The organism is Staphylococcus intermedius NCTC 11048, from assembly GCF_002902385.1.
Taxonomy (GTDB): Bacteria; Bacillota; Bacilli; order Staphylococcales; family Staphylococcaceae; genus Staphylococcus; species Staphylococcus intermedius.
On record NZ_PPQH01000012.1, the window covers coordinates 1 to 44,015 of the forward strand.

The 44,015-nt window shown below is 39.4% G+C and carries 38 protein-coding genes and 1 pseudogene; 25 read left to right on the top strand and 14 right to left on the bottom strand.

Translation table 11 applies throughout. From position 1 onward, the window contains the following. Positions 1 to 52: 52 nt before the first annotated feature. Positions 53 to 319 carry a hypothetical protein gene (locus CD138_RS03745; RefSeq protein WP_103265964.1) on the bottom strand — a complete coding sequence of 89 codons (267 nt, stop codon included), beginning with the start codon at positions 317 to 319 and terminating at the stop codon, positions 53 to 55. On the opposite strand from CD138_RS03745, the gene CD138_RS03750 reads away from it, so the two are divergent. The 9 genes from CD138_RS03750 (at position 318) to CD138_RS03790 (ending at position 11,435) form a co-directional block, all read left to right on the top strand. Then, positions 318 to 530 carry an LPXTG cell wall anchor domain-containing protein gene (locus CD138_RS03750; RefSeq protein ID WP_019167351.1) on the top strand — a complete coding sequence of 71 codons (213 nt, stop codon included), beginning with the start codon at positions 318 to 320 and terminating at the stop codon, positions 528 to 530. The two genes, CD138_RS03745 and CD138_RS03750, sit on opposite strands and share 2 nt — an antisense overlap. An 86-nt stretch (positions 531 to 616) precedes the next feature. After that, positions 617 to 1,864: an accessory Sec system protein translocase subunit SecY2 gene (gene secY2 / locus CD138_RS03755; RefSeq protein ID WP_051005959.1), complete on the top strand. Its 1,248-nt coding sequence runs from the start codon at positions 617 to 619 to the stop codon at positions 1,862 to 1,864. A gap of 10 nt (positions 1,865 to 1,874) precedes the next feature. Further along, complete coding sequence (gene asp1, locus CD138_RS03760) at positions 1,875 to 3,446, top strand: accessory Sec system protein Asp1 (RefSeq protein ID WP_019167353.1); 1,572 nt, start codon at positions 1,875 to 1,877, stop codon at positions 3,444 to 3,446. Next, entirely contained in the window at positions 3,430 to 4,986 is a 1,557-nt protein-coding gene (gene asp2, locus CD138_RS03765) for an accessory Sec system protein Asp2 (RefSeq protein ID WP_019167354.1), read from the top strand. Before asp1 ends, asp2 begins: the two co-directional genes overlap by 17 nt. After that, complete coding sequence (asp3, locus tag CD138_RS03770; RefSeq protein ID WP_019167355.1) at positions 4,964 to 5,890, top strand: accessory Sec system protein Asp3; 927 nt, start codon at positions 4,964 to 4,966, stop codon at positions 5,888 to 5,890. The genes asp2 and asp3 overlap by 23 nt, the downstream gene beginning before the upstream one ends. Further along, on the top strand, positions 5,890 to 8,274 hold the full coding sequence (gene secA2, locus CD138_RS03775) for an accessory Sec system translocase SecA2 (protein WP_019167356.1): 2,385 nt from the start codon (positions 5,890 to 5,892) through the stop codon (positions 8,272 to 8,274). Before asp3 ends, secA2 begins: the two co-directional genes overlap by 1 nt. A gap of 15 nt (positions 8,275 to 8,289) precedes the next feature. Then, positions 8,290 to 9,798: an accessory Sec system glycosyltransferase GtfA gene (gene gtfA, locus CD138_RS03780; protein WP_019167357.1), complete on the top strand. Its 1,509-nt coding sequence runs from the start codon at positions 8,290 to 8,292 to the stop codon at positions 9,796 to 9,798. Continuing rightward, on the top strand, positions 9,791 to 11,122 hold the full coding sequence (gene gtfB, locus CD138_RS03785) for an accessory Sec system glycosylation chaperone GtfB (RefSeq protein ID WP_019167358.1): 1,332 nt from the start codon (positions 9,791 to 9,793) through the stop codon (positions 11,120 to 11,122). Before gtfA ends, gtfB begins: the two co-directional genes overlap by 8 nt. A 79-nt stretch (positions 11,123 to 11,201) precedes the next feature. Continuing rightward, a complete protein-coding gene (locus CD138_RS03790; protein ID WP_019167359.1) occupies positions 11,202 to 11,435 on the top strand; it encodes a hypothetical protein in 234 nt (77 codons plus the stop codon). A 25-nt stretch (positions 11,436 to 11,460) separates the two neighbouring features. Here CD138_RS03790 and CD138_RS03795 read toward each other — a convergent pair whose 3' ends face one another. Next, positions 11,461 to 11,655 carry a hypothetical protein gene (locus tag CD138_RS03795; protein ID WP_019167360.1) on the bottom strand — a complete coding sequence of 65 codons (195 nt, stop codon included), beginning with the start codon at positions 11,653 to 11,655 and terminating at the stop codon, positions 11,461 to 11,463. Positions 11,656 to 11,757: 102 nt separating this feature from the next. Between CD138_RS03795 and CD138_RS14780 the strand changes: the two genes are divergently transcribed. Further along, entirely contained in the window at positions 11,758 to 11,880 is a 123-nt protein-coding gene (locus CD138_RS14780; RefSeq protein WP_019167361.1) for a hypothetical protein, read from the top strand. A 460-nt stretch (positions 11,881 to 12,340) separates the two neighbouring features. Here CD138_RS14780 and CD138_RS03810 read toward each other — a convergent pair whose 3' ends face one another. The 6 genes from CD138_RS03810 to CD138_RS03835 all read right to left on the bottom strand — a co-directional run bounded on the left by CD138_RS03810 (position 12,341) and on the right by CD138_RS03835 (position 22,273). Next, on the bottom strand, positions 12,341 to 13,528 hold the full coding sequence (locus CD138_RS03810; RefSeq protein ID WP_019167362.1) for a thiolase family protein: 1,188 nt from the start codon (positions 13,526 to 13,528) through the stop codon (positions 12,341 to 12,343). Positions 13,529 to 13,551: 23 nt separating this feature from the next. Then, positions 13,552 to 15,813 (bottom strand): 3-hydroxyacyl-CoA dehydrogenase/crotonase FadB, encoded by a 2,262-nt coding sequence (gene fadB / locus CD138_RS03815; protein ID WP_019167363.1) that lies wholly within the window; start codon positions 15,811 to 15,813, stop codon positions 13,552 to 13,554. Between the two features lie 47 nt (positions 15,814 to 15,860). Beyond that, complete coding sequence (fadE, locus tag CD138_RS03820; protein WP_019167364.1) at positions 15,861 to 17,072, bottom strand: acyl-CoA dehydrogenase FadE; 1,212 nt, start codon at positions 17,070 to 17,072, stop codon at positions 15,861 to 15,863. 42 nt (positions 17,073 to 17,114) lie between these two features. Beyond that, positions 17,115 to 18,629 (bottom strand): long-chain-fatty-acid--CoA ligase FadD, encoded by a 1,515-nt coding sequence (gene fadD / locus CD138_RS03825; protein ID WP_019167365.1) that lies wholly within the window; start codon positions 18,627 to 18,629, stop codon positions 17,115 to 17,117. Positions 18,630 to 18,647: 18 nt separating this feature from the next. Next, a complete protein-coding gene (fadX, locus tag CD138_RS03830) occupies positions 18,648 to 20,219 on the bottom strand; it encodes a fatty acid degradation protein FadX (RefSeq protein WP_019167366.1) in 1,572 nt (523 codons plus the stop codon). Between the two features lie 881 nt (positions 20,220 to 21,100). Continuing rightward, positions 21,101 to 22,273 (bottom strand): MFS transporter, encoded by a 1,173-nt coding sequence (locus CD138_RS03835; protein ID WP_019169222.1) that lies wholly within the window; start codon positions 22,271 to 22,273, stop codon positions 21,101 to 21,103. A 300-nt stretch (positions 22,274 to 22,573) separates the two neighbouring features. Between CD138_RS03835 and CD138_RS03840 the strand changes: the two are divergent. Then, a pseudogene (locus CD138_RS03840) lies at positions 22,574 to 22,877 on the top strand (transposase); the annotation flags it as partial. Between the two features lie 522 nt (positions 22,878 to 23,399). Here CD138_RS03840 and CD138_RS03845 read toward each other — a convergent pair. From CD138_RS03845 to CD138_RS03865, 5 genes are all read right to left on the bottom strand, one after another. Beyond that, complete coding sequence (locus CD138_RS03845; RefSeq protein WP_026066909.1) at positions 23,400 to 24,452, bottom strand: acyl-CoA dehydrogenase family protein; 1,053 nt, start codon at positions 24,450 to 24,452, stop codon at positions 23,400 to 23,402. Positions 24,453 to 24,471: 19 nt separating this feature from the next. Next, entirely contained in the window at positions 24,472 to 25,236 is a 765-nt protein-coding gene (locus CD138_RS03850; protein ID WP_019169224.1) for an ABC transporter permease, read from the bottom strand. Positions 25,237 to 25,241: 5 nt separating this feature from the next. Next, entirely contained in the window at positions 25,242 to 26,186 is a 945-nt protein-coding gene (locus CD138_RS03855) for an ABC transporter substrate-binding protein (RefSeq protein WP_019169225.1), read from the bottom strand. Between the two features lie 13 nt (positions 26,187 to 26,199). Continuing rightward, positions 26,200 to 26,940, bottom strand: a complete 741-nt coding sequence (locus CD138_RS03860; RefSeq protein WP_019169226.1) for an ABC transporter ATP-binding protein — start codon at positions 26,938 to 26,940, stop codon at positions 26,200 to 26,202. A gap of 180 nt (positions 26,941 to 27,120) precedes the next feature. Continuing rightward, positions 27,121 to 27,633 (bottom strand): DUF4242 domain-containing protein, encoded by a 513-nt coding sequence (locus CD138_RS03865; RefSeq protein ID WP_019169227.1) that lies wholly within the window; start codon positions 27,631 to 27,633, stop codon positions 27,121 to 27,123. A gap of 240 nt (positions 27,634 to 27,873) precedes the next feature. On the opposite strand from CD138_RS03865, the gene CD138_RS03870 reads away from it, so the two are divergent. Continuing rightward, entirely contained in the window at positions 27,874 to 28,329 is a 456-nt protein-coding gene (locus CD138_RS03870; RefSeq protein ID WP_019169228.1) for a P-loop NTPase family protein, read from the top strand. Between the two features lie 241 nt (positions 28,330 to 28,570). Here CD138_RS03870 and CD138_RS03875 read toward each other — a convergent pair whose 3' ends face one another. Further along, on the bottom strand, positions 28,571 to 29,083 hold the full coding sequence (locus CD138_RS03875; protein ID WP_019169229.1) for a peroxiredoxin family protein: 513 nt from the start codon (positions 29,081 to 29,083) through the stop codon (positions 28,571 to 28,573). Positions 29,084 to 29,352: 269 nt separating this feature from the next. On the opposite strand from CD138_RS03875, the gene CD138_RS03880 reads away from it, so the two are divergent. The 13 genes from CD138_RS03880 (at position 29,353) to CD138_RS03940 (ending at position 43,786) form a co-directional block, all read left to right on the top strand. Further along, complete coding sequence (locus CD138_RS03880; protein ID WP_019169230.1) at positions 29,353 to 30,321, top strand: LacI family DNA-binding transcriptional regulator; 969 nt, start codon at positions 29,353 to 29,355, stop codon at positions 30,319 to 30,321. A 2-nt stretch (positions 30,322 to 30,323) separates the two neighbouring features. Then, positions 30,324 to 31,208 carry a ribokinase gene (gene rbsK, locus CD138_RS03885; RefSeq protein WP_019169231.1) on the top strand — a complete coding sequence of 295 codons (885 nt, stop codon included), beginning with the start codon at positions 30,324 to 30,326 and terminating at the stop codon, positions 31,206 to 31,208. Further along, entirely contained in the window at positions 31,201 to 31,590 is a 390-nt protein-coding gene (rbsD, locus tag CD138_RS03890; protein WP_019169232.1) for a D-ribose pyranase, read from the top strand. The genes rbsK and rbsD overlap by 8 nt, the downstream gene beginning before the upstream one ends. Positions 31,591 to 31,602: 12 nt before the next feature. Then, complete coding sequence (locus CD138_RS03895; protein WP_019169233.1) at positions 31,603 to 33,099, top strand: sugar ABC transporter ATP-binding protein; 1,497 nt, start codon at positions 31,603 to 31,605, stop codon at positions 33,097 to 33,099. Further along, positions 33,080 to 34,018, top strand: a complete 939-nt coding sequence (locus tag CD138_RS03900; RefSeq protein ID WP_019169234.1) for an ABC transporter permease subunit — start codon at positions 33,080 to 33,082, stop codon at positions 34,016 to 34,018. Before CD138_RS03895 ends, CD138_RS03900 begins: the two co-directional genes overlap by 20 nt. An 18-nt stretch (positions 34,019 to 34,036) precedes the next feature. Then, on the top strand, positions 34,037 to 34,948 hold the full coding sequence (locus CD138_RS03905; RefSeq protein WP_019169235.1) for a D-ribose ABC transporter substrate-binding protein: 912 nt from the start codon (positions 34,037 to 34,039) through the stop codon (positions 34,946 to 34,948). Between the two features lie 1,848 nt (positions 34,949 to 36,796). Next, a complete protein-coding gene (locus tag CD138_RS03910; protein ID WP_019169236.1) occupies positions 36,797 to 39,244 on the top strand; it encodes an MMPL family transporter in 2,448 nt (815 codons plus the stop codon). A gap of 13 nt (positions 39,245 to 39,257) precedes the next feature. Then, on the top strand, positions 39,258 to 40,196 hold the full coding sequence (locus CD138_RS03915; protein ID WP_019169237.1) for a glycine betaine ABC transporter substrate-binding protein: 939 nt from the start codon (positions 39,258 to 39,260) through the stop codon (positions 40,194 to 40,196). A 182-nt stretch (positions 40,197 to 40,378) separates the two neighbouring features. Then, the gene (locus CD138_RS03920) at positions 40,379 to 40,897 is read left to right on the top strand and encodes a TetR/AcrR family transcriptional regulator (protein WP_241522238.1); all 519 of its coding nucleotides are present in this window, start codon (positions 40,379 to 40,381) and stop codon (positions 40,895 to 40,897) included. Positions 40,898 to 41,134: 237 nt separating this feature from the next. Beyond that, the gene (locus CD138_RS03925) at positions 41,135 to 41,590 is read left to right on the top strand and encodes a DM13 domain-containing protein (RefSeq protein ID WP_019169239.1); all 456 of its coding nucleotides are present in this window, start codon (positions 41,135 to 41,137) and stop codon (positions 41,588 to 41,590) included. Between the two features lie 38 nt (positions 41,591 to 41,628). Beyond that, a complete protein-coding gene (locus CD138_RS03930; RefSeq protein ID WP_019169240.1) occupies positions 41,629 to 42,087 on the top strand; it encodes a DoxX family membrane protein in 459 nt (152 codons plus the stop codon). Then, positions 42,065 to 42,751: a response regulator transcription factor gene (locus tag CD138_RS03935; protein WP_019169241.1), complete on the top strand. Its 687-nt coding sequence runs from the start codon at positions 42,065 to 42,067 to the stop codon at positions 42,749 to 42,751. The genes CD138_RS03930 and CD138_RS03935 overlap by 23 nt, the downstream gene beginning before the upstream one ends. Next, a complete protein-coding gene (locus CD138_RS03940) occupies positions 42,752 to 43,786 on the top strand; it encodes a sensor histidine kinase (RefSeq protein ID WP_019169242.1) in 1,035 nt (344 codons plus the stop codon). It begins immediately after the preceding gene. Positions 43,787 to 44,015 lie beyond the last annotated feature (229 nt).

A 44,015-nucleotide genomic window follows, 5' to 3' on the forward strand; every position in this document is an offset into this window, starting at 1 on the left:
CGAAAGAAGTAAGCCAATTCTTCAGCGACTTAACATCAGGAGCGAAATCAACTTACGAATCATTAAGCGCATCAGCAGCGAATAGTGAATCAATGAGTAGTTCAGCTTCAATGAGCACATCTGAATCAGTAAGTGCGTCAATGAGTGCAAGCGTTTCAGCAAGCGCATCAATGAGTGCGTCAACATCGATGAGTACTTCAGCATCGACAAGTGCATCAGTAAGCGCATCTGAATCAACTAGCATGTCAACAAGTGCTTCAATGTCAGCTTCGTCATCAGCTTCAGCTTCAACAGCGAAAGCTTCAAGTATGACTAGCATGGCAACAAGTACATCAATGACTGCGAGCACGACACCTGCAAACGCAATGGCACAACCATCAAACAAAGATAAAGCAGATATGTTACCTGATACAGGTCAAACATCTTCACAAGCTGGATTGTTTGGTGCAGTGGCAGCAATGTTAACAGGTATGGGCTTACTCAAAAAGTCCAAAAAAGACAAAGATGACGAAACATCATCTGATCAATAATAAATAGATCAAACATGGTTAGAGGGGCTAGAACAAGAGTTTTTAAGGATTTTCCTGTCAAAGACGTTTCTAGCCTCTTTGACACCATGTTTTATAAAAAGAGGGTTATTGTGAAAAACAACGTTATTACACATATTTTTAATAAATATGAATATAAGATTTTATACAAACGCATATTATTCACACTTTTTATTTTATTGATATACATATTAGGCAGTAAAGTTGCCATCGTTGGCGATCATGCAATGCGCCACCACGATAGCTCATTTTATAAGTTAGCTGTTTCTAATATGGGAGGAGACATTAATCGTTTAAATGTTTTTTCACTCGGTTTAGGGCCATGGCTAACTGCAATGATTATTATCAGTTTGATGTCTTACAAAAATATGGAGAAAGCGATGCGCCAAACGCGGGCTGAAAAGCATTATAAAGAAAAGTTTCTCACGCTAGGTTTAAGTGTGATTCAAGGTTACTTTGTGTTGAATCAATTTGTTAAACACGAGCAACTACAAAAATCAAATGAGTTGTTACTATTGCTCGTCTTGATTACTGGAGCGATGTTAATGATGTGGCTTGCCGATCAAAACGTACGCTACGGAATCGCTGGACCTATGCCAATCGTAATGATGAGTGTGATTCGATCCATGTACGCCCAAGGTTTACCTACCTTGTCGGTTGGTACAGTGATGTTGATGATCGTGATTGCTTTAATGGGCATGGCGATGTTTACGCTGTTATTAATCGAAATGATTGAATATCGGACACATTACCGTGACATTACGGATATTTCTAGAGCTGATGAGTTAACTTATTTAGCTTGGAAAATTAATCCGGGAGGCAGTATTTCAATCATGATCAGCTTGTCTGTTTTCGTGTTGTTTAACAGTGCCATCAGTCTTATTGTGCATATGGCAACGGGTGAAACAGCGGATATCAGGTGGGTTTCATTCAACCATTTTATAGGAATTACGATTTACCTTTTTATGCAAACGATTTTAGGTTACCTTTTGTCTCGCTTAATTATTAACACGAAACAAAATACAAAAGATTTCTTGAAAAGTGGTCACTATTTCGTCGGAGTCAAACCTGGTGAAGAAACCGGAGCATATTTAAATCGAATGGCGAGACGATTATGTTGGTTTGGTACGTTGATTGTTGCAGTCATTATTGGTGTGCCGTTGTATAGCTCATTGTTAGTGCCGCATTTGTCACAACAAATTTATCTTGCTGTACAACTTATCATCATGGTGTATCTCGCAATGAATATTACCGAAACTTTAAGAACGTATTTATATTTCGATAAGTATGGGCAGTTTTTAAATAAATATTGGTAAGGAGTATTTTATGAAACGTTTTATACCAGCTTGGTACACAGACCATGATTGGTGGTCGAACCAAGCCGTGCCCTTTTATATGAGAGGGGCTGTTGTTAACGAATTTGATGATTTGATTAGTTTAATGGGAATGCATTTAAAAAATGAAGTGCCTTTTGAAATTATTACACTGAATTATATGCCTGATTTGCGATCGTTTTTGCATCGTCATGAATTGTTTGAAGCGCCGTATTGGTCTGTATTCGATCATATTCAAGGTTTTGCTCACCAAACGCCGCATTCTGTGGATTATCGTCAACTCAATTGGCCTAAAGAAACGGAATTTGTGCATTCACCGGTGATGATTCGGGCCATCACATCTGAAGACATGTATTCTGATATTCATTTCAGTCAAGAAGGGTATTTGCTCTGGATTGAAACGTATAAAAATGATATCGGCTATGAGCAGTATATTTTTGATGATCGAGGATTTTTATCAAGTTATGTCAAAGCGAACGAGGATGGCTACTGGTTTGAAAAATACTATATGACTGCAGATGGCGATTGGATTATGAAAGAAAATATCTTCACAAATCATGTGACAATCCATCCGAAATATGCACATCGTTTTAAGCAAACAAAATATGAAGAAATGAGCTTTGTCATCGAGGAATATTTAAGTGCGTACATCCAGCAAACGATACAGCCGCATGATGTGATGATAGTTGCTTCAGATGTACGACATAACTTACTGATTGCAGAACATTTAAATGGTCAAAAGTTGTGCTTTTCAGTCTTTCAAAAGCGGGATACATGGCGATCTGATGAAGGTATGATTTCTATGACAAATGGCAGTTACTGGTTAGCGGATACTTTAGAAAATGAAAATCATCTGACCCATTTTTTAAACCAATATCAATTTAACAATCAATTGATGCGTATTACACCATTCGATGTGCAAATGACACCGAATATTAGTAGTCAGCTTCATGAAACGTATATTGGTGTTTGGGTCGATGGATTGACAGAAGCATCTTTACGCCAAATTACGAATCAGTTGATTCAGGAAATCGAGCGAGAACCTTTAACAAGAGTGGTACTGTTAACGCGTTTTGATATCAACCATACACCGATATGGATGCATGCAGAAGTGTTGAGAATTCAAAAATATTTTGATGATCGTTCGAAACAACCTGAGTTAGTTCAAGATGTGGGCAAGTATAATTCCAATGACCGTATTGTGTATGCTTCATTGAAAAATGTACCGTTTGAAAATGATATTGTGGAAGCTATTTCTACATTAAGGCTGGTCATTGATATGAATGAAGAGCCAGATTTGTTTCTTCAAATTTGTTGTATGGGTGCAGGTTTACCACAGATTAATCGTATGCAGACAGATTATGTACAACATGAAAGAAATGGTTATATTATTTCGGATATTGAGTCATTACCGCTTGCAATGAACTTTTATTTAACACATTTGAAAAACTGGAACCGTTCATATGCTTATGCCATGAAGCTTGCAAAAATGTATGGTTCAGACGAAATTTTAAAACAGTTGGATGATTGGTTGGAAGGTGAAACGCATGGCACGGAAATATAATATGCTTCAAATCGGCGGCGAGAATTATGCGCATCATTTTAGTGATCGTAAAGATGTCAATTGGGTGCATCAGCCATTTAATTCTTTAGCAGATGTTGAAGAGATTGAAGCGTTGATGAAAAAGCAGAAGTCATTTGAATTTGTTTTTGTCCAAGCCCCATATTCAGAAACTTTAATTCAAGTTTTTCGTTTGGTGAGTTTACCTTACAATACGTACGTTGACCATCAATTTTGGAATGCTGCTTTTGAAGCGGAAGATATTGTTAGAGCGCGTATGATTCGACCTTTTAAGTATGAAGATGAAGCAGAACGATTAGACAAGTTGTTATCACTTGCTTTCTCTGGACAATATGGTGACCACATCTCCTCAAGGAATGCAGTCATTAGTCAGTCATTTAAAGGTGACTATTACTATGAAGGTCAACATACATTGGTTATGACAGGCGATTTTGGTGATGATTTTCAACCGATTCTTTCGTGGTCAATGTATTTGTATAACGATAGTAATCGCGTTAATCAATTCTGGGCTGAATATACGGCAACAGATGGCGTGGAACTTTCTTATACGTTGCGCTTTTATGAAACGGCTGACATGCCTGAGTTAAAAGCAACCTATGTATTAGAAGGTGATTTACTCAAAAAGCCTTTCAATATACCACGTAAAGACTATGATGCCTATATCTTAGTGAGTGCGAAAGCGAAAGGTCGTGGGACATTAAGAGTGGGTAACTTGCATAAACGTTGGACACGTATAGAGTATGGCGAATTCATTTTAGGCGGCGAACGTTTTCATGATGAAGCGCGAGGCGAGTTTATTCATTATTTTGATCCGGGCGACCTTAAGCCACCACTGAATGTGTATTTTAGTGGTTATCGTACAGCGGAAGGTTTTGAAGGTTTTTATATTATGCGTAATCTTAAAGCACCATTTATATTATTCGGTGATCCGCGTCTTGAAGGGGGCGGCTTTTACCTTGGTGGCGAGACTTACGAAAATCAAATCAAAAAAGTGATTCAAGATAAGTTAGATTGGCTAGGGTTCAAAGATGATGATTTGATTTTATCAGGATTATCGATGGGGTCATTCGGCGCGTTGTATTATGGGGCCCAACTAAATCCAGCTGCAGTCGTTGTCGGTAAACCTCTTGTCAATATAGGTGACATTGCGGACAATATGCGACTGATTCGTCCAGAAGATTTTGGGACATCATTAGATATATTGTTAGAAAGCGAAAAGGCACTGGATCAAGATGCGATTCAACGATTAAACAATAAATTTTGGGACACATTGAAGCAATCAGATATTAGTAACACGGTCTTCGCTGTCGCATACATGGAGAATGATGACTATGATTTGACTGCATACCAAAATTTATTACCTGTACTATCGCGGCAACATGCACGTGTCATGAGCCGTAGCATACCAGGGCGTCACAATGATGATACACCGACCATCGCAAGTTGGTTTACAAATTTTTACCATATGATTATGGAAAGTCGATTTGGGAGAGTGAGACATGAAAGAAAAAAATCAATTTAATATTCGCTGGACTCAAATAACGAAAGACACATTTATGTATGGTTCAATTTTGCGTTTTAAACCAACCGAAACTTTATTTGAAAATGAACTTATGCCTTCAGGGATTGTATTACACGAATGGAAAATGATGACGTCTTATGAAAAAGATACGGCGATACCGACAATGCCGATTTTGAAGAAAAACCAAACATATCGCTTTAAGTTTGAATATGAAGTCAAACCGGTGGGCAGTATTTATTTCAAAATTATTTTTAAACGACGGAATGGCACCGTTTGTAAATACAAAATCATTAAAGGACATGAAGAAGAAATTACGATGCCTGCTGAAGCATTTTCATATGTCGTGCAAATGATCAATGCGGCGTCACGATCATTGGTATTTCGCCAAATTGTCATTCAAGATGTGACATACAAAAGGGATCCGTCGCATATCGTTGAATTGAGTGATATGCACAATGTTGATTCGAGTTCTCAATTTGCGACGGTTGTTTTTGTAGAGGATAAAGGGATTCAACTGGAAGCGATACGCCATATGCATAACTGTATTTTAGTGACGAAATGGCAGCACCCGCATATGCGTGCTGTTATCAATGAATTGAAATCAAGACTAAAAGCCTATCACGAACGCTATATTTTACAGTTTGTCGGTTACGATGCGCGTTCAAATGAAATGGCTTATGCGATGGGGGCTCAAATGGATGCATCCGTATTTGTAACGCCATTGCGTCATCCTGAATTCCAAAAACAACTTGGAACTACGGATACAGTATTTAACGGTGTTGCGCTTTATCAGCCATATGAAGATGAAATTACACCAGCGTTGCATCTGGTGGCACCGACTTTAAATCAAAGTCATCATTTGCTTGGTTTAGATGCGCAATGGATTAATGGAGGTGGCTTGTAATGAGCAATCGTATGCATCAAACGATTAACGAATTGCGCTTAAAGCGACTGAGACGTATTTTACGACGCATTAATCAATACCAAAGTGAGTTTGAACAACTTCCAGATGAAGCATTACAACAAAAAACAGCAAAATTCCGTCAACTACTCGCTGAAGGTCAAACACTAGATGATTTGTTGCCTGAAGCGTACGCGGTCATTCGTGAAGCAAGTCGACGTGTGCTCGGCATGTTTCCTAAAGATGTTCAAGTATTAGGCGCGATTGTCTTACATGAAGGCAATATAGCAGAAATGCAGACAGGTGAAGGGAAAACGCTCACTGCAACGATGCCATTATATTTAAACGGCTTATCTGGTAAAGGTGCGTATTTAATTACGACGAATGACTATTTAGCCAAGCGTGACTATTTAGAGATGAAGCCGTTGTTTGAATGGTTAGGCTTAACGATTGGTCTCGGGTTTGTCGATCAGCCCAACTACGAATATAAACCAGGTGAAAAACAAAAGATTTACAATCATGACATCATTTATACAACAGGTGGACGCCTGGGCTTTGATTATTTAATCGATAACTTAGCAGATAGTCGCGAAGGTAAGTTTTTACCGAAATTAAATTACGGCATTATTGATGAAGTGGACTCGATTATTTTAGACTCAGCACAAACACCACTTGTTATTTCAGGGATTCCGCGTGTGCAGTCGAATTTATTCGGTGTTGTCAATACGTTTGTAGAAACTTTAGTTGAACACCAACATTTTAAAATGAAGCAAACGAAAAAAGAAATTTGGTTGACAGAGCGTGGTATTGAAGCGGCTAATCACTATTTTGGTGTCGATAACATTTATGACGAACCGTACTTTGACTTAGTGCGTAACATCAACTTATGTTTACGTGCACAATATTTATTTGAAAATAATACGGACTACTTTGTCTATAAAGGGGAAGTCATCCTGATTGACCGTATTACTGGACGAATGATGCCAGGAACGAAACTTCAATCCGGACTGCATCAAGCGATTGAAGCAAAAGAAGGCGTCAAACTGTCAACGGACACGAGTGTGATGGCGACGATTACGTTCCAAAACTTATTTAAACAGTTTAGAGAATTTTCGGGGATGTCGGCTACCAGTCACCTAGGTGAGAAGGAATTTTTAGATTTATACACAAAAATCGTGGTACAAATTCCAACTGATAAACCGGTTCAACGTATTGATTATCCAGATCGTGTTTTTAGAAGCATTGAAGATAAAAATTTCGCGATTATCGAACGTGTCAAAGAATTGTATGCAGAGCAACGACCTGTATTAGTCATTACACGTACAGCTGAAGTGGCTGAATATTTTTCGACGACACTCTTTGAACTCGATATTCCGAATAACTTACTGATCGCTCAAAACGTTGCTAAAGAGGCACAAATGATTGCAGAAGCGGGTCAATTAAGTGCGGTGACTGTTGCAACGAGTATGGCAGGCCGTGGTACAGACATTAAGCTTGCAGAAGGTGTGAAAGAGTTAGGCGGTCTTGCGGTTATCGTCAGTGAACATATGGAAAATAGCCGTGTAGACCGACAATTACGTGGGCGTTCTGGACGACAAGGTGACCCAGGCACTTCGCAAATTTACATTTCATTAGACGATTATCTTGTGAAACGTTGGGGCAAGGTGAAATCGATGGATGAAAAACGTTTAAGGGAAATAGATTCAGAGACGCTTCAAAAGAGCTTAATTTTCCAAAATCGTGTGAAAAAAATTGTCCAACGTGCACAACGTTTATCTGAAGAACAAGGGATTCAAGCTAGAGAGCAAGCGAACGAATACGAAAAAAGTATTAGTATTCAGCGTGAAATCATTTATAAAGAGCGTAACCGTGTACTGAATTTCGAAAATCTCGATGATGTTCACTTAACGCGATTAGCACGTGAAGTGTTTGAAGAAGCATATGATTTCAACAATTTCACAGCGCCGGAATGGGTGAACTATATTTATAAAAATTTAAGTTTCCAATTTAAAGGGGATTTAGATGCATTGGATTTAAGAAATCGGGATGCTGTGCTCGATTATTTGATGGACATTTTTCAACAACAACTTGAATATCAGAAAGAAAACTTAGACGACTATTACTATACAAATTTTGTACAAAAAGCGATATTAAAATCTATCGACAGCAACTGGATTAAGCAAGTCGATCACTTACAAAGGGTAAAAAGTAGCGTGAACACACGTCAAAATGGGAAGCGTGCGCCAATTTTTGAATATCACAGAGTGGCACTCGAATCATTTGAAAAGATGAAAGACACCATTAAAAGAGACACCGTTAAATACCTTTGTCAAAGCATCACAAGTTTTCAAAAAGGTGAACGCTTGATTGTACATTTTCCAAATTAAAGAGGTGATTTCAAAGTGACAATTTATAATATTAACTTTGGCATCGGTTGGGCAAGCAGTGGTGTAGAATACGCTCAAATGTATCGTGCCAAACTTTTACGCGGCTTAGATGAGCCATTGAAATTTGTGTTTTTAGAATTTATGAGTGGAGATAACCTCCAAACTTTGACAGAAAATATTGGTTTTAAAGACGAAGAAGTCATTTGGATGTATCAGTATTTTACAGATGTCAAAATTGCACCAACCACTTACACATTGGATGATATCAAAGCGTCAGTGCATGAAAAGATTGTTAAAGAAGAACAAGAGGGTGAAGTACGATGGTTACATTTAGAAGAGCCAGGTTCATTCATTACATGTTATTTGAAAAATGAAAATGAACCATATGTCGACTGCGCTGAATTCGTCATCAATAGTAAATTAGTACGTAAAGATTATTACAGTTATATTCGTACGTTTTCTGAGTATTATGCGCCAGAAGATAATAAAGCGAAATTGTATATGCGCCATTTCTATAATGAGGATGGTTCAGTAGCGTATACAGAGTACATCGACGGAAATACGAATGTTTATGTACTTAAAGACGCAACGATTTATACACGAGAAGAATTTGTAGCGTACTTCATGCGTAAATTGAACTTAACAGAGAACGATATTGTGATTTATGATCGTGCTTCTAAAGTAGGTCAAGCGATGTTGCAAAACCAAGGTAAAGCTAAAGGTGGCGTCGTTGTTCACGCTGAGCATTTCAGTGAAAACTCAACGGATGACGATTACATTTTATGGAACAACTATTACGAGTATCAATTTATGAATGTGAATGAAATTGATTTTTACATTACTGCAACAGAGCGTCAAACGGAAATTTTAAGAGCGCAATTTAAGAAGTATTTAAATGCAGAACCGAAAATATTCACGATTCCAGTAGGTAGCTTAGACCAATTGACGAAACCAAAAGAAAAACGTCGTCCATATTCGATGATTACTGCGTCACGTTTAGCGAGCGAAAAACATATCGACTGGCTCGTTCGTGCAGCGGCGATTGCAAAAAAAGAAGTGCCTGAACTGACTTTTGACATTTACGGTGAAGGTGGCGAGCGTGAAGAAATTGAAAAATGGATCGAAAAATTAGGGGCTAAAGACTATATCAAGTTGTTAGGACACCAAAAATTAGATGACATTTATCAAAAATATCCATTATTCGTCGCAGCATCAACAAGTGAAGGTTTTGGATTAACATTGATGGAAGCGGTCGGATCTGGCTTGGGTATGATTGGTTTCGACGTGAACTATGGTAACCCAACGTTCATTCGTGATGGTAAGAATGGCTACTTGATTCCAATTGATGAAAAAGAAGAAGGTAGAGAGGTTGTCGTTGAGCGTTTAGCAGAAGCCATGGTACGTTTCTTCAATGATGGCCCAGCTGCACCACATGATCAATCATATGAAATTGCAGAACCGTACTTATTAGAAAATACACGACAAAAATGGAAAGAACTAGTAGAAGAGGTGTTACATGGTTAATTTATTTGAACAGTTTGATGCCGGTTCACAAGAGTTATATCAAACATTGAAACTCGCAGGCCACGATGATGAGACAATCGTTTTAATTGATGATGGCTTTTTACCAGAAGGCATCATTTCACCTTATTCATTTTTTGCGGATTATAAAGCGCCGAAAAAGAAACGTGCACGCTTTTTTAACGAAGTGCCAATGCCACGTTTTTGGGAAATTGAAGGGAACAATGAAGAAGCATGGATTAAAGACATGAGCTATAAACGTGCGCACATTCATTTCCAATCAGGCGCGCATCGTCGTATCATTAGTCACATTGACTGGTTAGATCAACATGGAAATCTCCAATTTGTCAATCACTATAACCAACACGGCCTTCATTTTGCGCAAACCGTGTATGATTTAAATGGGAAAATGATTTTCAGACGCTATTTAGATCAACAAGGTAACGAAGTGATTTATGAAAACTTTATCGCTTCAAGTATTATTTTAACTTGGAAAGGTCAGTACTATCACTTCAACAGTCAAACAGCATTCTTAGTCTTTTTCTTAAAACAACTCGGCGTTGATTTGAGTGGCTTTGTGATCAACTCACTCGGTTTGCCGTTTGCTGTCTTGTATCAATTGGATGTGCCAGGTAAAGACACGCTATTTTGGCAAGAGTCATCACAAGGTGAGATTCCTGGCAACATGCGTCTGATTTTGGAAGGCAACATCAACCGTGACTGTCGCGTGTTAATTCCGTCACATAAAGAATATGAAATCATCAACGAACAACTCAATGATGAACAACGAGAACATATTGCGTATAGTGGTTATCTGTATGAATATCAATCTAAAAATGAGTATTCAGCTAACATTTTAACTATGACGAACTCAGACCAAATCACAAACTTAGTTGCAATGATTGAAGCTTGTCCATTTGCGACATTCCACATTGGCGCAGTGACTGAAATGTCGACGGTCTTAACATCGTTAGACGTATACAAAAATGTAAAATTGTATGAAACGATTGAAACCGAAACGATTGAAAAGTTGTATCATAAGTGTGATGTGTACTTGGATATTAATGAAGGCGGCGAAATTGTGAATGCAGTTCGAAAAGCGTTCGATTACGACATGCTCATTATGGGTTATGAAGATATTGCACATAACCGTACGTACACTGCACCAGAAAACTTATTTACAAAAGAGAATCAGGCTGCCGATTTGATTCAAGCTGTGAAAGATGTTCACTTGAAGAAACGTTACTTTAAAGTGCGTAAAGACTATCAACAAAAACATGCGAATGAAACAACAGTTGAAGCATTTAATGCAGTATACCAATCATAATGTAGAAAGAGACAGTTTAGCGCTGTCTCTTTTTTTGAAATGTGTATGCATAGACAATGAAAAGAAGGGAGAAATGTGAATGTCTGAATTCATTACTATCATGACATTTATTATTCTGTTGGCCATACAGTATTTTCTTTCGTCTAAGAATAAATACTTCGGTTTTATCATACCTATCGTTTTTAGCGGATTTGTACTGTTTTTATTGATTACGGATAGATTAGGATTCATTTCATCATTAGCGTTTTTAGTTTTAGGTCTCATACTTTTAATAGAGCAATGGTATAAAGGAAAAAAGAAATTGGATAAATAATCAATATCAGTGAAATAGAACGGCATCACCATTTTTTAGTGATGACATAGCTAAGGTAAACAGCTGTATTAACGAAAAATGGAAGCAGACAGTATAGAATGATCTTCCAGAAAGGTCCTTCTGCTTTCCAAAAGAAGAAGAAGAGAATCGCTAATATGACGGAAATGAGCATGCCTATAAGTGGTAAAGACTTGATGTATTTTTCTTGGTTTTTGTGCATGAATAGTGCTCCTTGGATGAGATGTTTATGTCTGTTATCTATATTAAAGGTTAGTTTCCTTTATTTGTCTTTTTCTTTTTGTAGATATGGATGATATATATAATGACAGTAGATAAACCTATTGACGATAGCATGACGATGATGAGTGACAAAAGAAATTCTGGCCAGGTGTTTTTTGGAAGTATCTTGATGATGAAAGACATCGGGATGAGCGTCATCAAATAGACGTATGCATATCGTTTGAGTTCTTCTTCAAAATTGTCCATTTCTTGCGACCGCCTCTCAAATTAAGTTTAGATAGACATAAGATATCACTTATTTTGAGGTGATAAAACCATAATATTGAGTATTTATGAAATCTTAGTGTTTTTAATGATTTGATTTTCCTACGTTCTTATTCAAACAGGTTTTATGGTATTACATTTAGGGATATTTACGTCTATATTGGGTATGTTTACTGCAAATTTAATCATGTATTATATCTTGTTGTATCATAGTGCTGAGTATAACAATAAAATAGGTTTCAAACGATTCATCAACATTATAAATGTGATTATCATTGCGATTAGTTTGATGTTACTTACATTATTAATATTCCAATTTATCAAAAATTAATATGTTAAAACGCCCCGCTCAACGTGTTATCGTTCACGAAGAGTGGGGCGTTGCTGTTTTGACGTGTATGTTATGACTTCACTAATTCAAAGATACCTGCTGCACCCATTCCGACGCCAATACACATTGTGACCATGCCATATCGTACATCTGAACGTTTGCGCATTTCTGATAATAAGCGTCCTGTTAAAATCGCCCCTGTTGCGCCCAATGGATGACCTAATGCAATGGCGCCACCGTTTACATTGGTCTTCTCCATTGGCAATCCGACTTCACGCATGGAGGCTAATGTTTGTGAGGCAAATGCTTCGTTTAACTCGATTAAGTCCATATCGTCTATCGTTAAGTTCGTTAATTTTAATACTTCTGGTATCGCAAATGCGGGTCCGATTCCCATCAGTTTAGGATCGACACCTACCGCTTTAAATCCGACAAAGCGTGCAATAGGTGTGACGCCGAGTGCTTTTACTTTTTCGCCAGACATAACGACGACAAAGCCGACCCCGTCCGAAAGTGGGGCAGATGTTCCTGCTGTCACTGTGCCGTCTGCTTTAAATACGGTCGGTAATTTTGCGAGTGTTTCCGCATTGGTATCTGGTCGTACGAGTTCATCTGTATCAAACATTTCTGTATGCACATGTGGGCCGTTCTGATCATAAGTGACCTTTTTGACACGAATCGGGATGATCTCATCTTCAAATTTGCCGTTTTGTTGAGCCGCTGTTGCGCGTTGATGACTTTGTACGGCATAAGCATCTTGGTCCTCGCGCGCGACGTGATACGTATCGGCGACATTTTCAGCAGTGAGCCCCATTGGATAAGAGGCCCCGACGTCTTCTTGTTGTAACGTTGGATTGTTTGTCGGTTCATTGCCCCCCATCGGTACAGCGCTCATCAGTTCGACACCCCCCGCGACGAGAATATCACCTTGACCTGCCATAATTTGATTGGCGGCAAGTGCGATGGTTTGTAATCCTGATGAGCAATAACGGTTCACTGTTTGACCTGGTACTGTATCCGGCAATCCTGCACGTAAGGCAATCGTTCTTGCAATGTTTTGACCTTGTAACCCTTCAGGAAACGCATTACCGACAATGACATCTTCTACCATGTCGGGTTGGAATGTGCCGTCTACACGGTTGAGCACACCTTTTAACACTTCCGCTGCAACATCATCTGGTCGTTCATGAAAGAGTGCTCCATTTTTGGCTTTGGCGACTGCAGAACGACCGTAAGCGACAATATAAGCTTCACGCATGTCAATCATCCTCTCTGTTTAGATTAGTTTCGTAATGGTTTGCCGTATTTCAGCATATAGGCAATGCGTTCGTATGTTTTTTCTGTTTTGATGAGATCTAGGAAATGCACTTTTTCTAATTTTTGAATATAACGTTGGTTAATATACGTGTTACGTGGAAGGTCTCCACCTGATAAGACTGTCGCAATGCGTAAGGCGATGTCATAATCGTGATCACTAATGTAATGACCGAGACGTTGTGCATCGAGCTGGCCTTGTGCGAGTGCGAGGAAGTCTTCTCCTAGCGCGATATATTGTCTTTTCGGTGTTGGGATATAATGTGCATCCGCTTCATATTGCGCACGTTGTAATGCGATTTCGACACGGCGCTCCTGATTGAAAATGATCGTATCTGTTGGACGTAAATAGCCGTAACGTTGTGCTTCAAACGCATTGGTTGATACTTTCGCTAAGCCGACTGTCATGAGAAATTGTGTCATCGATGCTTGTTTGTCATTCATCATATGTGACGTTTGTAAAATACGGTCGCTCATTTCTGCGAGACCCCCGCCACTTGGCAACAAGCCGACACCCGCTTCAACAAGGCCCATATACGTTTCACTGCTTGCGACGACGAATGGTGAATGAAGTACAAGTTCGCATCCGCCACCGAGCACACGTCCTTGAATGGCTGTGACAACAGGTTTTTCGCTATATTTTAATCGGTTAAAACTCGTATGCAATTGATCAATCGCCGGCGCAATCAGTTCATCGACTTGACCGGTTTCGTGCGCTTTTTTCATTTCGTAAAGGTTCGCACCGACACTAAAGTGTGGCCCATCAGCATAAATGACCATGCTTGAATAAGGCTCATTTTCCAATAGATCAATGGCTTCTACCAAGTCATCGTTAAAAGCGTCCGTAATGACATTATTGTGGCTTTGAAGCTTCAACAATAACTGTTGTTCATTGATGATAGCGAGTTGTGAATCTCTTCGCTGCCAGAGCAATTCATCCAGTTGTTGTTCGATCGGTGTGACATAATCAATCGTTTGGCCGTCTTGATAAAAGCCAGCTTCTACTTGTTGAATCCAGTCAGGTAAGGCGCCGAGCTCTGCTTCAATACGTGACTTCACACGGTCGAATCCCATTAAATCCCATAGTTGGAAAGGCCCTAATTTCCAGTTGAAGCCCCAAACGAGTGCGCGGTCAATATCGCGAAAGTCATCCGTTGCTTTTGGGACGTTCACTGCAGCGTAATAAAAATTGTTGCGTAACGTCTCCCATAAAAATTGTCCGGCTGGATCTGTGGCGTTGAAGATGACGTCTAAGTTGTGTGCCAAGTCTTTATTGAAAGAAGCAAGAATAGGTAACTCAGGTTGTGTCACGGGAACGTAATCTTGCTTTTCAACATCATACACAAGACGTTGTTTTTGTTTGCAATCTTTTTTGTAAAAGCCTTGTTTCGTTTTACGACCGAGTGCACCTGCTTCATACAATGTGTTAACAACTTGAATATCATGGAAGTAAGGCGCTTCTTCAGGCACTTGTTGTAAGCCACGAATCACAGACACTGCAATGTCTAAACCGACGAGGTCAGATAGGGCATACGTTCCTGTTTTCGGTCGGCCGATGATTTTACCTGTCAGTGCGTCCACTTCTGTAATCGAGAACCCTTGTTGTTCGGCGCGATACATAATGTCATTCATCGTTTGTGTGCCGATGCGATTCGCCACAAAGCCTGGCACATCATTGACAACGATCACACCTTTACCGAGCACTTCTTGTGTAAATGTTTGAACGTATTGAACGATGTTTTCGTCGGTCTTCGCATTAGGGATGAGTTCGACTAATTTCATAATGCGTGGTGGATTGAAGAAATGTAAGCCGAAAAAGCGTTTTTTATCTTCCGGACCAAACACTTTCGCAATCGCTTCAATCGGTATACCTGATGTGTTCGTCGCAAATAAGGCTTCTGGTTTTGCGGTTTGTGCGACTTGTTGCCATAGTTGATGTTTCACTTCTAAATCTTCTTTTACAGCTTCTAAATAAAGGTCTGCATCATCATCGGCTAAGTCATCTCTAAAATTGCCGTATGTGAGGTGCGGGGCTAGCGCAAGGTCAAACAGTAATGGCTTTTTAGGATGTGTGATTTTATCGTATGCCGCTTTAGAAATTTTGTTCGGATCATTGTCATCAATTACGATATCTAATAACTTTACTTTAAGTCCTGCATTGACAAGGACAGCGGCGAGTTGTGCGCCCATTGTCCCTGCACCGAGGACGGTTACTTTTCGAATTGTCATCGTAAATTCCTCCCATTTTTCACTTTTTGGCTGGTCGTATTTTTGCTTTAAACGAATGCAGAGACGCCTGTCAGAGCACGGCCAATTACGAGGGCATTCATTTCGTGTGTACCTTCATACGTGTAAATGGCTTCAGCGTCAGAGAAAAAGCGTGCAATATCTTGTTCGCCAGCGAGAATACCATTACCGCCTGTGATACCACGGCCCATCGCGACAGATTCACGGAGACGAAGGGCATTCATCATTTTCGCTGTCGAAGTCGCTACTTCATCGTACTCACCATTTTCTTGCATCCGCGCGAGTTGCGCACTCATCGCCATGGCATGTGTTAAGTTACCTTGAATCATGGCGAGCTTTTCTTGGATGAGTTGATACTGACTGATAGACTTACCAAATTGTTTACGTTGTTTCACATAATTGAGTGATGCTCGTAATGTTCCAGCGAGTGCACCTGTGGCCATATAAGCGACACCTGCACGCGTAGAGTATAAAATTTTAGCGATGTCTTTAAAGCTTGTAATGTTTTGGAGACGATCGGCTTCTTTCACTTTGACATTTTTGAGTCGAATTTCAGCGTTTGGCACGATACGTAACGCGATTTTATGTTGGAGGACATCAATTTCTACGCCATCTTGATCTGGTGTGACGACAAAGCAGTGGGGCTTGCCTGTCTCCTTGTTGACCGCAAAGACGGGGATCACATCGGACACATGTGCACCACCAATCCATTTTTTCGCACCGTTGATGACCCATTCATCGCCATGACGTTCAGCGACTGTTTCTAATCCTCCTGCAACGTCCGAACCATGATCTGGCTCAGTGAGGGCAAAACATGTGCGCAATTCATGTGATTGAAGTTTAGGGACATATTTTGCGACTTGTTCAGGACTGCCTCCGAATAAAAATGTATTATGGCCGAGACCTTGATGGACGCCAAGCAATGTCGCGAGTGACACATCAAAGCGTGCAATCGTATAAGACATGAAAAATTGAAACAGTTGGCTCGGTGTTTTCGCATCTTCACGACCTTGGTAGAGGAGGGGATTCGTAAAGTATTGAAGTGCCCCAATATCTTTAAAGTAGTCTTCCGGCACTGTCGCATCGACCCAATGTTGATTGATGTCTGGACGATATTTGCTTTCTAACAAGTCATTGAGCTGTTGTAACAGTTGTACTTCTCCGTCTGTTAACCCTTTCGCAATACTTAAAATATCTTCTGGATAAAGTTGTTTTAATACTGCTGTTTTGTCTGTAGTCATAATAGTTGACCTCCTAATAGTTAGATTCGAGTGACTTGCTTGTTATTGCTCAGCTGCTTGTTGTTGTGCTTTCTCGTTCATTATTTTCGCAATGGCGATTTTGTCTGGTTTTTGCGTTGAATTCAGCGGCATATGTGTGACCGGTAAATACATACGTGGCACTTTATAACCGGCTAACCGTTCACGCATATGTCGATCGAGTTGATCCACATAATCTTCAGGTTGGTCCCTTAAAATAATCGCGGCTGCAATGGATTCACCGTATTTTGGATGTTCGTAACCGACGACGACACAACGATCAATCAGTGGATGTTCGGCGAGTGCATTCTCTACTTCTGATGGCAGGACGTTTTCACCACCTGTAATAATCAATTCTTTTTTACGGTCGATAATAAAAACGTCACCATCTTCATCTTTTTTCGCTAAATCACCTGTCAGCAAATACTGTTCATGGAAAATTTTGGCTGTTTCTTCAGGCTTATTCCAATAACCAGGCGTAACATTTTTCGCACGAATCGACAGCTCACCGATTTCACCGTTTGCGACTTCATTTTTGTCTTCGTCTAACACTTTCGCATCGACAAACATGACCGCTTTCCCGATACTCATCGGTTTATGGCGCGCGTTGTCAGGGGTGTTGACCATGACGAGTGGCGCCTCAGTCAAACCGTAACCGTTAATAATGTTGATGCCGTATTTTTTGAACGCTTGTTGAATGCTTGGTAACGGCTGTGAACCTCCTTGGATGACGTATTTCATCGCTCTAAAGTCATCGGGGTTAAAATTGTCTTGTGTCAATGTGCTGTAATACATCGTTGGAATCATAATGAGAAAGTCTGGGTGATACTTTGCAATCATGTCATTCAGTTCCTCGCCGTTGAAATAGCGTTGTAGAACTAATGTGCCACCTGCCATCAATGTCGGTAACACGGTATCGTTAAAACCTAAAACATGAAACATCGGAGTGGAAATAATTGTGAGATAGTCTGAGTTGAATTTATAAGTCAGTTCAATATTGGCGCCATTATGCACGAATGATTCATAGGAAAACATGACGCCTTTAGGTGTTCCTGTTGTTCCACTCGTATAAATCAATGCAGCAAGATCTGTTGAATCCACGGCAATGGCTTTGAATACAGAATGTTGTGAGGGGTCAACTATTTGATTATATGCATCGGAATCAATGTCCATATGCAAGTAGTCTGGATTAACCTCACTGAGCGAACTTAAATGCTTTTCAGCGTAAAACAATATTTTTAAAGTAGAATCCTCCACAATCGCCGCAATTTCTTTTGGGTTGAGTCGCCAGTTTATCGGTAAATAAACAGCACCCATTTTGAAACAAGCGAATAATAAATCTAATAATGCGACGTCATTGGGTGCGAGTACACCGACGACATCCCCTTTTTGAACACCTTGTTTTGTTAGGTAATGTGCCATATTATCTGCACGACTATTCAGTTGCTGGTATGTCCATTCTGTCCCTTTAAGGTGATCAATGACTGCAGGTTTCTCAACGTCAAAATCTGCGCGTGTTTTAATCCAATCGAAATTCATCTCTTTCTACCCCCTTGTTTATACTGTTCTGTTTGACTGAATCGTATGTAGTAATTGCCCCCAATCTACTTGATACATCGCGGGATCCATCTGTTTCAATTGTGGTGAAATCTTTGGTGTAAAGCCCATTTGCGCGATAATATCTTGTTCGATGTCTAGTCCTGGTGCGACTTCTATCAATGTGAGACCGTCATCTTGTAGTTCAAATACTGCGCGCTCGGTCACAAAATAGACCTCTTGATGTAATGATTTGGCGTATGATGCGTTAAAGTCGATGTTACTGACCGTGTAGACAAACTTTTGTGTATGACCTTCTTCAACCACGGAGAGCTGCTGGTTTTCAATATCGAGCTTGGCACCTGCAATGAGTGAGCCAGTCAAAATCAGTTTTTGTACTGATTGACTGATATCGATAAAGCCCCCACAACCATTCATACGATTGCCAAAGTAGGAGACGTTGACATTGCCATGTTGATCGACTTCCGCAAAACTCATTAATGCGATGGAAATACCGCCGTTATAAATAAAATCCCATGTCAATTCGTGGCGCATACGAACGTCGGAATTGTAATTCATACCGAAATGTTCACGACTGCCGATAAAGCCACCGAAAATGCCAATGTCCATAATTGGTTGAACGAGATGATTGACGTGTTCCTCATGCAGAAGGTTCGTCAATTCATTGTTAATGCCATAGCCGATACTGATGGTGTCCCCAACAGTTAAAAATTGAGCTGCACGGCGCAAAATCAATTTTCGTGTGTTAAATGGCAGTGGGGACTCCGGAATTTTGTCCATGCGTGCTTGCCCAGATAATGTCGGTTGATACATCGTTTGAACAACTTGACGATGGTATGATGCATCTTCAACGACGTAAACATAATCGACGAGTGCCCCAGGAATATACACGTGGTTTGGATTTTGTTGACTCTTATCAACGATAGCTTTCACTTGTACAATCACCGTGCCACCATGGGACTTTGCATTAAGTGCCAAACTGTAACTTTCACCGAGATGGGCTTCTTCATCCATATAGATGTTGCCTTGTTCATCAGCATAAGTGCCTCGAAGCAATGCGACATCTAATGGTGGTAATTGGTAATGCAGAAAATCTTCACCATCAATGTTCAAAAATGAAACGAGAGATGCAGTCGTCTTGTCATTGATGCGCCCCCCTTTATAGCGCGGGTCGATGTTTGTGTTCAAGCCGATTTTTGTAATCACACCGGGTGTAATCGCATTCGTTTGACGATAATGTGTAGCGATGACCCCTTGTGGTAAAAAGTATGCTTCCAATTCATTGTTTTGAATCGCTTGGGCTGTACGAGGAGAAGCGGTCATAATACTCATAATGACGCGATCTACCATGTGTCGCTCAACGAAATCGTCTAATTCTATTGCGAGGCCACGACTACTGATATCATTTGCCATCATCATCGTCAGTTGTTTCGGTTCTTGATGTTGGTCATAGTGTTCAATTAACGATGAGAGCAATGCTGCCGGTAAGTTTGATACAGTCAGTGCGGCTAATCCAATGACATCACCCGTGTTGATGAGTGACGGAATGGATGCCCATGTACACTTTTTCATGTTGCAGAGCCTCCTTTTACACCTTTTATGTAAGCCCTTACATGAAATATAACATAGTTGTAGTAATTGTAAAAATAAAATGTTTGTATTTTCAGACAACAGTCACAACATAGACAAAATATTTGACACGATAAAATGAGTAGTGACAATGTTTTCAGTCGTTTGCATGGGAGGTGAAAAAATTTGATTTGATATTGGGGTGAGGCAGGGGGAGAAACATCATTTTACTGTTTTACAAATGATTGGAGAACCAAGCTGAGCTTTTGGGCTTGTCTTTAGGATGGGCATTATGGTTTCCCTTTCCTAGGGGCTGACCCTCCAACTAACCAACGCTTAGGTTGAACTGTTACATTTTCGGAAGCGTTGGTGGATTTTCCGGGTCAGCTGATCCCTTAGGAGTGTCAACCAGATAGCCAATCCAAAGACTGAGCCCAAAGCACTCAAGATGGTACTGCAATGTTTGAACTATAACATGATGTTTTATGAATTGGGAGGTATGTTATGGGTATCACAAATGTTTTCGGGTCAGTTGGTCTCTTGGGAGTGTCGACCAGGCGCGTCATCTTTTGTCAGATAAGGGGACAAATGGGCTACTGCAATGTTTGAACTATAACATGATGTTTCATGAATTTGAATGTGTGCTATTGTGTATCACAAATTTTCCGGGTCAGCTGAACCCTCAGGAGTGTCAACCAGATAGCCAATCTACAGACTGAGCCCAAAGCACTCGAGGTGATACTGCAATGTTTAAATCACAATATGATGTTTCGGAGGTTTGTAGATGATTGGACTGATGCTATCATTTTTGTTGGGGTGAATTAATAATGTAGAGTGTTCAAAAATAAAAGGACTAGACCTATGAACGGCTAGTCCTTTGTGTGTTATTGTGAACGTTGTGCAACATGACGTCCATGTACGAAATAATAGAGTGCAAGTGCGATGAGTGCTAAGATGGCCATCGCAATGTAAAGTGCACGGAACCCCCACATTGAAATGATATAACCTAATAAAAATGGGCCGAAACCAGCACCAAAGTCTAAGAAAATATAAAATGTGGATGTTGCAAGCCCAACTTGATGGCGGGGTGCTTGCTGGACAACAATCGCTTGCCCACTTGGTACAATCGTTCCGTAACCAATACCGATAAATATAGCGGATAATGCGATGAGCCATGTGCCTTGCGCGCCGCTGAGTATAACGAGACCTATCGCAAAAATGACAATGACAGGATACATAATCGCATTTGGGCCGTGTTGGTCAAAGATTCTTCCGGTAAAGGGCCGTGTCACAAATGTACTGACCGCATACACGATAAAGAAGAAACTTGCAGCAGTCGGTAAATGCATCGTTTCTGTATACACCGATAAAAATGACAATACACTTGAATATACGACGCCAATGACGGCTAATACGAACGATATCGGAATGGCATCTTTTTGGATAAAAGCTTGCAGTCCTTTGACAGGTGTACTTTCCACTGACATTTCCACTTTAGGTAACGGTTTAATCGCAAGTGCAAGAATAAACGCGAGTATAATCACACCTAAACTGAGTGAGAAGATAGAGCGGAACCCGAATGATTGGTTGAATAAAATACCGAAAAACGGTCCGACAGCAGAAGCGGTTGTCACACTTAAAGCATAATAACCGATCCCTTCACCTTTACGTGCTTCTGGTACAATACGTGATGAAATGGTACCTGTCGCAGTAGAAGAGAAGCCAAATGCGACACCATGTATAAAACGAACAATGAGTAAAATCATTAACGTTTGCATGACAAAATAAAGTGAAACTGTAATAATTGAAAAAATAATGCCGTAAACGAGCACCTTTTTAGGTTGAAGCGAATCCACTATACGGCCAGAAGCGAGACGTCCTAATAACATACCGATAATGAAAATCCCTGAAGCGAGGCCACCGATACTTTCAGAGGCATGGAATTCATTAATGGTGAAGACTGTCACTGTCACGATTAACATATAGTGAATCATGTACATTAAAAAGTTGGTCATCGTGATGAAAATAAAGTCTTTAGACCAAAGTTGATTTTGCATAAACAGGACCACCTTTTGTTAGTAATAGTAGTGCGCTTGATATGTTATTAGTATAAAACATAGCAATGCACATGCCCAACAAGAGGCTTTGGAAAGGGGAGTGCATAGTGATACACACTTGTCATATCAAAACGGTGGATTTATAGATTGCTTAACTATTTTCGGTTTTGGGCTTGTCTCGATGATGGGCATCAACGGGTCGCTTTCCTAGGGGGCTCAAAAATGCACAGATGGTATGTTTTTACTTTAGAAAATAAGGATGGGTGATATCATCATGTGTGCAATGCGCGTATTTAAATTAATAAACAACTGAATGCATTTGTAGGCATTGATATTAAACGTTATCAATCAGGCACTTCAAAAGTAGGGGTACGATTAACAAAAGAGGAAATAAAAAAGCAAGACGTTTATTGTATTTGATCGTTATGAACATTCTTAGGAGAACAAAACATTATCAAAATCATATTATTATAAATTAAGAGAGCAGCCTCATGGGAAAGCCCACAAGACTGCCGTAAAAGCGAGTATCAATCGCTTATCAAAGACCATTCATGACTTGATAGTCAAAAATAAATTATATGATTATCAGAAAGCACCACACTAACGAAACCATATAATCATATACATCATAACATCTTATTCAAAAAAGTAAAAATTGAACGGTCTAGTTCAGTAATGTCAATTTTAATTATTAAACCCTTGACAAATCGTAGGAATAGGGCTGGGATATTGAGTTTTCCCAGTCCTATTGATGGTCTCATATTGATTAATAATGATAAAACAGTCGAAAAATGAGGATGCATTGGATGTAAAAATTGGATGCTATAGGGTGTCTTCATTTCATAAACTTGCCCTAAATGACTGCACTTGATGTAAGATTGCCAGAAGGCTGAGACTCTTGAGGGATTAGCTGGTCCGGAAAATCCACTAACGCTTCAATAAATGTAACAGTTTAATCAAGCGTTAGTTAGTTGAAGGACCAGCCCCTAAGAAAGCGAAGCCTTGAGGGCAATCCAAAAACATTAGTCTTAAGAACAGGGCAAGGTTAACAAAATACTGCATCCATAGCATCAAAATTTTTATGTCCCATCTCATTTTTAACAAGTCGGTACTATGCCGAGATGCATCAAATGGATGATGTCGTCTGCAATGTTGCTTCAAGTTTACCTAAATGACGCAATGTGGGTGTGAGTGCCGCGAAGAAAAACCCTTCTTTCAACTTACGCGCTTGTGGAGCTTTAGGTGAATATGCACGAGACCCACCATTGACCATCGATGCTTGGTTCACATCAAGCAACAAATAACCTAGCGCCTTTTTCAATTGAATGACTTCGAGTAAATGGTCACTCAAGTCGTCTTGTGCTTTGTCTAATAACGCATAATATTGATTGCGTAATGCTGTAAACTGCTTTTTGTAACTGTCGACATCATATTCCAAATACGCATTAATGCCATTTTGTGCGTCTGAAAATTGGTCGATTAAATCGAGTGAACTTTGAATGGAACCTAATGCGATAGGAATTTGCAGTGTGACGAACTGTGGGCGAATCGTTGCCGCAAATTGTTCAGCATCTTTCGTAATGATTTGTGATTCAGGTACTGCCACATTGTCGAATGTAATACTGTAAGTGGCTGAACCGTTGACCCCTAAGAAGTTCGATTTTTCTTCAAGTGTGAGACCCGCTGTATTCGCTTGTAAAATAAACATCACGAGTTCGTTTGTCTCTGTATTTTGTGAGATGGCACCGAAATAATGATCTGTGCCGATGTTGCTCACTGCTGGAAGTTTACCGTTTACGATGAGTTGCTCACCTTCGTAATGATGCGTCAAGTTGAATGTTTCCAACGCATTGAAGGACTTCATCGGATTGGATAAACCTGTTGCTCCTAACGCTTGACCAGATAAAATTTGTTGTTGTAAATCATTATGTAATGCCGGTTGCTCAGCTTGCTTTAAATACGTTGAAAAGGCGAGTTGGCACCATAAACAAAAGGCTGTTGTGAGACATGAGTAGGCCACTTTTTCAACAACTTGCGCATTTTGTTTTAAGTCATCTTTAGAAAAATGTCCGTTTTCAAATAAATGTTGAATAAAGTCTTGCGCATAATATTGTCCGTTATCAATTTCAATTAAGTAAGGGTTTAATTCTTGTTCAATTAAAGTTTCAATCGTTGTCATCCTATCACTCCTGTATAGATTAAGATTCTCCAAAACGTTTTAAAATCAAACTTTCTAAATAACTAATGATGCGGTCGATGAGAAAACCGAAAATCCCGATGAAAAAGATGGCAGAGAGCACATCTTCTAAATTCAACATGTTGCGGGAATCGACAATGAGAAAACCGAGACCCGATTGTGCGCCAATCATTTCACCTGAGACTAAGAAAATCCAACTGGTACCGACTGCAACATGAATGCCGGACATGATGTGTTTAAATGCACCAGGAAAAATAATGTCACGGTACAATGCCCAGCCGCGTAAGTTCAAATTGTCAGCGATTTTTAAATAGTGGTCATCAATGGTGCGCACGCCTTTAATCGTGTTGAAAACGATAGGGAAAAAGGCGGCGATAAAGATGATGAAAATGGCCGGTAAACTGCCAATGCCAAACCATAAAACGATAAATGGTGACCATGCAATCGGTGAAATCGGTCGAATCGTTTGTAGTAAAGGTTCGATAGCTTGATACAGGAAACGGTTGCGACCTAAAAGGATCCCGAGTGGAATGGCAAGCACGACAGCAATTAAAAAACCGATGATAAAACGGTAAAGACTAATGCCAAGGTGTACGAATATTTCCCCGGTTATGATGAATTGTCCGATACTTTGGGCGACTTGCACTGGCCCTGGTAAGAGTACGGGTTGGTATTGTCCAATCCAAATGACGCATTGCCAAAGTAACAAGAACAACACAAAAGTGTAGAAAGGGAGTAAGTATTTTTTGAATATAGAACCGATCAATTGAATCACCCTTTCTTGTATAATGTGTCATCTACAAATTGATTGTAGGATGGTGCATCAAATAAATGGTGTGATTGAACGAGCTGTGCAATGTTATCGTAGCCCTCTTGTTGAATCGTCAAATCACCATAAGACGTCCATTGCGCAGATTGTTCAAGAATTTTGCGATCTTGTTTAAAGTATTTAGCCATCACATCGACGCTTTGTTGTTTGTCATCTAATTGGTACCCCGCTTTTTTGTAGTCACTTACAAACTGTTGTGCGGCTTGATGATAGTGTTGGATGACATCTTCTTGTAAGACGAGGACACAACAATACGCATCAGGCATAATGTCGCTCCCATGTTGCAACAAGTGTCCTTTACCGAGCTTTTCACCTAGTGCGCCAAACGGTTCTGCGACGGAATAGCCATCAATCCGTTGTTCACTCAGCGCGGCAGGCATTTCAGCGGGTGCCATTTCGTGATAATGAAAATGGTCATCATGAATTTTGAGTTGTTTGCGCATTTCTTCTAACAATAAATAATGTGTCGAATAGCGATGTGGAATCGCAAATGAATAATCGTGATGATTGTTAAAGTCATGCAAATCATGGCCGTTTTGTCCAAGCACGACATTGCCTTCATGATGTCCGAGTGCAACTGCTTTAATCGGTGACCCTTTCGATTTCGCCTTCATCGCAAGTTCAATCAAAGTCGAAGCGCCGTCAATTCGTCCACTATTGAGCGCATCCATTAAATCTGGCCAATTGTTAAAGCGAACCAATTCGATGTCGTAATCCGAGTGACTTTGTTTTATTTCTTTGGTCATCATCAAATTCGCGGCATGTGTAATCGGTAGGTAACCAATCTTGAGCACTTTTTTGTCACCATGCATGTCACTTTGAGAATTTGGACTGCAGCCGGAGATGATGAAAACGGTAATCATGAATAAGATGAGTAGTCGTTTCATGATGTGCCCCCCTTTACAAATGATATTCCGGTTCAGCCATATGATGATTGAGTGCAAAGTCTTCCATAATTTGACGACGAATGGATAATAGCGCCTCATCACTACGATTGCGTGGATGAGATTGATGCACGGTGTATTGGTTGAGTATTTGAGCCCCGTCACCAAGCAAGACAATTTCATCTGATAAATAGAGCGCTTCATCAATATCATGTGTTACGAGAACGAGTGTCGCATCCGTATGTGTGCGTAATTTGATCAGTTCATCTTGTAATTTATAACGTGTAAAGGCGTCCAGTGCACCAAGCGGTTCGTCTAACAGCACGACACGTGGTTGATGAATGAGGGCACGACAAATGGCGACACGTTGCTGCATCCCACCCGACAGCTCAGCAGGGAAATGCGTCCCTTTGCCAGCTAAGCCCACTGTAGATAAATATGTATCAATATCAGCATTGGACACACGTTTTGTTAACCCGAGCTTAATATTGTCGTTAATCGTCTTCCAAGGTAATAAGTTATGATGTTGAAATAACATTAAACAATCAGAAGAGGGGGCTGTTTTGGATGATTGATCAATCATGACCTCACCCGATGTCGGTGTTAAAAAGCCACCCATTATATTCAGTAACGTCGATTTTCCACAACCACTCTTTCCGATAAAACTAACGATTTTTCCTGTGGGTATCGTTAAATTAAAATCTCGAATCACATGTTGTTCGCCAAAATAATGGTGCAGTGCATTCATTTCAATCATTTCAACACCTCCTAAACCTTATTGAAATACTAGGGATTATAGTGGTAAAAAAAGAGCGAGCAGTAGGCAGTGGCAGATTTATGATATTTCAAAATCAAATTGCTGACTGACTACACAGTTCTCGCTCTCAATATATCGTATGGATATGTGCGCACTTGCATAGGTTGATAAAATGATGCGTTAAATTTTTTCGATACCGTCAATCGGTGTATTTACAGCTTCACGTGCACGACGTACCGCATCTTCATCTGGTGCATTATAGAGGCATACACATTTTGTCATATCTTCGCAAACATAAGTTCTTTGGAATTGGACTTCTGGCACTTCTTCATAATGCACAGAATTTTTCTTTTTACGTTCTAAATATTGGTCCATTGTAATACCTTCAGGAATGTTCCAAGTGACTAAATAGTCGATAGAAACGTCACCTTGTTTGACTTCATCTAAATCTTTGCCGACAAGACGTACTTCTTTCACGAGGCTTACTTCGATTGATGCATCTTCTAAAAATTGTTTCACTTCTTCTTCACTATTGCCTTCCACAATGAAATAGCCGTGTGATAAATCTTCAGTGACTTGTACTTCGATCAGTTCTGGCCCTGCTTGCTCAGAAAGGGATTGTACTTTTTCTTCTAACTCGACTGGCGTTTTTGCGAATGATAAATCTTGAGTTTCCAATAAGAATAATGACATATACAGTACCTCCAAGAAATTTAATATGGACATATTACCTTAATTCCTATCAGAATACAAGGGATTATTGGAAAATGAATCAGAATTTTTCGATAAATAAAACATAAAAGAATACAATTGAGTCGTGTTGAATAATTTAATTGATAATGAAAAATGTTATTGGTAAAATTAGAAATTAGAATGTGCTACAGTTTTGAAACTGGATTATAATTAAAACATCATGAGTATAGGAGGGGTTTCATGTATCGACGTATCGTTATTTTAGGCATACCAGGTTCGGAGAAATCGACGTTATGCAGGAAAATTGGAAAGACGCTCAATATACCCACATATCACTTGGATCGCTATGCATGGGAAGACGGTGAACTTGTACCAGCAGACGTGTTACAACGTCATGTCACTGAAATTGTGAATACAGACGCATGGGTGATGGATGGTACGTATGAAAAGACATTGGATGAAAGGTTAGCACGTGCAGATTTATTGATTTGGTTGAGTGACTCACGATGGCGTTGTATTTTACGCGTCATCCGTCGTTATGTGATGAGCAAAATTCGCCCTCAAGCTGGAGACAATCCAGACACCATCAGTTGGGAGTTTATACGATATATTTGGCAATATGAGCGTAATAAAACAGAAGGAATATTACACATTTATCAACCCCACGCCAACCATTGCGAACTGTGGCGAAGATGAAGCATAGGATGATAATAGGAAACGGGGTTCGGACATAGAAAGTTTTAAGCCTCATTCCATTCATAGACTGATAATTTATCAATAATTTTAAAGTGGTTGAGAACATGAGGGCAACCACAAACCACAAGGAGGCAAGTATCACAAAAAGATTGCAAAGCCATTCTTAGCACCAGAAATAGGCGCAGTAAATGGACTGCAATCTTTTAAAATGATTTTGATTCAATAAAGTGTACGTTTTTAATTAAGCCTTTTTATAACTTTTTTGAATGTATTGAATGATTTTTCTTAATTCAACCATCGTTGGACGGCCGAATGGATTCGTTTGTTTTTGTTGATAAAGCAAACGATTGTCCTCAGAAATTAAGAAATATGCTGGTTCATTGTGTGTACCATGGTCATCATAAATGGAATCGTCCGGATGACTATAAACGCCATAAGTATTCGCAAAATCACTGCTTTCATCAACAAGGACGGGATATGGGACTTGTTTTTCCTCCACCATTTGACGAAGGTTTTCTGCTGTGTCATTTGAAGTTAAAATGATTTGAATGTTTTTCTTTTCAAAGTAACCTGCATTTTTAATTAAACTATCGAGTTCCTCCATACAAACAGGGCACCAAGAACCGCGGAAGTTAATCACAAAATACCATTGTTCTGGATGTGCTTGTTGGAATTGGTGAAAATCGAATGCTGTACCATCTGTTGCGTTTAGGCTAAAGTTGGGCATTTGATCGCCTAATGTAAATTCTGCCATTGTCTTTCTCTCCTTTTTATTTCTGTCATATTGATTGACTGTTAAGCTGTTTTTGTTAATTCCAATATAGCATTGTTGTGATAAAGCGCGAAGTAGAGTGCTTGTGCTATCGAAAAAAATAGCGTGATTTTTGTACGGAAATTGTCTTTTGGACTACCGGTAGTGTGCGGGAAGTCTTAGGGCTGACAAAGAAAAAAACACTTTATATTGCACGTTTATGAAACTCGTGGTAATTTATATGTAAACGTTTCCACAATTGGAGGTGTGTGATGGCGACCATTAAAGAAGTGGCAGCTTTGGCGGGTGTCTCGGTAGCGACTGTGTCTCGAGCAATGAATCAAAGTGGCTATGTTAAAGCAGAGACAAAAGCAAAAATTGACGCAGCGATTCAACAATTAGACTATGCGCCGAATGAGGTGGCACGTACTTTAAATATGAAACAGTCTAAAGTGCTCGGTCTTCTGTTACCGGATATGAGCAACCCATTCTTTACACAAGTGGCACGTGGTGTAGAAGATACAGCAATGGCACACGGTTATCACATTATGATTGGCAATGGGGCGATGGATGAGCATAAAGAATTGGATTATTTAGCGACTTTTAAAGCGAATCATTGCAGTGGTATTATCGCATCCCAACTGTCGACAGCACATGCCTTTGAACAGCTTCAACATGACGAGCGACCCCATGTGCTCATTGACAGGGTAACGGCAGATGACTATTGTGTGGAAGCGGATCATCGACAAGGTGGGCGTTTACAAGCTGAAGCGGTACTCCGTGGTGAAGGACAGTGTGTGTTGATTGTGTATCAAGATCAAAGTTATCAATCTTTTCGACAGCGGTTTGAAACCGCACGTGAAGTATTACAAAAAGCAGGTTGTACCGTGCTTGAATTGTCAGATTTAGCGATGACAAAGGCACAATTTTTAACTTTAATACATGACCATCGTATTGATAGTGTCATTTGTAGTCATGATGTGGCAGCATTTCGTGTATTAAAGTGGTTATATCATGACGGACAGCGTGTACCCGAAGATGTGCAAGTTGTCGGCTATGATGATATGCCACTCGCGGAATGGTTTGTACCTGGATTAACGACTGTGCGACAACCAGCGTATACGTTAGGGGAACGCGCAACGCAAAAATTAATCGCCCAAATTGAAGGTCGAAGTAATATAGAGCGTAAAACATTGTTAGATGTCACATTAATAGAAAGAGAAACGACAAGGAGGAAGTAAAAATGCGTCAAATTTACGTGATTGGAAGTATGTCTATGGATTTAGTTGTATCTTCCCAAGTAGTACCTGAACAAGGTGAGACGGTGTTAGGTGACGACTTCTTTACAACACCTGGAGGCAAAGGGGCGAATCAAGCCGTTGCAGCCGCGCGTCTCGGTGAACATGTCCATATGATTGGCTGTGTCGGTGAAGATACATTTGGCAAGCAAATTCAACAAAACTTTAAAGACAACGCAGTCCAAGTGGATGGCATTCAAGTGATTGAAGGCGAACCATCTGGAACAGCACATATTACATTATCGCAACAAGATAACCGCATTATCGTGGTGCCGTCAGCGAATGGTTATGTGACACCTGAACGAATTCAACCTTATTTAGAACGTATGAAAGCAGGAGATATTGTGTTGATTCAACAAGAAATTCCTGCAGAAACGGTGACACACGTGATTGATTACTGTGCACAACATGATATTGTGTCGATTTTAAACCCAGCACCATACCGTGAAGTGCCGGCATCAGTCATTGCACAGGCGAATTATATTACACCAAATGAAACGGAAAGTGCGCATCTTTTTGAAGGGAAAGACATTGACGAAGCTGCGGCACAATATCCAAACAAACTCATTGTGACACTCGGTTCAGAAGGTGCGATGTATCATAATGGTTCAGAAATCGTCAAAGTCCCAAGCTTTAAAAGAGAAGTTAAAGATACAACAGGTGCAGGTGATACCTTTAACGGTGCATTAGCAGTTGGATTGCAAAAAGATTATCCATTAACGAAAGCAATTGAATTTGCAAACTTAGCAGCAAGTCATTCAGTCACAGGTATGGGTGCACAAGGTGGCATGCCGTACTTGGCAGATTTGGAAGGTGAGTTTGATGTATAGATACGGAACATTAAATAGCGAAATTTCAAAAGTATTAAGCACGTTAGGTCATACAGATGAAATTGTTATTGCGGATTGTGGTCTCCCAATTCCAGACGGGGTCAAACGCATTGATTTAGCATTGAAACAAGGCACGCCGTCATTTAAAGAAGTGTATGAAGAACTCATGCACCATATGGTTGTGGAACAAGTCGTTGTCGCTCAAGAAATGACAGAGCAAAATGGAACGTTGTATCAAATGATTAACAAAGATTTTCCAACGCTTGAAATGGTCTCGCATGAAGATTTTAAAAAGCAAACACGTCATGCAAAAGCGATTATTCGAACAGGTGAAGCGACACCATATGCGAATATTATCTTAAAAAGTGGTGTGATTTTCTAAGGGGTGACAAGAATGATTCAAATGACGAATATTCATAAATCATTTGGCACAAACAAAGTATTACAAGGGGTAGATTTTACATTAAAAGAAGGCACAGTTCATGCACTCATGGGTGAAAACGGTGCTGGCAAATCGACATTAATGAAAGTGTTAGTCGGCATTCATCAAAAAGATCAAGGTACATTAACGTACTTTGATCAGCCGATTGCGTATGATAATCCAAAGCAAGCTGAAGCTGAAGGGATTACCTTCATTCACCAAGAACTCAATATTTGGCCGGAATTGACGGTGCTTGAAAATTTATTTGTCGGTAAAGAAAAACACAATGCTTTAGGTTTCTTAGATCAAAAAGCGATGCGTGCGCAAGCGCAACATATTTTTGATACGTTAGATTTTCATATTCCGTTTAATAAATTAGGGAAGCATTGCTCTATTGGTGAGCAACAGATGATAGAAATTGCTAAGGCACTCATGACAGATGCCAAAATGATTATTATGGATGAACCAACTGCCACATTAACGGATACTGAAATTCAAGCATTGTTTAAATTGATGCGCCGTTTAAAATCACAAGGTGTTGCATTTGTATATATTTCACATCGAATGGCTGAAATTTTTGAAATATCGGATGAAATTACAGTGATGCGAGATGGTAAAACAGTGCTGTATCGTTCAACGGCCGAGACTGCTTATCCAGAAATTGTGAGCGCAATGGTTGGACGAGATATTGAGGAACAGTATCCGACACGGAATTATGTAGAACAACCACCCGTGTTAGAGGTAGAAGATTTAAACCATCAAGACTATCACATTGAACATGCAGCATTTCATTTGAATGAAGGTGAAATTTTAGGTGTGAGTGGTTTGATGGGCGCTGGACGTACCGAAATGATGCGGAGTTTATTTGGCATAGACAAAAATGAAAACGCTATCAAAATTAGAGGTAAGGCGGTTAAAATCAGTTCACCTCAAGATGCGATGGCACATGGACTCGCTATGATTACCGAACGTCGTAAAGATGAAGGACTCATATTAGATTTTTCGATACGTGACAATATGGTTTTACCATCACTCAAAAGTTTTGCGAAATATGGCTTTGTAGATACGAAGAGCACGAAAGCTTTTGTCAAAACGATGCAAGACCGTTTAAACATTAAAGGCTATGATGAACGACCTGTTGCTGCATTGTCAGGTGGAAATCAACAAAAAGTCGTTTTAGCGAAATGGATTGGCACTGGCCCGAATATCATTATTTTTGATGAACCGACACGAGGCATTGATGTCGGTGCCAAACGTGAAATTTATCAACTCATGAATGAACTGACTGAACGGGGAGTGTCGATTATTATGATTTCTTCAGAATTACCAGAAGTGATTGGCATGAGTGATCGCGTAATGGTGGTTCATGAAGGTAAAGTCGCAGGTCATTTAAAAGGCGATGCTATTACAGAAGAAAACATTATGACATTAGCAACAGGGGGGACTTTAAATGAAACAGTTAACGGCTAAAGCACCGTTTTTCGAAAAAATATTACCATTTGTCGGTTTGATTTTACTTGTTGTCATTATTAGCATACTGAATACCGCGTTTTTAGACTTATCCAATTTACTTAATTTATTACGTCAAGTCTCTATTAACGGACTCATTGCTTTTGGGATGACATTCGTGATTTTAACAGGTGGTATCGATTTATCAGTAGGGTCGATTTTAGCGTTATCATCAGCTTTTATTGCATTGATGATTACGAGCGGTCTTGATCCGATTATCGCTATAATTATCGGAGTATTGATTGGTTTTATTTTGGGTGTGGTCAATGGTTTATTCGTCACAAAAGGTAAAATGGCACCCTTTATTGCAACATTAGCAACGATGACAATCTTTCGTGGCTTAACGCTTGTTGTGACGGACGGAAATCCGATTACCAACTTAGGTGACAACTATCTTTTTCAACTGTTTGGTAAAGGGTATTTCTTCGGTGTGCCAGTACCAGCAGTCACAATGACCATCGTATTTATTATCTTATTTATCATTTTGCACCGTACAACGCTTGGACGTCACACGTATGCGATTGGTGGTAACGAAACGGCAGCCCTGATTTCAGGAATTAAAGTTGACCGTATTAAAATCTTAATCTACGGCATTTCTGGTTTAATGTCAGCATTAGCCGGTGCTATTCTCACATCGCGCTTGAATTCAGCACAGCCGACAGCAGGGACAGCTTATGAACTGGATGCAATCGCTGCAGTTGTGTTAGGTGGGACATCATTAACAGGTGGTAAAGGGCGCATCGTCGGTACATTAATCGGTGTCCTCATTATTGGTGTGTTAAACAACGGTTTGAACTTATTAGGTGTATCGTCATTCTATCAACAAGTGGTCAAAGGGATTGTGATTCTCATTGCAGTATTAATTGATAGAAAAAAATAAGCGAAAGAGGCAAAAATGATGAAAAGACTAGCAATAATTTTACTTACTGTCGTCGTATTTTTAGCAGCATGTTCATTGGAGTCTCCGGTGAAAAAGGATCAATCTGGTAAAACGAACAAGAAAAAATCGGATATTACAATTGGTGTCAGCATTTCAACTTTGAATAATCCATTCTTCGTGTCGATTAAAAATGGTATTGAAAAAGAAGCGAAGAAAAATGGTATGAAAGTGAAAGTTGTGGATGCGCGTGACGATTCAGCCAAACAAACGAATGACATTGAAGACTTAGTCCAACAACAAGTGGATTATTTAATCGTCAACCCAACAGACTCAAGTGCCATCTCAAGTGCAGTGGAATCAGCGAACCATGAAGGCATTCCAGTCATCACATTAGACCGTTCTGTCGATAAAGGAAAAGTGGCGACATTTATTGCGTCTGATAACGTAGAAGGCGGTAAAATGGGGGCTAACTTTATCATCGATCAACTTGGTGAAAATGCTAAAGTTGCGGAATTAGAGGGCGTACCTGGCGCAAGTGCAACACGTGAGCGAGGTAAAGGATTCCATGAAGTAGCAGATCAAAAATTAGAAGTCGTATCTAAACAAAGTGCGAAATTTGATCGAGCTGAAGGTTTGAACGTTGCGCAAAACATGATTCAAGCACATCCAGACATTCAGGCGATTTTTGCACATAACGATGAAATGGCGTTGGGTGCGATTGAAGCGATTGGAGATAAAGATATTATCGTCGTTGGTTTTGACGGTAATGAAGATGCGATGAAGTCCATTCAAAATAAACAGTTGAATGCGACAGTCGCGCAACAACCTGATGTGATGGGACAAAAAGCTGTAACATCGATACTTCAATTAATGGACGGTAAAAAAGTCGATGCATCGATTAAAATCCCATTGAAATTAGTCACTCAGTAAAAAGTAGAACAGAGAGAAAATATTGAATACATCATGAAAAATCAGTAGTCAAACAACATAATAATCGAAAGCAGACGTATGTAGGGAAAATACACCACATACGTCTGTTTTTTTTCTGAAATGATTGGCAATGCTGAAACTGAATTTTTTGGGACAATCAAATTTCAAAGAATGAAGACTTAAAAACCAGAGCCTCACAGCACTTCATCTCCACTCACGGCATGTATGGTAACTGAATGTGACAGACAATGAAATGAGTGAATATTCAACAAACAGAAATGTCCCGAGGTAAGCAACCATCCATGCGACACTCCTGAGGGGCATAGTTAAAAACAAAATGTCGTCTTTTAAGTTTAATAGTGGCTACTGTTTAACGCAGTAGCTGTCTGACTTCTCAATGCTTGAGCTTTTGAGAAGTCTAGTCAGCTTTGCGGGGGCAGTACTACTAAATCTTTGTTGCATATGAGATTTCTGTACTGCTCCCGAAAATCCAATTCGGCTTCTATCAAAATGTATCATTCAATCAAGCCGGATTTAGTTGAGGCAAGTCCCCTAGGAAAAGGGAGCATGGTGGGCGTAGCCAACGGTTTAAAATAACTTCTGTGACATCAAATGCTTAAAACCACAAACCACAAACTCATGTCACATCAAATGCTTCAAAACCCCACCAATGAAATAACACCACACCACACCATAAAAAATGCCCCTGATGTGAGATGAAGCACATCAGGGGGCTAAAGGTTTTAAGATTTTAAGATGATTTTTTTCATTATCTAGAGTTGTAAAAATGATACAAGATGTCGGTGTGTTGCTATAGATGAAAGGGAGTGTATCACCATACCAACAACCTTAACTATAGAATCAAGTTGTAATTTTTGGAGGCGTTACGCAATTTTAGGGGTATCACGTAACAACCTAACGCATGTCATGATATCAAGGGCTATTCAATATCATGGCATATGTCTACATGTTACAGTTGATGTCGTCTTCTCCTATGTATTAGAGGGATAACATAGGAGCGGCTTCAACTGTTCAATAGGATTCATACCTGCTGTTCAATCTTACTTTAGTTATGGAGGATAAACATTTCCGTTGTACCAATCTGCTATCAACTTAGCTGAGATGGTTCAACTTGGCTTTACTAAGGGAAATATGAATGTTAACTTACTGTAGTCTATTAGGAATGACTGATATGTGTATGATTCTTGACCCTTGGCTTCAAGTAACGGATTTGATTGAAATGCGAACAATGTTGAGATAGGTATCACCATTGTTTCTAAGTCATGTAAAGCGTTGATATCATTGTGCGCACAATAACAAATATCAAGTAACCTTACGTGTTTCCACCATCAATTAAGACACAGTGTGCAGGGCTAATGCAAGTTTGCCTTAATTGAATTGTTCAATGATAAATCACGCATATCAAGTGCTCAGTTGTATCGTTCATGCGGTCATCACAGTGTACGCATAGGGCTCAAATTATGCCTTTGAGACCAGATGAATCGCTACAAAAAAGCCGAGCCATGACATTGTATGTATGACATGTGATAGGTGTTTATCGAATTGAACAATTTTAAGATAGCACATTGAATAGGTTTTGTAAACAAAAATATTAGGTAAACCTAAAAATTTTCTTCAAATATATGTATAGACAAGTGCTTGGACACTTTGAAATAAGACTGTTCTGAAGATGAGACAACTATGAGTGCTGTGATTGATTCAGTCGCAACAATTTTGAAAATGTGTTGCATTTTTCAACGCTTGTTTTGTTTTGATGGTTGGAACGTAAAGCTTTGCGCGTTAGAGTATTTTTTATACTGAATTGAAATAGGTTAAGGGGGAAAAATTGTGTCGAAATGGTTGTACAAGTTCGGTAAATGGATTGCTGAACATAAAGGGTTAGGAATTTTAGGTTGGTTGATGGCGCTAATCATCATTATGGCACCGCTTCTCATCAACGCACCGAAATTTCAAAGCGATTTAACGATGAATGGTCTGAAGTCGTTAGATACGAACGATAAAATTAATGAAGCCTTCCACCAAGATAGTGAAAAGGCATCGATGCGCATAGTTTTTCATACGAATAAAGAAGATGGTATGAATGATAAAGCACTTCAGTCAGACATTGAAAAGACGCTGACAAATATAGAACACCAAGACGATAGGATTCAACATGTGTCGAATCCATATGAAACAAAGCAAATCAATGATGAACATAATACAGCGATTGCGGATATTAATTATGTCGTACCGCAAACAGATTTAAAAGAGACATCAAAACAAATTGTCCAAAAAGAAATAGACGACTTAAAAGAAAAACACAATATTCAAATAGAAACGACCGATCGAATGGTTGCAAATTCTGAAGTCGGTGGTGCATCTGAAATTATTGGAATTGTCGTGGCGTTTATTGTATTGCTTATTACATTCGGTAGTGTTGTGGCAGCTGGATTACCGATTATCAGTGCACTTATCGGTTTAGGGACAGGTATGGGTATCATTTCACTCCTTACATTTGTTTTCGAAATTCCGAATGTTACTTTAACGTTAGCGGTTATGATTGGGCTTGCAGTAGGTATAGATTATGCGCTCTTCATCTTGTTCCGTTATCGTGAAATACGGAAAACAGAAACTGATCATACGAAAGCCATTGGTCTTGCGGTAGGTACGGCAGGCAGCGCGGTTATCTTTGCAGGAATTACTGTGATCATTGCCGTTTGTGGGCTGTCACTCGTAGGCATTGATTTCCTTGCGGTGATGGGCTTTGCATCGGCAGTCAGTGTTTTACTCGCTGTCATCAGCGCACTGACATTACTACCGGCATTAATTAGCGTTTTCCATAAAAAAATTAAAATTCGTGCTCATGACGATGCACATGACAAACCGGATACATTTTGGTCTCGCTTTGTTGTTGGGAAACCTGTGCTTGCAGCGATTTTAAGTATTGTGATTTTAGGATTGGCGATTATCCCGGTATTTCATATGCGTTTAGGTATGCCTGATGATAGTACGCAACCAGCCGATTCATATCAACATCGCGCATATGAGTTGGTGTCAGAGCACTTTGGAGAAGGTTATAATGGTCAAATCGTCATGTTAGTGAATACGAAAGATGGTGGCAGTGAAGACGATATAAACAATGATCTGAATCAAGTGAGAAGTGATATTGAAAAATTAGATAATGTCGAAGCGGTGAGTCCAGCACAACTGAACGATAATAACCGTTATGCATTGTTATCTATTATTCCTAAAGAAGGACCGAATGCCGTATCAACAAATGAGCTGGTCTATGATTTACGCGATTATAGTGATGTCGCTCAAGATCGTTACCACTTTGATACAGAAATTTCAGGTCAAAGTGTGATTAATATTGATATGTCTCAAAAACTTAATGACGCGATTCCTGTATTCGCAGGTTCTATCGTTGTCTTAGCATTTATATTACTCACAGTTGTTTTCCGTTCACTGTTGATTCCATTAAAAGCAGTAGGTGGCTTTGTCTTATCATTAGCCGCAACGTTAGGTTTTACAACGTTTGTCATGCAAGATGGCTTTTTAAATCAATTGCTCGGTGTCAGCCAAACGGGTCCATTACTTGCGTTTTTACCGGTGATTACGATTGGTCTCTTGTTTGGATTAGCGATTGATTACGAGATTTTCTTGATGTCTCGTATTCATGAAGAGTATGTGAGAACGAAAGACAATGCACATTCGATTAAAGTCGGTATTAAAGAAAGTGGTCCAGTCATTGTCGCTGCAGCATTGATTATGTTCAGTGTATTTATCGCATTTGCGTTCCAAGATGACATGGCGATTAAATCAATGGGGATTTCACTTTGCTTTGGTGTATTGTTTGACGCCTTTGTTGTCAGAATGACGTTGATTCCAGCATTAACAAAATTATTTGGCCGTGCATCTTGGTATATGCCGAAATGGTTGGATCGTATCTTGCCAAATGTGGATGTAGAAGGGACAGCATTGCAGCAATCATTACAACAAACACGTGATTCAGTGGAAAATGATACAGTACATCAAGTGCGGACTGAAGCGGATGATGTGGTAGAAACGACTGACAAACCCAATGTTCAACCTGCGCCAAGTATGGCAGCAGATCAAGGTGATGTCACAGGATTAGTTCAATTGTATCGAGAACTTGCATACGAACATCAAGATCCAGACTTTTTATATCATGCATTGCTTGAATATGCAGAAAAACACAATCGTTCGGCATATCAACGTCATCAGATGTATATGTCAAAACAGTCGTCTCATAAAACGAATGACGATAAAGACTAAAGGAGGACAGGCGATGTTAAAGAAAAAAAGTGTGCGTTGGATAGGGATAGCTTTCATTTTTATCATGGCTCTTGCATTGTCGGCGTGTGGTCAAAGTGAATCCAACTCAGATCAAAAGGCGATGGAAATGGGTGGGAAAGAAATTGAAATCCCATATACAAGTGATGGCTCGACTGCGCGTTCACTTGTGATTGCAGAAGTATTGAAAGAAGCGGGCTACGATGTTGTGACGACGCCTGTACCATCAAGTGGTCCTATGTATGCATCGGTTGCACAAAATTCAGATGCTTTTCATGCGAGTGGGCGTTTTCCGAATGTGGATGAGAGCTACATGCAAAAATACGGTAAAGATTTAACTGTTTATGACGAAGAACATTTCATTGATAATGCACGTGTAGGTCTCGCAGTACCGAAATACATGTCGATTGATAGTATTGCGCAACTCGACGATGAACCAGAAATGGCAAAAGAAGTAGATCACAAAATTCAAGGTACAGACCCACGAAATGGTGTTATGAAACAAACGAAAGCCGTACTTGATGATTATGACTTAGACGATTGGCAACTAGAAGAAGGATCAGATGAAGAAATGTTAAAAATACTGGAAGAGAAATATAAAAAACAAGAACCAATCATCATTACTGGATGGCAGCCGCATTGGTTATTCGATACATTCGAAATGAAAATGTTGGATGACCCCAATCATGCTTATGGCAATGAAAAGCAACATATCGACTTAGTGTTTAATAAAGACTTTAAAGATGCGCATCCAGCTGCCTATACGATTGCGACACGTATTGCGAAAGACTGGGATGAAAAAGATGAAAAAGCATTGATGAAGCAAATTTTCGTCGACAGAAAAAATGCCGAGCAAGTCGCAAAAGACTATGTTGATAACCACGATCGCAAAGTAGACGATTGGCTTAGTGGTGTGCATCAACATAAATCGTAGTGCGCAAGCGTAAGATAGGTAGGCGAATCAACTGCAACACGGCTGACAGGTGATATTCAGATAAGTAGAAAGCATCATGAAGATGTGGTAAATTACATCCATACACTAGTGAACAGAAAGAGACGTGATTTCGGATGTATTCTGCCACCCAAAAACGGATGCGACAGCACATTATCTCTAAGATGCTTGAATTATTGAATGAAAAACAGTTTAACGTGATCACGATACAAATGATATGTGAACGTGCAGAAATTAATAGAAGTACGTTTTATCGTTATTTTGAAGATAAATATGACTTGTTGTATTACGTGAGTCTGGAAATCTCTGAAAGACTGGGCCATTATGCGCATAGTGAAGCACAAAGACCATTTTTTTACAGCATGTTGAACTTTATGGCTGAACATAAAAAGTTGTTCAAAAATATTATGACAACAGACAATCGCGTCGATATTTTTGGCGATTTAGTTCAACTTGTCAGTCGTATGATGCGAGATGACGTGCAACAGAATGTAAAAAACAAGGATCCGATTACATGTCAAATTAGAAAAGCACAACACCCTGTAGTGATTAGTGACTTTTATAGTAGTGGATTGATTGAAGTGTTGAAGCGGTGGCTAGAAAATGATTATCCAATCGATGTAGAAGAGATGGCAGCCTCACTAGAAATTATCTTTAAGGTCGACAGCGGTAAAAATCAATAGAATCAATGAGACTGATGGACGGAATACACGTTTCATCAGTCTTTTTTAATGCTGAAAGTGAATTTTTAAGCATTTAATCCAAACTGATACAATCTATAGTATTTATTTAAATATAAAACGATTAATAAGCAGATGTTAATATTTAGTTAAGAATTATTAATAACTAGTTTATGTCAATTGCACCTTTAAGGCTTTATCATGATACATGTAATCCCAAATGGAAAGAAGGAATTTGTTATGAACATGAAAATGGCATTAGTTTCAGGTGCGTTAGCGACAACATTCTTGCTTGGTGCTTGTGGTAACGACAACATGGATAAAGCTAAAGAAGATAACAAAGCTGAAACATCTATGAAAGACAACAAACAGGATGAGTCTAAAGCATCAGATAATTCAAAAGTGATGAAAAAAGGCACATTCAAAGGCGAAAACAATGAAATGGTAAAAGGTAACGCTGAGATTAAAGATGGTAAGTTAATGTTAACAGACTACGAATCATCAAAAGGTCCAGACTTACATGTTTACTTAACAAAAGGTAACGACATCAAAAAAGGCGTTAAACTTGATGAAGTTAAATATGATGAAGCTACACAAACTTTCGACCTTAAAGACGTAAATGCAGCAGACTATGACACAGTGACAATCTACTGTGACAAAGCTCACGTTATTTTCGGATCAGCGGCACTTAAATAATCAACAAGAGAAAACATCAAGAGAAAGGAGTGTGACATATGGCAATCGCTTATAAAGTCTTAATTCTCCTTATTCGCTTAGGTTCAGGCTTTTATATCTTGATGCAAGGATTTGAAAAATTGACAGGTGGCTTTGCAATTGATGGACTCGTTTCAGTCATTCGCGACAACCAAGACTCCCCACAATGGTATAAGACATTTTTCGAGTTTGCAGTTGCAAATCATCTGGAAATTTTCAAATGGATGGTCCAAATCGGTGAAATTGCTATTGGTTTAGGACTCATCTTAGGCGTCATGTCCTACACTGCGAGTTTCTTTGGCGTGTTCATTATGTTAAATTATATTTTAGCTGATATGATTTTTACATACCCACTGCAATTGTTGTTCTTCGTTATTTTATTAATGAATAGAGAGACATTGGCAGCAATTAGTTTAAATCATTTCATCAAACGTAAAAATATAAGGAATGATGAACATGGCGCACATACTCATAGTTGATGACGAGCAGGACATTAGAGAAATATGTAAAACCTATTTTGAATACGAAGGCTACCACGTGACGACCGCATCAAACGGCGCTGAGGCACTCGAGATTTTAGACGCAAATATCGATGTCATGGTGATCGACATTATGATGCCAAAAGTTAATGGTTATGAAGTGGTACGTGAGATGAAAAATAAAGGACTCGATATCCCATATGTTTATCTAACAGCAAAAACAAGCGAACAAGACACCATATTCGGTTTAATGTTAGGGGCAGATGATTACGTCAAGAAACCCTTCAGTCCCCGAGAGTTAGTGATACGTGTCAAAAACTTATTGAATCGTGTCAACGTCACAAGTCCTTCCACACAAGAAACGATTCGTTGTGGCAGACTCGTATTAAATAACTTAACTAAAACCGCAGAATTTGAAGGGGAAGTAATTCCTTTTCGCATCAAAGAGTTCGAATTGTTATGGCACTTTGCAAATAATGAATCTGTCGCTTTGTCAAAAACAGATTTGTTAGAACAAGTTTGGGGTTACGAGTACTACGAAGACATGAATACATTAAATGTACATGTCCACCGTATACGTGAAAAATTAGAAAAATATGGCTATGACGACTATATCATCGCAACGGTATGGGGGCTTGGCTATAAATTTCAGAGGCAATTTTAAATGACGATACGTAAACAACTGATTTATTCGTTTATCGTTACGATTATCACAACGACATTTTTATTTTACACGCTATATAAATTGATGTGGTTTGACGGGCCACTGACAATTCTTTTGACGATTTGTTCATTTCTTTCCGGTATGATGACACTGATTATCGGTATCTGTTTCACAGTCCCCATGATTAAAAAGATAGAGAGATTGAACGAAAAAACGCAAAAGATAGCGAGAGGCCAATTTGAAACAGAAAAGACGAAAATACATGCCCCTAAAGAAATACAACAATTGAGTGAGTCTTTTGATCAAATGGTCGATAAAATTCAAGAGCAGATGAATCTTATCAAAGAAGAGCAAGAAGAAAAGATGAATTTAGTCCAAAATCTTGCCCATGATTTAAAAACACCCTTAGCAAGTATTAAATCCTATTCAGAAGGATTGCGAGACGGCATTATTCATAGTGAACGAGATATGCAAAAAGCATACAGCATTCTGATTACGCAGTCTGATCGGCTGTCGAGAATGTTTGATGATCTGACGGATGTCATCACAGTTAACCACCAAGAAAGCGAACAGACACTCATTCACATGGATCAATTGCTTATCCCAATTTTTGAAATTTATTCTCAGAAATTACACCATGAAAATAGACAACTTGATGTAGAAATTGCACAAAATATCAAACCTTTCATTCAAGACCAACGTGCGATAGAACGGATCATCATGAATTTCATCGACAACGCCCTAAAATTTTCAGATCACGGCTCGCCCTTAGCTGTGAAGGTCATTGAAGATCATGATGAAATCGCCATCTCAGTCATCGATCAAGGTATGGGTATTTTGGAATCGGATATTAAAAACATATTTGAACGAACTTTTCGCGTAGAAAGTTCTCGACATAAAGATACAGGTGGTTCCGGCCTTGGATTATATATCGCCAAAACTTTAGCACATCAAATCGGTGGGCATATCGAAGTGAGTAGCATATATGGCCAAGGAACGACAATCACATTACGCTTCCCTCCAAAAGTATATTAAATATAGATAATAATTCTCAAACTCAGTACTTCTCAAACCTTTCATAAATAATAGATAGATCATACAGGCGTTAGGCATAGTCCTAGCGCCTTTTTTGTCGTGTTTAGAAATCAGTCGTGAGAAAGGAAGTGCCAATGCGGCCTTAACGCCGTATATGAAGCATATTTAAAGCAGTTACTTTAATATATAAAATTATAGATATGGAATAATTACGCTTTTTAAGTTATTG

Coding starts and splice junctions, on each gene's coding strand:
- CD138_RS03750 (WP_019167351.1), top strand. CDS start 318: ATGGCAACAAGTACATCAATGACTGCGAGCACGACACCTGCAAACGCA.
- CD138_RS03745 (WP_103265964.1), bottom strand. CDS start 319: ATGCTAGTCATACTTGAAGCTTTCGCTGTTGAAGCTGAAGCTGATGAC.
- secY2 (WP_051005959.1), top strand. CDS start 617: ATGTTTTATAAAAAGAGGGTTATTGTGAAAAACAACGTTATTACACAT.
- asp1 (WP_019167353.1), top strand. CDS start 1,875: ATGAAACGTTTTATACCAGCTTGGTACACAGACCATGATTGGTGGTCG.
- asp2 (WP_019167354.1), top strand. CDS start 3,430: ATGGCACGGAAATATAATATGCTTCAAATCGGCGGCGAGAATTATGCG.
- asp3 (WP_019167355.1), top strand. CDS start 4,964: ATGAAAGAAAAAAATCAATTTAATATTCGCTGGACTCAAATAACGAAA.
- secA2 (WP_019167356.1), top strand. CDS start 5,890: ATGAGCAATCGTATGCATCAAACGATTAACGAATTGCGCTTAAAGCGA.
- gtfB (WP_019167358.1), top strand. CDS start 9,791: ATGGTTAATTTATTTGAACAGTTTGATGCCGGTTCACAAGAGTTATAT.
- CD138_RS03790 (WP_019167359.1), top strand. CDS start 11,202: ATGTCTGAATTCATTACTATCATGACATTTATTATTCTGTTGGCCATA.
- CD138_RS03795 (WP_019167360.1), bottom strand. CDS start 11,655: ATGCACAAAAACCAAGAAAAATACATCAAGTCTTTACCACTTATAGGC.
- CD138_RS14780 (WP_019167361.1), top strand. CDS start 11,758: ATGACAGTAGATAAACCTATTGACGATAGCATGACGATGATGAGTGAC.
- CD138_RS03810 (WP_019167362.1), bottom strand. CDS start 13,528: ATGCGTGAAGCTTATATTGTCGCTTACGGTCGTTCTGCAGTCGCCAAA.
- fadB (WP_019167363.1), bottom strand. CDS start 15,813: ATGACAATTCGAAAAGTAACCGTCCTCGGTGCAGGGACAATGGGCGCA.
- fadE (WP_019167364.1), bottom strand. CDS start 17,072: ATGACTACAGACAAAACAGCAGTATTAAAACAACTTTATCCAGAAGAT.
- fadD (WP_019167365.1), bottom strand. CDS start 18,629: ATGAATTTCGATTGGATTAAAACACGCGCAGATTTTGACGTTGAGAAA.
- fadX (WP_019167366.1), bottom strand. CDS start 20,219: ATGAAAAAGTGTACATGGGCATCCATTCCGTCACTCATCAACACGGGT.
- CD138_RS03835 (WP_019169222.1), bottom strand. CDS start 22,273: ATGCAAAATCAACTTTGGTCTAAAGACTTTATTTTCATCACGATGACC.
- CD138_RS03845 (WP_026066909.1), bottom strand. CDS start 24,452: ATGACAACGATTGAAACTTTAATTGAACAAGAATTAAACCCTTACTTA.
- CD138_RS03855 (WP_019169225.1), bottom strand. CDS start 26,186: ATGAAACGACTACTCATCTTATTCATGATTACCGTTTTCATCATCTCC.
- CD138_RS03860 (WP_019169226.1), bottom strand. CDS start 26,940: ATGATTGAAATGAATGCACTGCACCATTATTTTGGCGAACAACATGTG.
- CD138_RS03865 (WP_019169227.1), bottom strand. CDS start 27,633: ATGTCATTATTCTTATTGGAAACTCAAGATTTATCATTCGCAAAAACG.
- CD138_RS03870 (WP_019169228.1), top strand. CDS start 27,874: ATGTATCGACGTATCGTTATTTTAGGCATACCAGGTTCGGAGAAATCG.
- CD138_RS03875 (WP_019169229.1), bottom strand. CDS start 29,083: ATGGCAGAATTTACATTAGGCGATCAAATGCCCAACTTTAGCCTAAAC.
- CD138_RS03880 (WP_019169230.1), top strand. CDS start 29,353: ATGGCGACCATTAAAGAAGTGGCAGCTTTGGCGGGTGTCTCGGTAGCG.
- rbsK (WP_019169231.1), top strand. CDS start 30,324: ATGCGTCAAATTTACGTGATTGGAAGTATGTCTATGGATTTAGTTGTA.
- rbsD (WP_019169232.1), top strand. CDS start 31,201: ATGTATAGATACGGAACATTAAATAGCGAAATTTCAAAAGTATTAAGC.
- CD138_RS03895 (WP_019169233.1), top strand. CDS start 31,603: ATGATTCAAATGACGAATATTCATAAATCATTTGGCACAAACAAAGTA.
- CD138_RS03900 (WP_019169234.1), top strand. CDS start 33,080: ATGAAACAGTTAACGGCTAAAGCACCGTTTTTCGAAAAAATATTACCA.
- CD138_RS03905 (WP_019169235.1), top strand. CDS start 34,037: ATGAAAAGACTAGCAATAATTTTACTTACTGTCGTCGTATTTTTAGCA.
- CD138_RS03915 (WP_019169237.1), top strand. CDS start 39,258: ATGTTAAAGAAAAAAAGTGTGCGTTGGATAGGGATAGCTTTCATTTTT.
- CD138_RS03920 (WP_241522238.1), top strand. CDS start 40,379: ATGCTTGAATTATTGAATGAAAAACAGTTTAACGTGATCACGATACAA.
- CD138_RS03925 (WP_019169239.1), top strand. CDS start 41,135: ATGAACATGAAAATGGCATTAGTTTCAGGTGCGTTAGCGACAACATTC.
- CD138_RS03930 (WP_019169240.1), top strand. CDS start 41,629: ATGGCAATCGCTTATAAAGTCTTAATTCTCCTTATTCGCTTAGGTTCA.
- CD138_RS03935 (WP_019169241.1), top strand. CDS start 42,065: ATGGCGCACATACTCATAGTTGATGACGAGCAGGACATTAGAGAAATA.
- CD138_RS03940 (WP_019169242.1), top strand. CDS start 42,752: ATGACGATACGTAAACAACTGATTTATTCGTTTATCGTTACGATTATC.